At 54.3% G+C, this 57,671-nt stretch carries 37 protein-coding genes; 24 read left to right on the forward strand and 13 right to left on the reverse strand.

From position 1 onward, the window contains the following. From J1784_RS03225 to J1784_RS03255, 7 genes are all read left to right on the forward strand, one after another. A partial coding sequence (locus J1784_RS03225) for an IS3 family transposase (RefSeq protein WP_217147578.1) occupies window positions 1-95 on the forward strand: 95 nt, incomplete at its 5' end. 58 nt (window positions 96-153) lie between these two features. Further along, window positions 154-528 carry a TolC family protein gene (locus J1784_RS03230; RefSeq protein ID WP_217147992.1) on the forward strand — a complete coding sequence of 125 codons (375 nt, stop codon included), beginning with the start codon at window positions 154-156 and terminating at the stop codon, window positions 526-528. Between the two features lie 82 nt (window positions 529-610). Next, window positions 611-16,801 (forward strand): Ig-like domain-containing protein, encoded by a 16,191-nt coding sequence (locus J1784_RS03235; protein ID WP_217147993.1) that lies wholly within the window; start codon window positions 611-613, stop codon window positions 16,799-16,801. Between the two features lie 106 nt (window positions 16,802-16,907). After that, the gene (locus tag J1784_RS03240; RefSeq protein ID WP_238485368.1) at window positions 16,908-19,067 is read left to right on the forward strand and encodes a type I secretion system permease/ATPase; all 2,160 of its coding nucleotides are present in this window, start codon (window positions 16,908-16,910) and stop codon (window positions 19,065-19,067) included. Next, window positions 19,064-20,239: an HlyD family type I secretion periplasmic adaptor subunit gene (locus J1784_RS03245; protein ID WP_217147994.1), complete on the forward strand. Its 1,176-nt coding sequence runs from the start codon at window positions 19,064-19,066 to the stop codon at window positions 20,237-20,239. Before J1784_RS03240 ends, J1784_RS03245 begins: the two co-directional genes overlap by 4 nt. A gap of 278 nt (window positions 20,240-20,517) precedes the next feature. Then, window positions 20,518-21,732, forward strand: coding sequence for a serine hydrolase domain-containing protein (locus J1784_RS03250; RefSeq protein WP_217147995.1), 1,215 nt, complete (start codon window positions 20,518-20,520; stop codon window positions 21,730-21,732). Window positions 21,733-21,947: 215 nt separating this feature from the next. Further along, on the forward strand, window positions 21,948-22,880 hold the full coding sequence (locus J1784_RS03255; protein ID WP_217147996.1) for an FKBP-type peptidyl-prolyl cis-trans isomerase N-terminal domain-containing protein: 933 nt from the start codon (window positions 21,948-21,950) through the stop codon (window positions 22,878-22,880). Between the two features lie 50 nt (window positions 22,881-22,930). Here the strand turns inward: J1784_RS03255 and J1784_RS03260 are convergent, their stop codons facing one another. The 6 genes from J1784_RS03260 to J1784_RS03285 all read right to left on the reverse strand — a co-directional run bounded on the left by J1784_RS03260 (window position 22,931) and on the right by J1784_RS03285 (window position 28,803). Further along, window positions 22,931-24,175, reverse strand: coding sequence for an ATP-grasp domain-containing protein (locus J1784_RS03260; protein ID WP_217147997.1), 1,245 nt, complete (start codon window positions 24,173-24,175; stop codon window positions 22,931-22,933). Further along, on the reverse strand, window positions 24,172-25,335 hold the full coding sequence (locus J1784_RS03265; protein ID WP_217147998.1) for an ATP-grasp domain-containing protein: 1,164 nt from the start codon (window positions 25,333-25,335) through the stop codon (window positions 24,172-24,174). The genes J1784_RS03260 and J1784_RS03265 overlap by 4 nt, the downstream gene beginning before the upstream one ends. Further along, window positions 25,332-26,579: an ATP-grasp domain-containing protein gene (locus tag J1784_RS03270; RefSeq protein WP_217147999.1), complete on the reverse strand. Its 1,248-nt coding sequence runs from the start codon at window positions 26,577-26,579 to the stop codon at window positions 25,332-25,334. Before J1784_RS03270 ends, J1784_RS03265 begins: the two co-directional genes overlap by 4 nt. An 86-nt stretch (window positions 26,580-26,665) precedes the next feature. Then, window positions 26,666-27,400: an iron-containing redox enzyme family protein gene (locus J1784_RS03275; RefSeq protein WP_120507749.1), complete on the reverse strand. Its 735-nt coding sequence runs from the start codon at window positions 27,398-27,400 to the stop codon at window positions 26,666-26,668. 4 nt (window positions 27,401-27,404) lie between these two features. Then, window positions 27,405-27,698, reverse strand: coding sequence for a 2Fe-2S iron-sulfur cluster-binding protein (locus tag J1784_RS03280; RefSeq protein WP_338019895.1), 294 nt, complete (start codon window positions 27,696-27,698; stop codon window positions 27,405-27,407). Beyond that, window positions 27,655-28,803, reverse strand: a complete 1,149-nt coding sequence (locus J1784_RS03285) for a hypothetical protein (RefSeq protein ID WP_217148000.1) — start codon at window positions 28,801-28,803, stop codon at window positions 27,655-27,657. The genes J1784_RS03280 and J1784_RS03285 overlap by 44 nt, the downstream gene beginning before the upstream one ends. Before the next feature lie 174 nt (window positions 28,804-28,977). Here J1784_RS03285 and J1784_RS03290 point away from each other — a divergent pair, with 174 nt between their 5' ends. Continuing rightward, on the forward strand, window positions 28,978-30,357 hold the full coding sequence (locus tag J1784_RS03290) for an aminotransferase-like domain-containing protein (protein ID WP_217148023.1): 1,380 nt from the start codon (window positions 28,978-28,980) through the stop codon (window positions 30,355-30,357). On the opposite strand, the gene olsF is transcribed toward J1784_RS03290, so the two are convergent. Continuing rightward, window positions 30,351-32,051: a bifunctional ornithine lipid synthase OlsF gene (gene olsF, locus J1784_RS03295; RefSeq protein WP_217148001.1), complete on the reverse strand. Its 1,701-nt coding sequence runs from the start codon at window positions 32,049-32,051 to the stop codon at window positions 30,351-30,353. The genes J1784_RS03290 and olsF overlap by 7 nt on opposite strands. A gap of 197 nt (window positions 32,052-32,248) precedes the next feature. On the opposite strand from olsF, the gene J1784_RS03300 reads away from it, so the two are divergent. Continuing rightward, window positions 32,249-33,475 (forward strand): MFS transporter, encoded by a 1,227-nt coding sequence (locus J1784_RS03300; protein ID WP_217148002.1) that lies wholly within the window; start codon window positions 32,249-32,251, stop codon window positions 33,473-33,475. On the opposite strand, the gene J1784_RS03305 is transcribed toward J1784_RS03300, so the two are convergent. Further along, window positions 33,472-33,981 carry a GNAT family N-acetyltransferase gene (locus tag J1784_RS03305; protein WP_217148003.1) on the reverse strand — a complete coding sequence of 170 codons (510 nt, stop codon included), beginning with the start codon at window positions 33,979-33,981 and terminating at the stop codon, window positions 33,472-33,474. The genes J1784_RS03300 and J1784_RS03305 overlap by 4 nt on opposite strands. Before the next feature lie 523 nt (window positions 33,982-34,504). Between J1784_RS03305 and J1784_RS03310 the strand changes: the two genes are divergently transcribed. The 6 genes from J1784_RS03310 (at window position 34,505) to gntR (ending at window position 40,595) form a co-directional block, all read left to right on the forward strand. Next, window positions 34,505-35,200, forward strand: a complete 696-nt coding sequence (locus J1784_RS03310) for a pirin family protein (RefSeq protein ID WP_217148004.1) — start codon at window positions 34,505-34,507, stop codon at window positions 35,198-35,200. 271 nt (window positions 35,201-35,471) lie between these two features. Then, window positions 35,472-35,795 carry a PTS sugar transporter subunit IIB gene (locus J1784_RS03315; protein ID WP_217148005.1) on the forward strand — a complete coding sequence of 108 codons (324 nt, stop codon included), beginning with the start codon at window positions 35,472-35,474 and terminating at the stop codon, window positions 35,793-35,795. Continuing rightward, window positions 35,792-37,120: a PTS sugar transporter subunit IIC gene (locus J1784_RS03320; RefSeq protein WP_217148006.1), complete on the forward strand. Its 1,329-nt coding sequence runs from the start codon at window positions 35,792-35,794 to the stop codon at window positions 37,118-37,120. Before J1784_RS03315 ends, J1784_RS03320 begins: the two co-directional genes overlap by 4 nt. A 59-nt stretch (window positions 37,121-37,179) precedes the next feature. Then, window positions 37,180-38,562: a glycoside hydrolase family 1 protein gene (locus J1784_RS03325; RefSeq protein WP_217148007.1), complete on the forward strand. Its 1,383-nt coding sequence runs from the start codon at window positions 37,180-37,182 to the stop codon at window positions 38,560-38,562. A 13-nt stretch (window positions 38,563-38,575) separates the two neighbouring features. Further along, window positions 38,576-39,493: a LacI family DNA-binding transcriptional regulator gene (locus J1784_RS03330; RefSeq protein WP_217148008.1), complete on the forward strand. Its 918-nt coding sequence runs from the start codon at window positions 38,576-38,578 to the stop codon at window positions 39,491-39,493. 106 nt (window positions 39,494-39,599) lie between these two features. Next, window positions 39,600-40,595, forward strand: a complete 996-nt coding sequence (gene gntR / locus J1784_RS03335) for a gluconate operon transcriptional repressor GntR (protein WP_120132910.1) — start codon at window positions 39,600-39,602, stop codon at window positions 40,593-40,595. Window positions 40,596-40,741: 146 nt separating this feature from the next. Here gntR and J1784_RS03340 read toward each other — a convergent pair whose 3' ends face one another. Continuing rightward, on the reverse strand, window positions 40,742-41,257 hold the full coding sequence (locus J1784_RS03340) for a gluconokinase (RefSeq protein WP_217148009.1): 516 nt from the start codon (window positions 41,255-41,257) through the stop codon (window positions 40,742-40,744). 245 nt (window positions 41,258-41,502) lie between these two features. On the opposite strand from J1784_RS03340, the gene gntT reads away from it, so the two are divergent. The 3 genes from gntT to nadS all read left to right on the forward strand — a co-directional run bounded on the left by gntT (window position 41,503) and on the right by nadS (window position 43,568). Continuing rightward, window positions 41,503-42,819 carry a gluconate transporter gene (gene gntT, locus J1784_RS03345; RefSeq protein ID WP_217148010.1) on the forward strand — a complete coding sequence of 439 codons (1,317 nt, stop codon included), beginning with the start codon at window positions 41,503-41,505 and terminating at the stop codon, window positions 42,817-42,819. A gap of 119 nt (window positions 42,820-42,938) precedes the next feature. Then, window positions 42,939-43,262: a type II toxin-antitoxin system RelE/ParE family toxin gene (locus tag J1784_RS03350; protein ID WP_217148011.1), complete on the forward strand. Its 324-nt coding sequence runs from the start codon at window positions 42,939-42,941 to the stop codon at window positions 43,260-43,262. Window positions 43,263-43,277: 15 nt separating this feature from the next. Then, entirely contained in the window at window positions 43,278-43,568 is a 291-nt protein-coding gene (gene nadS / locus J1784_RS03355; RefSeq protein WP_120507734.1) for a NadS family protein, read from the forward strand. A 54-nt stretch (window positions 43,569-43,622) separates the two neighbouring features. Here nadS and J1784_RS03360 read toward each other — a convergent pair whose 3' ends face one another. Continuing rightward, complete coding sequence (locus tag J1784_RS03360; RefSeq protein WP_152327566.1) at window positions 43,623-44,216, reverse strand: YhgN family NAAT transporter; 594 nt, start codon at window positions 44,214-44,216, stop codon at window positions 43,623-43,625. Between the two features lie 216 nt (window positions 44,217-44,432). Between J1784_RS03360 and asd the strand changes: the two genes are divergently transcribed. The 6 genes from asd (at window position 44,433) to glgP (ending at window position 55,447) form a co-directional block, all read left to right on the forward strand. Next, a complete protein-coding gene (gene asd, locus J1784_RS03365; RefSeq protein WP_217148012.1) occupies window positions 44,433-45,536 on the forward strand; it encodes an aspartate-semialdehyde dehydrogenase in 1,104 nt (367 codons plus the stop codon). 412 nt (window positions 45,537-45,948) lie between these two features. Next, window positions 45,949-48,132, forward strand: coding sequence for a 1,4-alpha-glucan branching protein GlgB (gene glgB, locus J1784_RS03370; protein WP_217148013.1), 2,184 nt, complete (start codon window positions 45,949-45,951; stop codon window positions 48,130-48,132). Continuing rightward, window positions 48,132-50,156, forward strand: a complete 2,025-nt coding sequence (gene glgX, locus J1784_RS03375) for a glycogen debranching protein GlgX (protein ID WP_217148014.1) — start codon at window positions 48,132-48,134, stop codon at window positions 50,154-50,156. Before glgB ends, glgX begins: the two co-directional genes overlap by 1 nt. A 17-nt stretch (window positions 50,157-50,173) precedes the next feature. After that, on the forward strand, window positions 50,174-51,451 hold the full coding sequence (gene glgC, locus J1784_RS03380) for a glucose-1-phosphate adenylyltransferase (protein ID WP_217148015.1): 1,278 nt from the start codon (window positions 50,174-50,176) through the stop codon (window positions 51,449-51,451). 72 nt (window positions 51,452-51,523) lie between these two features. Further along, entirely contained in the window at window positions 51,524-52,960 is a 1,437-nt protein-coding gene (glgA, locus tag J1784_RS03385) for a glycogen synthase GlgA (protein ID WP_217148016.1), read from the forward strand. A 39-nt stretch (window positions 52,961-52,999) separates the two neighbouring features. Beyond that, complete coding sequence (gene glgP / locus J1784_RS03390; protein WP_217148017.1) at window positions 53,000-55,447, forward strand: glycogen phosphorylase; 2,448 nt, start codon at window positions 53,000-53,002, stop codon at window positions 55,445-55,447. A 47-nt stretch (window positions 55,448-55,494) separates the two neighbouring features. On the opposite strand, the gene J1784_RS03395 is transcribed toward glgP, so the two are convergent. From J1784_RS03395 to J1784_RS03405, 3 genes are all read right to left on the reverse strand, one after another. Beyond that, window positions 55,495-56,433 carry a tetratricopeptide repeat protein gene (locus J1784_RS03395; protein ID WP_217148018.1) on the reverse strand — a complete coding sequence of 313 codons (939 nt, stop codon included), beginning with the start codon at window positions 56,431-56,433 and terminating at the stop codon, window positions 55,495-55,497. Window positions 56,434-56,453: 20 nt separating this feature from the next. Further along, window positions 56,454-57,191, reverse strand: a complete 738-nt coding sequence (locus J1784_RS26605) for an RHS repeat-associated core domain-containing protein (protein ID WP_217148019.1) — start codon at window positions 57,189-57,191, stop codon at window positions 56,454-56,456. Between the two features lie 199 nt (window positions 57,192-57,390). After that, on the reverse strand, window positions 57,391-57,609 hold the full coding sequence (locus tag J1784_RS03405) for a hypothetical protein (RefSeq protein ID WP_217148020.1): 219 nt from the start codon (window positions 57,607-57,609) through the stop codon (window positions 57,391-57,393). Between the last annotated feature and the right edge of the window lie 62 nt (window positions 57,610-57,671).

Below are 57,671 nucleotides of genomic sequence, written 5' to 3' on the forward strand. Positions count from 1 at the left end.
GGTATATCGGCTATTACAACAATGAACGGATCAAACTGAAGTTAAAGGGCCTGAGCCCGGTAGAATACCGGACCCGGGCCACAGCGGCAGCCTGATTACAACCGTCCAACTTTATGGGGTCAGTTCAATCAGGGCGGGGCCGTTTCTGCTCGCGTGAGTCAGGCCGAGGGGCACAGAAATATTGCCGCGACACTCGTTGATCAGGCCAAGCTGGATATCTTGCAAAAGGCGTCCGTCGCGTATGCCAACTGGGTGGGAGCCGAAGGGCAGGCGCAAGCCAGCGCCGCACAGTTGCAGGATTCTGTCCGCTCACGCGATGTGTACAAAAGCGAATATAAGCTTAACCAGCGCACGCTGAATGATTTACTCAGCGTAGAACAGGACGTATTCCAGGCTGAGTTTTCACAGGTCAGCGCTAAATATGACAGCGGGTATTCATTGATTAATTACTTGACGGCGGTAAATAATTTATTGCCTCAGCTTGGAATTAGTCAGGGAATGAAACAGTCATTACCCGACTTAAAATGATCTGCCGTTAAATCAACAATAATAATGCCTTTCGGCATTGAAAAAACACCTCACATTATTGACAAGGATAAAGGACAATATCATGAGCAGAAGCATAGATATTATCTCACGTAAAACGTCGCTGAAGAATGTTTTCACTGCCCAGGGAAATACGGCACTTGCAATGAACGAGTCGGGCATCGTGGTTATTCATGACTCGGTGAAAAATGTCGCCAGTTATGAACGCAGCGGTAATGACCTGATTATTCATATGCAGGATGGCTCCGTCATCCGTTGTGTAGGATATTTTGAGAATATAGGTCAGGAAAATGAAAATAAACTGGTTTTCCAGAATGAAAATCAGCAGCTGACCGAAATTAATTTTACCGATGCGACAGCAGCTCATGATACTGCTGCTTTTACAGTCCATGCGGTGGAAACACCGCTTGCAGGCTTTGAGCCTTTGCTGCTCAGCACGACAGAAGTCAGTGTTGAGTGGCCGTATCTGCTGGCTGGCGTGCTGGGTGCAGGCGCTGTGGGTGCTTTGCTGGGACATAGCGGCGGCACCGACGAAAAAACCAAAATCGTTGATAATACAAAAGACGTCGAAGTGGCGCGGCCAACCTTCCTGGTAACGGATACGCAGGGCGACAGCCAGGGCATTCTTGTCAATCAGGCTGTGACCGATGATGTGCGTCCTACTTTCACCGGCACCGGCAATCCGGGTGCTGAAATTTCTATTGTGGATGCCAGCGGAAACATTATCGCGACGACGCTGGTCGGCGCTAATGGTCAGTGGACGGCCCAGCTCGCGCCACAGTCTGCCGGTTCCCACACCTATATCGTGGTTCAGGAAAGTAACGGTTCAAGCACCAGCGCGGGTTCCATTACGCTCAATATCGTGACGGAAAAAGCGTCCCTGAGTGTCGATACGCTGGCCGGAGATAACGTGCTGAACGCCGCAGAAGCGGGCGCGGAAGTAGCCCTTTCAGGTCAAAGCGCGTATCTGGCCGCCGGAACTACCGTGACGGTTTCCCTGAATGGTTTGAGCTGGCAAACCACCGTATCTGCGGACGGCAGTTGGTCAGTCAACGTTCCTGGTGCTGATGCGCAGGCGCTTGCCGATGGCGTGTATACCGTTCAGGTCAGCGGCGTCGACAGCGCAGGCAATACCATCACATCCAGCTCCACTTTAACGGTTGATACCCATCCTCCGTCACTCGTCATTAACACACTGGCGGGAGACGATATTCTCAATGCTGCAGAAGCGGGCCAGCCACTGACTCTCAGCGGCACGTCGGATGCCGGAGCCGGTCAGATTGTGACGCTTCTGCTTAACGGTATCGCCTACACGGCGACCGTCGATGCCAGTGGTCACTGGTCAGTGAATATTCCTGCTGCCCATGCGGGCGTACTCAAAGACGGAAATGTCACTGTCAGCGCCTCGGTCAGCGATGCGGCGGGCAACAGCACCTCCACCACGCATGACGTGCTTGTAGACACCACGATCCCGGTCGTCACCATCAATACCATTGCCGGGGATAATATTCTTAACAGCCTCGAGCAGACGCAGGCGCAAATCGTCAGCGGCACCAGCACCGGCGGGGCTGCGGGCGATACCGTGACGCTGGAAGTGAACGGTCAGACTTACACCACCACGCTTGCGGCAGACGGCTCCTGGAGCATCGGATTACCGGCGTCAGTGTTCAGTTCACTGGCCGATGGTAGCCACAGCATCACGGTGAGTATCACCGACAAAGCGGGCAACACGGGCAGCCAGAATGCGAACGTGATGTTGTCATCCGGCCATCCGCAACTGAGCATTGATTCCGTTGTTAATGGCAATGTGATTAACGCATTGGGTAAAGGCGAAGCGCTGGAAGTCCAGGGCAGCAGCAACAGCGCCGACGGCACCTCAGTCACCGTCACTCTGAACGGAGTGGATTACACCACCACTGTCAGCGGCGGAAACTGGTCGTTATCCATTCCGGCGACCGACGTCGCTAAGCTCGGCGATACAAATTACACCCTGACCGCCAGCAGCACCGATGCGGCGGGCAACACCGGCAGCGCGACGCACGACGTGTTAGTCGACAGTTCTCTGCCGTCCGTGAGCATCAGCCCGGTCGCCACCGACAACATCGTTAACGCCACCGAAATCAACGCCGATCAGCAGATCAGCGGCAAAGTGACGAATGCGGCAGCGGGCGATACCGTCACCCTTACGCTCGGCGGAAAAACCTATACGGCTGAAGTACAAAATGACCTGAGCTGGAGCGTCAGCCTGCCTTCTGCGGATCTGAAAGGGTTCGGCGACGGCGACCTGACGATTTCTGCCAGCGTCACCAATCAGCACGGCAACAGCGGCAGTGCGGATCGTGAGATCAACATCGACGCCGGTCTGCCGGGGCTGCGTCTCGACACCGTGGCGGGCGACGATATAGTCAACAGCATCGAAATCCAGCAGAACCAGATCATCAGCGGCACCAGCACCGATATCGCGGCAGGTAGCAGCGTGACTGTCACCGTCAACGGCGTCGATTATCAGGCGACCGTCGGCGCGAACGGCGCATGGTCAGCAGCGGTTCCTTCCACCGACGTAGCGAACTGGCCTGCGGGCGCGCTTAACATCAGCGTGACCGGCTCGGATGTGTCCGGCAATTCCGTAACCATCTCGAATAATGTCACCGTCGATCTGAGCGGCGTCGCAATCACCGTCGACACCATCGCGGCGGACGACATCATTAACGCCGCTGAAAAAGCGGCAGATTTAACCCTGAGCGGCACGACGCAAAACGTCGAAGCCGGTCAGACGGTGACCGTGAACTTCGCGGGGCACACGTATACCGCAACCGTCGGCAACGACGGCAGCTGGAGCGTCAATGTTCCGGCAGGCGATATGACCAGCCTGAAAGACGGCGACGTGACTGCAACTGCCAGCGTCACTAACGTGGCGGGCAACAGCGCGACTGCGGCGAACACCGCGGAAGTGGATGCCTCTGCGCCGACGATTACCCTCAACACCATCGCCGGTGACAACGTGCTGAACAGCGCGGAAGCCGGTGCAGACGTGGTGCTGAGCGGCACTTCCACTGCCGAAGCCGGTCAGGTGGTGACTGTCACGCTGAACGGTCAGAACTACACTGCGACCGTCGGCACCGACGGCGCCTGGAGCACGTCTGTTCCGGCAGCGGACGCCTCGGCGCTGAGCGACGGCACCTATTCTGTGAACGCGACGGTGAAAGACGTGGCGGGCAACAGTGCTTCTGCCAGCGGTTCGGTTCTGGTGGATATCACCGCGCCGGTTCTGACCATCAATACCGTTTCCAATGACGATGTGATCAACGCGCAGGAGCATCTGCAAAATCTGATGATCACAGGCGGTTCCGCGGGCGTTCCGGCGGGCGGACTGGTAACCGTCGACATCGATGGCAACAGCTACACCGCAGCGGTTGACGCGAACGGCAACTGGAGCGTCGGCGTTCCGGCTGACGTGGTCAGCACGCTGACTGACGGTTCGTATACCGTGACGGCTTCTGTGAAAGACGCCGCAGGCAACGACGGTTCCGTCACCCACGACGTCACGGTTGATACCGTTGCGCCGGTTCTGACTATCGATACCGTTGCAGCTGACGACGTCATTAACGCTATCGAGAAAGGCGAAGTGCTGACCGTCAGTGGCACCAGCAATGGTGCAGACGGCAGCGTGATTACGCTGAACCTCAACGGCCAGAACTACACCGCAACCGTCACTAATGGCGCATGGACGCTGGACGTTCCGGCGACCGACGTCGCTAAGCTCGGCGATACAAATTACACCCTGACCGCCAGCAGCACCGATGCGGCAGGCAACACCGGCAGCGCGACGCACGACGTGTTAGTCGACAGCTCTCTGCCGTCCGTGAGCATCAGCCCGGTCGCCACCGACAACATCGTTAACGCCACCGAAATCAACGCCGATCAGCAGATCAGCGGCAAAGTGACGAATGCGGCAGCGGGCGATACCGTCACCCTTACGCTCGGCGGCAAAACCTATACGGCTGAAGTACAAAGTGACCTGAGCTGGAGCGTCAGCGTGCCGTCCGCAGACCTGAAAGGGTTCGGCGACGGCGACCTGACGATTTCTGCCAGCGTCACCAATCAGCACGGCAACAGCGGCAGTGCGGATCGTGAGATCAACATCGACGCCGGTCTGCCGGGGCTGCGTCTCGACACCGTGGCGGGCGACGATATAGTCAACAGCATCGAAATCCAGCAGAACCAGATCGTCAGCGGCACCAGCACCGATATCGCGGCGGGCAGTTCCGTTACCGTGACCATCAACGGCGTCGATTATCAGGCGACCGTCGGCGCGAACGGCGCATGGTCTGCGGCGGTTCCTTCCACCGATGTGGCGAACTGGCCTGCGGGTCAGCTTGCGATCAGCGTGACCGGCACCGACGTGTCCGGCAATTGGGTAACCATCTCGAACAACGTCACCGTCGATCTGAGCGGCGTCGCAATCACCGTTGATACCATCGCGGCGGACGACATCATTAACGCCGCTGAAAAAGCGGCAGATTTAACCCTGAGCGGCACGACGCAAAACGTCGAAGCCGGTCAGACGGTGACCGTGAACTTCGCGGGGCACACGTATACCGCAACCGTCGGCAACGACGGCAGCTGGAGCGTCAATGTTCCGGCAGGCGATATGACCAACCTGAAAGACGGCGACGTGACTGCAACTGCCAGCGTCACCAACGTGGCAGGCAACGGCGCCAGCGCGGCGAACACCGCGGAAGTGGACGCGTCTGCGCCGACGATTACCCTCAACACCATCGCCGGTGACAACGTGCTGAACAGTGCGGAAGCGGGCGCGGACGTGGTCCTGAGCGGCACATCGACGGCGGAAGCGGGTCAGATCGTGACCGTTACCGTAAACGGCAATGACTACACCGCGACCGTCGGCACCGACGGCACCTGGAGCACGTCTGTTCCGGCAGCGGACGCAGCGGCGCTGAGCGACGGCACCTATTCCGTGAATGCCACCGTCAAAGACGTGGCGGGCAACAGTGCTTCTGCCAGCGGTTCGGTTCTGGTGGATATCACCGCGCCGGTTCTGACCATCAATACCGTTTCCAATGATGATGTGATCAACGCGCAGGAGCATCTGCAAAATCTGATGATCACAGGCGGTTCCGCGGGCGTTCCGGCGGGCGGACTGGTAACCGTCGACATCGATGGCAACAGCTACACCGCAGCGGTTGACGCGAACGGCAACTGGAGCGTCGGCGTTCCGGCTGACGTGGTCAGCACGCTGACTGACGGTTCGTATACCGTGACGGCTTCTGTGAAAGACGCCGCAGGTAACGACGGTTCCGTCACCCACGACGTCACGGTTGATACCGTTGCGCCGGTTCTGACTATCGATACCGTTGCAGCTGACGACGTCATTAACGCTATCGAGAAAGGCGAAGTGCTGACCGTCAGCGGCACCAGCAATGGTGCAGACGGCAGCGTGATTACGCTGAACCTCAACGGCCAGAACTACACCGCAACCGTCACTAATGGCGCATGGACGCTGGACGTTCCGGCGACCGACGTCGCTAAGCTCGGCGATACAAATTACACCCTGACCGCCAGCAGCACCGATGCGGCAGGCAACACCGGCAGCGCGACGCACGACGTGTTAGTCGACAGCTCTCTGCCGTCCGTGAGCATCAGCCCGGTCGCCACCGATAACATCGTGAACGCCACCGAAATCAACGCCGATCAGCTGATCAGCGGCAAAGTGACGAATGCGGCAGCGGGCGATACCGTCACCCTTACGCTCGGCGGAAAAACCTATACGGCTGAAGTACAAAGTGACCTGAGCTGGAGCGTCAGCGTGCCGTCCGCAGACCTGAAAGGGTTCGGCGACGGCGACCTGACGATTTCTGCCAGCGTCACCAATCAGCACGGCAACAGCGGCAGTGCGGATCGTGAGATCAACATCGACGCCGGTCTGCCTGGTCTGCGCATCGACACGGTGGCGGGCGACAATGTGGTCAACAGCATCGAAATCCAGCAGAACCAGATCGTCAGCGGCACCAGCACCGATATCGCGGCGGGCAGTTCCGTTACCGTGACCATCAACGGCGTCGATTATCAGGCGACCGTCGGCGCGAACGGCGCATGGTCAGCGGCGGTTCCTTCCACCGATGTAGCGAACTGGCCTGCGGGTCAGCTTGCGATCAGCGTGACCGGCACCGACGTGTCCGGCAATTCGGTAACCATCTCGAATAACGTCACCGTCGATCTGAGCGGCGTCGCAATCACCGTCGACACCATCGCGGCGGACGACATCATTAACGCCGCTGAAAAAGCGGCAGATTTAACCCTGAGCGGCACGACGCAAAACGTCGAAGCCGGTCAGACGGTGACCGTGAACTTCGCGGGCCACACCTATACCGCAACCGTCGGCAACGACGGCAGCTGGAGCGTCAATGTTCCGGCAGGCGACATGACCAGCCTGAAAGACGGCGACGTGACTGCAACTGCCAGCGTCACCAACGTGGCAGGCAACGGCGCGACTGCGGCGAACACCGCGGAAGTGGACGCGTCTGCGCCGACAGTAACCATTCAAACCATCAGCGCCAGCGATGTGCTGAACGCCGTCACAGCGGGCACCGATGTCACCCTCAGCGGCACCAGTACCGCACAGGTGGGCCAGACAGTCATCATCACGCTGGGCAGTGAAACCTTTAGCGCGACGGTGGCCGCAGACGGCAACTGGACAACCGGCGTGCCGAACAGCGTGTTCTCCGGTCTGGGCGACGGTTCTTACACACTGACCGCCAGCGTCAGCGATATCGCAGGCAATCCGGCGACGGCCACCGGCACCGCGCAGGTTGATCTCACCGCGCCGGAAGTCACGATCAATACCGTGTCGGGCGATGACGTGATCAACAGTACTGAGCACGGGCAGGCGCAAATCATCAGCGGCACCGTGACCGGTGTCGATGCAGGCTCTGTGGTCACGGTGACCATCAACAACGTCGATTACCGCGCGGTCAGCGATGGCTCCGGTAAATGGAGCGTCGGGGTTCCGGCGAATGTGGTCAGCGGCCTGAATGACGGCAGCTACACTATCACCGCGCAGGTCACCGACACCGCCGGAAATACCGGTTCTGCCAGCCGTGACGTAACCGTTGAAACCACTTCGCCTGTCTTTGTTATCAATGACATGGCTGGTGGGGATAATATTCTTAACGCCACCGAAGCGCAGACCACGCTGACTGTCACCGGTACGGTGACAGGTCTGGCTGATGGCGCGACGGTTATTGTGACGCTTAACGGCCTGAACTATCAGGGTACCGTCAACGGCGGCGTCTGGAGTGCAGATATTCCGGCCAGCGACCTGGCGAATCTGGGGCAGGCGCTTTATCAGGTCAGCGTCAGCGGCACTGACGTTTACGGCAACAGCGGTTCTTCTGCTAAAACGCTGCAAACCTCGTCCGATAGCCCGGTAGTGACCATTAATACGGTCGCGGGCGATGACATTATCAATGCCACTGAGATCACGCAGGACCAGGTGATCGGCGGCAGGGTTACGCATGCGCAAGCAGGGCAAACCGTCACCGTGACGGTGGGCGGTAAAACCTACACCACAGAGGTGCAGAGCGATCTCTCCTGGAGCCTGACCGTTCCGGCAGCCGATCTGGTTGCCATGGGCGACGGTAGCCTGAACATTGCTGCCAGCGTAACCAACACCAGCGGCAACAGCGGTTCCGGTGAGCGCGATATCACGATTGATGCGGCAATCCCCGGTCTGCGTATCGACACCATTGCCGGCGACAATATCGTCAACAGCATCGAAATCCAGCAGAACCAGATTATCAGTGGAACCAGCAATGGTCTGGCGGCAGGCAGCAGCGTGACCGTGACCATTAACGGTGTGGATTATCCGGCGACCGTCGGCGCAGGCGGTAACTGGTCTGCGGCCATCCCTGCCGTTGACGTCGCGAACTGGTCAGCCGGTGAGCTGAAAGTCTCTGTCAGCGGAACCAGTGAGGCGGGCAACAGCGTCACCATCAGTAATGACATTACCGTGGATCTCAGCAGCGTCAGTATCGCTATCGACACGGTTTCCACTGACAACCTGCTGAATGCCGCAGAAAAAGCGGCAGATTTAACCCTGAGCGGCACCACGCTAAATGTTGAGGCCGGTCAGACGGTGACCGTTATTTTTGCGGGCAACAGCTATACCACTCAGGTGCAAACCGGTGGTACATGGAGCCTGACCGTTCCGGCTGCGGATATGACCCACCTGAAAGATGGCGATGCTTCAATTCAGGTTTCGGTAACCAATACTTCCGGTAACAGTGCCAGCGCGTCGCAGGATGTGACGTTCGATACGCTTGCACCGACCATCACGATGAATGTGATCGCCGGTGATAACGTGTTGAATCTGGCTGAAGCCAGCGCGGATGTCATTATCAGCGGCACTACCACGGCTGAGCCTGGCCAGATTGTGACGGTCGGAAATTACACGGCGGTGGTAGCGAATGACGGCAGCTGGAGCATAACGATCCCGGCTGCGGATGCGGGCATTCTGACCGACGGCACCTTCACCATTACGGCGTCTGTCAGCGACGTGGCGGGCAACAGTGCTTCGGTCAGCAATGATTTGGTGGTGGATGTGACACCACCAACTCTGACCATCAACACCGTTTCAGCAGACGATGTGATCAACGTGCAGGAGCACCAGCAAAACCTGATGATCACAGGCGGTTCCGCGGGCGTTCCGGCGGGCGGACTGGTAACCGTCGACATCGATGGCAACAGCTACACCGCAGCGGTTGACGCGAACGGCAACTGGAGCGTTGGCGTACCTTCTGACGTAGTCAGCAGCCTGACCGACGGTTCTTACACCGTCAGCGCCACTGTGAAAGATGCGGCGGGCAACAACGGTTCCGTCACTCATGACGTCACGGTTGATACCGTAGCGCCGGTTCTGACTATCAATACCGTGGCTGCCGACGACGTCATTAACGCTATCGAGAAAGGCGAAGTGCTGACCGTCAGTGGCACCAGCAATGGTGCAGACGGCAGCGTGATTACGCTGAACCTCAACGGCCAGAACTACACCGCAACCGTCACTAATGGCGCATGGACGCTGGACGTTCCGGCGACCGACGTCGCTAAACTCGGCGATACAAATTACACCCTGACCGCCAGCAGCACCGACGCGGCGGGCAACACCGGCAGCGCGACGCACGGCGTGTTAGTCGACAGCTCTCTGCCGTCCGTGAGCATCAGCCCGGTGGCCACCGACAACATCCTTAACGCCACCGAAATCAACGCCGATCAGCAGATCAGCGGCAAAGTGACGAATGCGGCAGCGGGCGATACCGTCACCCTTACGCTGGGCGGAAAAAACTACACCGCTGAAGTACAGGGCGACCTGAGCTGGAGCGTCAGCGTGCCGTCCGCAGACCTGAAAGGGTTCGGCGACGGCGACCTGACGATTTCTGCCAGCGTCACCAATCAGCACGGCAACAGCGGCAGTGCGGATCGTGAGATCAACATCGACGCCGGTCTGCCTGGTCTGCGCATCGACACGGTGGCGGGCGACGATGTGGTTAACAGCATCGAAATCCAGCAGAACCAGATCGTCAGCGGCACCAGCACTGATATCGCGGCAGGTAGCAGCGTGACTGTCACCGTCAACGGCGTCGATTATCAGGCGACCGTCGGCGCGAACGGCGCGTGGGCTGCGGCGGTTCCTTCCACCGATGTGGCGAACTGGCCTGCGGGCGCGCTTAACATCAGCGTGACCGGCACCGACGTGTCCGGCAATTCGGTAACCATCTCGAATAACGTCACCGTCGATCTGAGCGGCGTCGCAATCACCGTCGATACCATCGCGGCGGACGACATCATTAACGCCGCTGAAAAAGCGGCAGATTTAACCCTGAGCGGCACGACGCAAAACGTCGAAGCCGGTCAGACGGTGACCGTGAACTTCGCGGGGCACTCGTATACCGCAACCGTCGGCAACGACGGCAGCTGGAGCGTCAATGTTCCGGCAGGCGACATGACCAGCCTGAAAGACGGCGACGTGACTGCAACTGCCAGCGTCACCAACGTGGCAGGCAACGGCGCGACTGCGGCGAATACTGCCGAAGTGGACGCCTCTGCACCGACGATTACCCTCAACACCATCGCCGGTGACAACGTGCTGAACAGTGCGGAAGCGGGCGCGGACGTGGTCCTGAGCGGCACATCGACGGCGGAAGCGGGTCAGATCGTTACCGTTACCGTAAACGGCAATGACTACACCGCGACCGTCGGCACCGACGGCACCTGGAGCACGTCTGTTCCGGCAGCGGACGCAGCGGCGCTGAGCGACGGCACCTATTCCGTGAATGCCACCGTCAAAGATGTGGCGGGCAACAGTGCTTCTGCCAGCGGTTCGGTTCTGGTGGATATCACCGCGCCGGTCGTCACCATCAATACGGTGGCGGGCGACGATGTGCTGAACGCGGCGGAACATTCGCAGGCGCAGGTCATTACCGGCGGCAGCACCGGTACTCAGCCGGGCAATCTGGTCACGCTGGTGATTGGCGGAGTGACCTACACCACGGTCGTGGATGCCAGCGGCAACTGGAGCATCGGTGTTCCTGCGAACGTGATAAAAGGGCTGGCCTCCGGCGATAACACCCTTTCTGTCAGCATCACCGACAGTGCGGGCAACACTGGCAGCGGCGAACATCTGATCACCGTGAATGCCAGTGCGGTCAGCCTGAGCATCGATACGATTGCGCAGGACGACATCATCAATGCGGCGGAAAAAGGCACCAGCCTGACGATTTCCGGCGGCAGCGACATGCTGGCGACGGGCACCGAAGTGACCGTGGTGCTGAACGGGAAAAGTTACACCGCAGACGCCGGTGCTAACGGTGGCTGGACGCTGAGCGTTCCGTCAACCGATCTGGCGGCAATTGCGGACGGTAATTACACCGTGACCGCCAGTGCCAGCGATGCAGCGGGTAATCCGGCCAGCGCTACGCACAACGTGGTGGTTGATGCCACGGCGCCTGCGCTGCTCATCAACCCGGTCACTACCGATGGCATGCTGAATGCCGCGGAACTGGGCCAGCCGCTGACACTCAGCGGGACGTCTACCGCGCAGGCGGGTCAGAAGGTCAGCGTCACGCTCAACAATGAAACCTACACCACGACCGTGAATGCCAATGGCACCTGGTCGGTGAACGTTCCGGCGGACGACGTGTTGGCCCTCAAAGACGGCACGTTGACGGTCACCGCCAGCACCACCGACGTGGCCGGTAATCCGGCATCTGCCGACACTTCCGTGATTGTCGATACGGTTGCGCCAACGCTGACCATTAACACTATTGCCGGTGATGACATCATCAACACCACCGAGCAGCAGGCGGGTCAGACCCTCAGCGGCACCACGTCAGCGGAAGCGGGACAGATTGTCACCGTGACCTTTAACAATCGCGAATACCACGCCACCGTCACTTCCGGCGGCACGTGGAGCGTGAATGTGCCTGCGGCAGATTTCAACGGTGCAGCGGACGGCAGTTATACCGTCAGCGCGTCCGTGAAAGACGTCGCGGGAAATCCGGCGGCGACAGATTCCACTGTCAGCCTCAGCGGGGCGGTGCCTGAAATCACCATCAATACCTTCGCGCAGGACGATGTGGTCAGTGCGGCGGAACACGGCGGGCCGCTGGCGATTACGGGTACTTCAACGGCACCGGCGGGTTCAACCGTTACGGTGACGTTGAACGGCCAGAACTACACCACGCAGGTGGCAAGCGATCAGACCTGGACGCTGAACCTCAGCGCCAATGCCGTGAATGCGCTGGCGGATGGCGAGAATTACAGCATTACCGCGTCTGTCACCAACAGCATCGGCAACAGCGGTTCTGCCAGCCATGACATCGCGGTCGATACCACTGCGCCAGCAATGACCATCACCATTGATTCGGTCAGCGATGACACCGGCCGCAGCACCAGCGATTTTGTGACCAGCGATAACACCATCACGCTTAAAGGCGCGCTTTCTGCGGCATTGGGCGATAACGAGTCCGCGCAAATCAGCCTGGATGGCGGGGTGACCTGGACCACGCTGACCGTGACCGGAACCACCTGGAGCTACGTGCAGGGAAGCGCGCTGGCGGATGGCAGTTACACCTATAACGTGCGGGTGATTGACGCGGCGGGCAACGTCGGTTCAACGGCGGCGCAGACGGTAGTGATTGATACCGTCGCGCCAGACGCCAGCCAGTCCATCAGTATCGACGCGATTTCGCAGGATACCGGCCTGAGCGGCAGCGACTTTATCACCAGCGACACCACCATCAACCTGCGCGGCACGCTGGGCGCAGCGCCGGGGGCTGATGAGTATGTTCAAATCAGCCTCGACGGTGGCAATACCTGGAATGACGTCAGCATCAGCGGCCTGACCTGGACGTACATCGACGGCCGCACACTGGCGGACGGTGATTACAACTACCAGATGCGGGTGGTGGATCTGGCCGGTAACGTCGGCGCGACCGCCAGCCAGGTGGTCACAATTGATACCACAGCACCGGACAGCAGTAAAACGGTCAGTGTTGATGCGATCAGCACCGATACCGGCCTGAGCGGCAATGACTTTGTGACCAGTGATACCTCGCTGACCGTCACCGGATCACTTGGTGCAACGCTGTCTGCCGACGAAGTGGTGCAGGTGAGCGTTGACGGCGGTCTGACGTGGGCGAACGCGACGACGATTGGCACCGGCTGGACATTTGCCGATGGCCGCACGCTGACGGACGGTGATTACACCTATAACGTCCGCGTCGTCGATACGGCGGGTAACGTCGGCAATGTGACCTCGAAAGTCGTTACCGTCGATACCATTGCGCCGGACAGCAGCAAAACCGTGAGTATCGACAGCATCACGACGGACACCGGTTCATCTGCCAGCGATTTTGTTACCAGCGATACGTCACTGACGGTCACCGGTTCGATTGGGGAGGAACTGAGTCCGGGCGAAGTGGTGCAGATTAGCGTGGATAACGGCGCAACCTGGACCACCGTGACGCTTCAGGGCAGCACCTGGACTTACGTTGACGGCCGCACGCTGACCGACGGTCAGACGCTGTATCAGGTTCGCGTGGTGGATCAGGCCGGGAACGTTGGCCAGACTGCGCAGCAGGTGGTGACGATTGACACCACTGCGCCGACGCAAACCATCACCATTGAAGCGATAAGCAATGATACCGGCGATTCCGCCAGTGACTTCATCACCAGCGACAATACGCTGACCATGACCGGCGCACTGAGCGCAGCGCTGGCGACTGACGAAAGGGCGCAAATCAGCCTCGACGGCGGCAAAACCTGGACTGACGTGGTGGTGAACGGTGTGGGCTGGAGCTATGACGCCACCGGCACCGTGCTGGCGGACGGCAACTACAACGTGCAGGTGCGGGTTATCGATCAGGCGGGCAACGTCGGCACCCTCGGCAGTCAGACGGTGGTTATCGATACGCTGAACCCTGAAGCGGTGGCGACCATCGTTAAGTATTCCGATGACGAAGGCGATCGTACCGGTTCGTTCGGTTCCGGCACGTACACCGATGAAACCGCACCGACCCTGAGCGGCACGCTGAGCAAAGCGCTCGCCGATGGTGAAGTGCTGAAAATCTATCGCAACGGCGTCTTTGTTGGTGTCGCGACGGTGGTCGGTCTGGCCTGGACCTTCTCCGATTCAGCGCTGGCAGACGGCACCTACATCTACGTGGCGAAATCGCAGGATCTGGCAGGGAACACGTCGTCTTCAACCGATTTCATCCTGAACGTAGATACGTCGATCCCGACCACGATAGCGACGGTGACACCAGAATCCACGCAGGATACGACGCCAGTCATCAGCGGTACGTTGTCCGAAGCGCTGGGCGAAGGGATGTATGTGCAGGTGGTGGTCAACGGCGTGACGTACACGTCGGAAACCGGCGGCGCAGTGGTGGTCGATCCGCTGAACAACACCTGGTATTTGCAGGTGCCGGGCGCGCTCGGACTGGCAAGTTACGACGTGACCGCGCAGGTAAGAAGCAGCGCCGGCAACGGTAACGATGCAGGCATCAGCACCAGCGCGGTAGTGATATATGCAGAAACGGCGGTGGATACCAGTTGGGCGACCACAGCGGGCGCCACATCGACCAATGCCATGGCCTTCAGCCTGAACAGCGGCGGTTTGTGGAATATTGTCACCGGCATATCCGATTACACCAGTTCTGATCTGAACAATTATGCCGGTACCACGCTGACCAACTCCCGCGGCAACATCGTGGTGAGTTACACGCTGGCGGATACTGACCGTAATGGTACGTCAGACATTTATGCGACGGAAACCAACTACGGCGGCAGTATTCAGGGCAAATGGACGGCGAACGCAGACGGTTCGTACACCTACGGCCAGCAGGCCATCGGGACGACCATCTGGTACGGCGGTGTGATTGCTTACGATAAAACCGGTGACGGCTGGGTGGATCTGGCGTACGGCGATGCAGGCGGCGACTCCCGCAGCTATCTGGTGAATAACAACGGTGTGTTATCAGCTGATGGTTCCGCCGGTGCCGCCGGGCTCGCGGGTGTGACATATCGCGAAATCTCCGGCGTGGATATCAACAACGACGGTACGGTGGATATCGTTCAGCACACCAACCGTAACGGCGTGTACGCCCTGACGGTGGTGAGCAATAACGGTACCGGCACGTTGTCGGAAACCCAAAGTATCGCCAACGTGTTTGTACCGAATGCCGCTAACTCGACCACCGCAGTGTCGATGACCTGGGCGGACTTCAACGGCGACGGCCTGATGGATTTGTACATTTCCTCCGGTATGAATCCGAACGGAACGTACAACTACGGTGGCGCGATTTACTACAACAGCGGTCAGGGAACCCTGCTGACTACGCCAACGGCGGTTGGAACATCGACCACGAATGCAGCGTCAGCCGGCTATCTGTCAGCCGCCGTGGACTGGGACGGTGACGGTGATATGGACATCATAAAGTTCAGCACTTATTCCGCCAACCAGACCGCCACGTTGTACATGAACGACGGTACGGGCAACGGCTGGAGCAGCAGCGCGCTGGCGTCTTCACTGGTTAACGTGACGGGGATTGCGACTCTCGATTACGACTGGAACGGCACGCAGGACCTGCTGGTGTCGCAGGCCAACGGCAAAGTGGTGTACATCGCCAACAACAGCACCATTGCTGACGGCACGGCGATCCACCTGCGCATTCTCGACGGCGAAGGGATGAACGTGTTTTACGGCAACACCGTGCAGCTATACAACTCGGCCGGTGAACTGGTGGCGTCGCAAATAATCAACGCCCAGTCGGGTATCGGGATTAACGATGCGTCGGCGCTGGTGAATTTCTACGGGCTGGATCCGAATGAAACCTATTCGGCGGTGCTGGTGCGCAACATCAACGGCGTGTCGTCCAATGCGACCTGGAATGACCTGACCGCAGGCGACGGCACCAGCAGCTACTCGTTAACCGCAGACGCGGCAACCGGCGGGCACAGCGGCACAATCACCGGTACCGGCTACAACGACACATTTATCGCGGAAAACGGCACCTATGTGTACAACGGCTCGGGCGGCTGGAGCACCACGTCAGACCATGCGACCTGGAGCGTCACCGGCGGCCTGGACATCGTCGATTTCCGCAATGCGACCAGCGGCGTCACGGTAGATCTGAGCAGCAGTAATGCGCAGAACACCGGGTTCAACACGTCAACCTTCAAAGATATCGAAGGCATTGCCGGGTCGAACTACGACGATGTCATCACCGGCAGCGTGGGGGATAACGTGTTCGAAGGGCGCGGTGGCAACGACACCTTTAACTTAGGCAACGGCGGGCACGACACGCTGCTGTACAAGTTGCTGGACAGTGCTGACGCGACCGGCGGTAACGGCTCCGACACCATCAACGGCTTTACGGTCGGCACATGGGAAGGCACGGCGAACTCAGATCGTCTGGATCTGAGCGAGCTGTTGCAGTCCGGCGGTTACACCGGCACGGGCACAGCCAGCTACGTCAATGGCGTGGCGACGCTCGATACTTCTGCGGGCAACATCACCGATTACCTGTCGGTGACCACCGAGGGCAACAATACCGTCATCAAGGTTGATATGGATGGCAGCGGTTCGGTGCAGTCGATGACCACCATCGCAACGCTGAATAACGTGCATACCGATCTGGCGACGTTGCTGGCGAACCATCAGCTGATTGTCGGTTAATCAGTCGCAGGGCGGAGCAGGGCAAATCCCCTGTTCCGCTTCTGCGGATGGCCTGTTCATGTTCCAGAATGAGCGTGAAGGAAGAATGAATTAGGGAAGAATGAAGATGAAAAAAGAGACCATGTCAGAAAAAGGCTACACCGGCTGGCTGAAAGCCATGCTCGATATCGCGAAACACTACCGTCTGGATTATTCAGAAGAACACGTCAAAGCCACTATTGCGTGGGAAATGGGATCACCCACCGATGTGGTGCTTGATGAAATGGCAAAGAAACTCGGGCTGGGGCGCGTGACGCGGGATTTCCACCCGCGCGATCTGGATCCCGTCAGTGTGCCGTTTGTGGTCACGCTTGATAACGGGCGACTGGGTGTGGTGACGCATATGGACGCCAGCGGCCAGTGCGCCGTGCAATTTACTGAAGATAACGGGCTGGAAACTACCCTGACGTCTGAACAACTTTCTGAGCGGGCGCAAAGCACCACGCTGCTGCGGCCGCTGCATACCATTCCTGATGCACGTGTTGATAACTATATAAAACCGTACAAGAAAAACTGGTTCTGGGATCTGGCGCTGAAAGACTGGCGTCGTTACAGCGATATCATGCTGGCTTCGATGATTGCCAACGTGCTGGCGCTGGCCGGAATGCTGTTTTCCATGCAGGTCTATGACCGCGTGGTGCCGTCGCAATCCATCCCGACATTGTGGGTGCTGTTTGCCGGAGTGATGCTGGCGATCACCTTTGAATTTGTGATGCGCATGGTGCGCGTGCATATCTCGGATGTGGTGGGTAAACGCGCCGATTTACGTATTTCCGACCGCGTATTTGGTCGCGCGCTGCGCATTAAAAACGGTGCCCGTTCCAAATCGACCGGATCCTTTATTTCGCAAATCCGTGAACTGGAATCCGTGCGCGAGCTGATCACCTCAACCACCCTCAGCGTGATTTCGGATTTGCCGTTTTTTCTGCTGTTCACGGTGATTTTATGGATGATTGGCGGCCCGCTGGTGTTTGTGGTGCTGCTGGCGATCCCCCTTTTGTTGATCCCCGGATTACTGATCCAGAAACCGCTGGCGAAACTGGCCAGCGAGGGGATGCGCGAATCGGCGGTGCGTAATGCCTCGCTGGTGGAAGCGGTGGAATCGCTTGAAGACATCAAACTTATGCGTGCCGAACAGCGTTTTCAGAACCAGTGGAATCACTGCAATGAAGTGTCGGCGGATATCAGTATGCGTCAGCGTTTTCTGACCAGTTTACTGATGACCTGGACGCAGGAAGTGCAGTCCATCGTTTACGCCGTCGTGTTGCTGGTGGGCTGTTATCTGGTGATGAGCGGCGATATGACCACCGGTGCGCTGGTCGGAACCACCATTCTTGCCTCACGTACCATTGCGCCGCTGGCGCAGATCTCCGGCGTGCTTTCCCGCTGGCAGCAGGCGAAAGTCGCACGTAAAGGGCTGGATGAACTGATGCAGCGCCCGATTGATCAGGAAGACGGTCAGAAGATGGTGCATAAGGCGCAAATCACCGGCGGCTACACGCTGCATGACGCGGTGTTTTATTACGATGAGGAAGAGAAAGTCGCCAATCTGACCATTGCCAGACTACACATCAAACCGGGTGAGAAAATCGCCGTGCTGGGCAAAAACGGCGCGGGCAAATCAACGCTGTTACAGGTGCTGGCAGGAATGCAGCAGGTTCAGCAAGGGCAGGTGGTGCTCGATAACGTCAACATTAAACAGATTGATCCGGCGGATTTACGCCGTGACGTTGCGCTGCATAACCAGAATGCCAGCCTGTTTTTCGGGTCGGTGCGCGACAACATCACGATGGGACGCCCGCAGGCTACCGACGAAGAAATTCATCAGGCGCTGGTCATCAGCGGTGCGCTGACGTTTGTGCAGCAAAAAGAGAACGGCCTGAATTTCCTCATTCATGAAGGCGGCGTCGGGCTTTCCGGCGGTCAGCGTCAGTCGCTGTTGCTGGCGCGCAATATTATCACCCAGCCGCAGGTTCTGTTGCTGGATGAACCGACAGCATGGCTGGATGAGATTTCGGAATGGAATCTGATTAATCAGCTTTCCGGCTGGGCAAAAGACAAAACGCTGGTGATCGCCACGCACCGTCTGGCGCTGTTACAACTGGTGGATCGCATCATCGTCATGGATAACGGGCGGATTTCGCTCGACGGCAGCAAAGACGAAATCCTGAATAAGCATTTCAGGCCCAAAGGTCAGGCAGCGCAGAAACAGGAGGTTTCCGCATGAACGGACGTAAACAACATCACCGACCACTGGCAGAAAATTCCCTGCCGCGCTCCACCCTTCTGGTCTGGGCACTGGCGCTGATGCTGCTGAGTTTTTTCCTGTGGGCGAATTTTTACCATCTGGATGAAGTCACCACCGGCACCGGAAAGGTCATTCCTTCTTCTCACGAACAGATTGTGCAGTCGCTGGAAGGCGGCATTGTACACTCGATTGACGTGCAGGAAGGCGAAGTGGTGGAGCGCGGGCAGCGTCTGGCACAGCTCGACCGCACCAAAACCGAATCCGGCGTACAGGAAAGCGTGGCGCGTTTACATGCCGCGCTGGCGACGGCGGCGCGTTTAACGGCGCAGATCAACAACACGCCGCTGGTGTTTCCGAAAGAGCTGGATGACGAACCGGAGCTGGTGAAATCGGAAACCGAACTGTACAACTCCAGCCGTAACAGCCTGGAAAAGCAACTGACCGGCCTGAAACAGGGTGTGGCGCTTATTCGTCGCGAGCTGTCAATGACCGTGCCGTTGGTCAAACAGGGCGCGGCCAGTGATGTGGAAGTGTTGCGTCTGCAACGCCAGATTAATGAAATGGAGAGCAAAGCCACCGATCTGGAAACCCAGTATCACGTGCGCGCCGGTGAAGAACTGGCGAAGGCCAATGCCGAGATTGAAGCGCAGCGCTCGGTGATTTTAGGGCGCAAAGACTCACTGAATCGTCTGGAGTTTTTCTCGCCGGTCAAAGGGATTGTGAAGAATATCGATGTGAATACCGTCGGCGGCGTGATCCCGCCGAATGGCAAGCTGATGACGCTGGTTCCGCTCGACGATCAGATGCTGGTGGAAGCCCAAATCTCGCCGCGGGATGTGGCGTTTATTCATCCGGGGCAAAAAGCCAAAGTCAAAATCACGGCGTATGACTATTCCATTTATGGCAGTTTCGACGGCGAAGTGACCACCATTTCTCCGGATACTCTTCAGGATGAAGTCCGCCGGGATGTTTACTATTACCGGGTCAATATTAAGACCAGCGCTAATTATCTGGAAAATAAGCACCACGAGAAGTTTTATATTTTCCCTGGGATGATCGCGACGGTGGATATCAAAACCGGTAACAAAAGCATTCTTGATTATCTGCTGAAGCCGCTGAACAAAATGAACGAAGCGCTCAGGGAACGTTAATCCTCCTCCGGCCTTCTGAAAAACTGCAGCCTGAACGCTGCAGTTTTTTTCGTTTCAGGCAGAACCGTCAGAAAATCCGAATTGGACATCCGGCAGTTGTCATTGATATTTACTGCGCTATAGAATGCGCTCATCTTATTGAGCTGCGCATGATTTCGACGGGGTATTTCCCGCCAATATTACTGATGTGTAAGCATTATTTTTAAAAATGGCCTTGAGTATGAAGCGGTGACCAGCCCGTTTTTCTCCAGCCAAAAGCGGAAAAAAATAAAAGCATCATGAGCAAGTCTCACCGCTTTATCGTCCTTCTTCCGGTATTTCTCAGCGCGTGCGGAACGCTATCTGACATGCATGTCGATGAAAATCCTCAGGATGTGAAACAACTCGCCTGTACCGGCGACATTAACGGCATGGTCAGTGATGTCGTGGAGAAATATCAGCGCAGGGAAAAGGCCAGCGGTCTGGCGATTGGCATCATCAGAAACGACGGTGTCGCCCGTACCTGGGGCTTCGGCTATACCAACGCGGTGAACGGCTACAAAATTGACGGCCAAACCTTGTTTGCGCTGGGATCAGTCAGCAAAGGCGTGACCGGTGAAGTGGTGGCCGGACTGGTGGAAAAAGGGCAGCTGAAGTGGGATGACAAACTGTCGGATTTGCTGCCGGAAAACATTGTGCTGAGTGACGATGCCAAAAATATCACCCTGCTGCAGCTGGCGACGCATACCTCCGGGCTGCCGCGTCAGAACATGACGAAGGATATGCTGGAAAGTTTCCTGAAATATCTTTATACCGGCGATAATTTCTATCATGAACTGGACAGCGATGACGTTCTCAACGACCTGTCTTCATTCAAAAAACCGCAGGTTCTGGTGCCGCAGTATTCCAATCTGGGCTATGCCTTGCTGGGATATATTCTCAAATTAAAAACCGGCGAAGATATTCAGCAGCTGGCTTATGACTTCATCTTCGATTCATTAAAAATGGGTAACACCAGTTTTTACGGCTCAAAACTCAAAGCGTATCCGTACCGCGCCATTGGTCACGCGGGCGATCAGCCTAAGTTTATCCGTCGCGGAGAAGTCGTACCGGACTGGTCATTCAATAAGAATATGGTGGCCGCCGCCAGTCTCTACAGCAATGTCGATGATTTATTGAAATACTTGCGTGCACATATTGATGATGCGCAGACGGGGGATCTCAGCGCGGCCATTCGGGTGACGGAAAAAGTGTATTATCAGCGACAAATTGAAGCGGCCAATATTGCCTGGGTGACGGATACGAAAAGTAATCAAAAGATTACCTATCAGGTCGGGTATATCGGCGGTTATTCCAGTTATATCGGTTTCGATAAAAAACATAAAAACGCGGTCGTCGTTTTACAGAACACTTTTAACTGGAGTAACTATATTGGTCATGATTTGTTGCTGAAAATGGCGATGGCTGATGATTATCAGGGAAAATGCAGCGGAAGAGAAAATTCCTATAAATAAAGGAGAGGCATTAAGAAGGTGTCTTTTTTTGGATATAAATCATCGCGTTAATTTATTTTTATATGAATTTTTACATAATAGAGACTTCATCTTTTCCATGTTGAATATAAAATGCTTTCACGTGATTTTATAAAAACCGATCCTGAAGATTATTGTATAACGTCTGTTATGCAATATTATCCGTTTCGTAAACTTTAACGCTATCAAGGAACGTTATGTCTCTCTCCCGCATAAAAGGATTTTACCTGTTCGGTACCATGATGATGTCAGGAATGACGTTATTTGTCAGCGCAGCTGAACTGTCCACGGCGCCTGTTACGTCATCTGAGACGGCACCGGTTGATGCTCTCGCTCCTGCACCGGTAATGACGGCAGAAAAAACATCAGAATCGGCTCCGGCACCAGAACAGACGCCTGTGGTACCGGCAAACCAGGACGCTGAAAAAAATGTTGTGCCGCCAGAGGTCACCGCCGAAAGTATTATAGCCGCCGGAATAGCCCCTGCACCGGCGCAGATGCTGGACAGTGAAGAGCAGAAACGCGCGTATGCCAGCGGTGTCATGCTGGCGCACTTTATCGAAGAGCAGCTCGCTAACCAGAAAAGCCTGCACATCACCCTGAACAAAAACATTCTGCTGGCGGGTATCGCTGATACGTTCGGCCATCAGGTGAAAATGAGCGATGAAGATATTCGGGCGACCATGTCCACGTTTGATGAACAGGTAAAAGTGCTGACGCAGGCGCAGAACGAGAAAAAACAGGCGGCAGATAAAGCGTATGTCGATGCGTTTGCCAAACGTGAGGGTGTCAAAAAGACGAAGCAGGGCTTGCTGTATTTTATTGATAATAAAGGTGAAGGCGCTGCGCTGAAAGATACCGATACAGTTCAGGTGAATTATAAAGGCACGCTGGTTGACGGCACCGTGGTTGATGCGCCGAAAATTGATAATGCCAACGAAATTTTCCGCATTGCCAATATGCCGCCGGTGCTGCGCGACAGTGTGAAACTTATCCGCAAAGGCGGTGAGATCACCGTGGTGATCCCACCGGCGACGCTGGAAAAAGCCAAAGACGCTCACGGTGAATCGCCGCTGAATACCGTCGTGATTTACACCATTTCCGTGGTTGATGTGACTCAGACGAAGTAATATTCGTTCAATAAGCAACGGGGCCAGCAGGCCCCGTTTCTGTTTCCGTTCTACTCAATTTCAGCGGCATTTTCGATAGCGGTCGCCAGCGTGTTCAGGGAATTCAACAGCTGAGCGTGGTCGGTATCACGTAGAATGATCTGACCGATGAAATCCGCATTACTTTTGATTTCATCATTCAGCGTGTCGCCCGTTTTTGCCGAAAATTTCACCTGATGCGCGCTGATCCCCAGTTCTTCCGCCAGCTTTTGCCCGTCGGGTAATGACACCAGCGTGCCGCCCTGACGGGCGCGCAGCATGCGGATACCGGCGTAATGCGTCTGACGTAACGGCTCTGACGCGACGGTGCCTTGCGCCGCCCAGTTCAGCCACAGCTGCCAGGGATTGAAGTTCTCAAAGCTCAGCATCGCCAGATCCCAGATATGCATTCCGGCCGGTCGCATATTGGTTTCCACTGCCGCCGTCGCCCCCGGTAACAGGAAAATCTCGTTATGCCACGCGCCATTTTGCGGCGAAACCAGATGGCGCATATGTTCGCCCGCATGGCGCAACAATGATTCATCTTCCGGCGACAAACAGGCCGGAACCACCTGCTGATACTCGGCGCGGTAATGCCCTTCAGTGGTATGTTTCTCGGTGATCCACTGCTTTCCTGCGACGTAATCCCAGCTGAATTCGCTGGCACTCTCAATCAGCGTTTCTACCAGTACGCCCGCTGCGTGATAAGGCGTGAGAGAGAGCCAGACCGCCTGACAATCTTGCACACTTTCAATGACCTGACAGCCGCGGCTGTTGCCTTCTTTCGCCGGTTTGATAAAGGCTTTGCCACCGAGTTCTTTCACCCGGTTGATAAGGTCCTCCAGCGAGCTCACCTGCTGACTGGTGACGGTACGATATCCGGCAGGGTGCGAGACGGACTGCGCGTCGAGCTGGCGGAAAATCTGTTTATCCAGCCCCGCGAGAGCCTGTTGTGGTGTTGCGCCGTGCAGTGAAAAGCACTCTGCCAGCAGCGCACCCAGCGGTACGCCACGGTCAGAAAAAGGCAGGATCCCGACAGGCAAAAGGCCGCTTTTGGCCAGCGCATCGCTCACCGTACACAAGGACTGATGAAGCCGCTCAGAGTCGAATGACGCTTCCACCACCAGATCAGCAAACTCGTCGTCGGTCACCCCTTTTTTCTCGGTGATCAGCACCATTTTGGCATCGAAATTCTTTAAGGCTTCTTTACGCATTTTCTCAACGTCATAAATGCGGACGTTGTTATAACCCACCACCACAAAACACGGAGTACTCATGATATTTCCACCACTGTGCATACATTGAATATCGACTCAATGGTCTGAGAAATCTGCTCCTGCCCGCCGAACACCACGCCGCTCAGCGGAGAGCGATCCGGGGAGTACGAAATTGCGCCTTTGGAACAGATGCCTGCATTGCATTGATAATGAAGTAAATTCTCACTCCAGTTTGCAGGTGAGAAGGAGAGGGTGTAATCGGAATGCAAACGGTGCGCAGGATAGACAAACCAGCCGTAAAATACGCCATTGAGCAGCGGGACACAGACCGGTGGCATGCCGTAAATCTGATAACGCAAATCGGCATGGTATAAGTTCAGTCCGGTGCGCAGATGGAAGGTTTCAGCAACGCCGGCACCCCCCACGCGGGCCGCCGTTTCCAGAAACCAGAACTGACCGCTGGCATCTTTTATGGCTTCAAAATGGAAGCTGCCATTCTCGTAACCCAGTGCCGCCAGGGTACGGGTCACCAGTGAAACGTGCGCTGCTTCAGTGCTTACCTGAACCGAGCCCAGCGGCGTACCGCCCGAAAAACTCAGGCAGTCGCGAATGTAATGGCTGCTGACGAACGCCAGTGGTTCGCCTTTACTCAGCCAGCCGTCAAAGTGATAAATCACCCCATCGATAAACTCTTCTACCATCATGGTTTCATAGTCTTTCAGCGCAAAAATAGCCTGTTTGATGGCGGCATAATCCCCCACCTGAATGCCGTTACTGGAGGCTTCTGCGCGCGGTTTGAGCAGGAATTTTCCTTCGCGCTGGGGGCCCTGAATAAATTCCAGCGGATGCCAGAAATCAGGCTGCGGGATCCCCTGCTGTTTGCAGCGATAACGCATGGCCCATTTGTTTCTCAGCGGTAAGATCCCAGCGGTGGTATCGCCCGGCATCACGAAGAATTCGCGGATCTTCGCGGCTTCAATAAGATCGTACTCCGAACGGGAGATCAACCGGTCGGCATCCACCAGCAACGCGGTATAACGCTCGATCAGTTCTGAGGCAAGGAAGGTGTCGTTATTAACAATAATCACGTTAGCGTCGTCGGGCAGGTCGCTGCTGTGGCCCGGCAGACAGAAGTAATACACCTCGTTCAGGCGGTGATCGATAATCTGATCGTAGCGAATTTTTTCAAACGGGATGCGGTGCAGGACGATGATTTTCATGGCTGATACTCCGTTTTCAAATAATCGTTGGTCTGGCTGAAAAAGTCGGGCTGCTGGCTGGCGGCCATTTCGGTGATATCCCACAGCGCCATGCCGAGGAAAATCTCGCGCTCCACGCGGGGCAGGCAGTCGCCGGGTTTGTAGAGCACCTTGTCCAGCAGCACCTGCGGTTCAGTGACGTTGCGTTCAATACGTTGCAGGGTACGACCGGACTCACCGAAAAAGACCCGGAAGAACGTGGTGCGTTCGTGACGGGATTCTCGCTGAGCGGGTTTGCCGGTGATCAGCCGCAGCCAGGTTTCCAGCAGGCAGGCACCGGAGTGGATCCGGGTGCTGTCCACGATGTAAGCACCGCCAATGCGCGGATTGATTTCGATGATTTCCCAGCGATTTCTGGCGTCGCATTTCATCTCGACGTGGTAAACGCCGGTGTGTACGCCGAGTGTCTGCATCACCTTGCCGAGAAAAACCTTACCGGCTTCGGTTTGTTCAGCATTAAGCGAGCGGGGCGGGCAGATACAGGCGCCTTCCAGCACGGACCAGGTATCCTGTACGACATCGAGTTTTTCATGGACAGCCAGCACATGGGATTGCCCGTCGCTGACGCTGACTTCAAAACTGCATTCGGTGCCGCTGATAAAGCCTTCGATGATGAAGCCGTTATCCGCTGAAAAAACGCCATCGTAATTGCTGTCAGCGGCGGCGCTGGCCCACAATGCGTCAAGCTGGGAATAGGCCGTCAGGGATTTCGCAGGAAAGGTGCCCATTGAAGCCAGACCGGTACGTGGCTTGATAAAGTAGTTTTCCGGCGTGGTGATACTTTGATAAATATCTTCGTTCAGTAACTGGCAGGAAACCGCTGACAAACCGGCTTCCCGAAGTCTTGTGCGCATAGCAAGCTTGTCGCGTAAACGTCCGACGACGTCTTCGCTGATATCGTTAGCCCCCAGTTTCTGATTGGCGTACGCCATTAATTCGCGGTAGCCGTCCCAGACACTGATACATCCGGCGAATACTATTCCCTGACCGTAATCTGTCAGGAACTGATCAATATCCGCATGAGTCAGATGCAGCGAATTTGTCACATGAACATAGTGTTTATCAAAAGACCACTGTGGCTTCTCAATTCTTTCTGAGGCGGAAGAAAGAATGAAACAGGTATAACCTGATTTTTCTGCAATGTGTTTAATCGGTTCAACCATCGAAAGTAACTGATGGGATAAAATAAGAATTGCTTTTGCCATTTCGCCTGCTCCGCCATATTGACTCGGTTATTCAGGTTGCAGAAAACCCTGCAACCTGAATTGCATCATTACTGAGTCTTAATGAATTATTCTTTAATATATTTGTTATGCATATCGACGAAGAACATTTTCAGCAGTTCCTGAATTTCCGCTAAATAACGTTTTACATCCTGAATATCTTCTTCGCTTTCGATGAGTTTGCTCAGAATATCCCACATGTCCTGCGTGTGATCTTCTACCAGGTCGGTATTAAGGTGCGCAGCCTGACCGCTGATTTTGTCTTTACCGATAGATTCTGAGAGCGCCTTAATTTGTTTTGGCGTAATTTTTTGCGTGGTGTATTCCACCAGATAGCTGTAACACACTACACCGACCGGCTTTTCATGTTCGGCGATGAAATACAGGAAGCCGCTCAGCAGACGGGTATAGAAGCTTGGTTCGGTGTTAAAAATGGTTTCTTTGGCAATGCCTAAGCTTTCGGCATCTTGCATGAACAGGGTGTCGTGCAGCATTTCTTCATCCTGATAGGCGGCATAAAGTTGCGCGGCTTCGGCATTAGTCTGGGAGATTTTGTGCAGCGCATTACACTGTACGGTACGCATCAGACGGATACGCCAGCTGTGTTCGATCAGGGTTTGCTTATAGTAATCCTGGTTGATCTCCTTATTTTCTAGATGCTTAGCCGAAGGCACGGTATTGTTCCATTCGATAATTTTTGTATCGAGGAAGTCATCAATTTCACGCTTAACCTGCTGGCTTTTTTCAAGATTCAGAAACGGTGCACGACGAACAATAGCGGTATCTTTAATACGGTTGCTCATGAACTTACTCCAGAAAATTTTCAATTAAGGTGACATCACCGGTTATTTTGCACTGGCAGGCCAGTCGTATATCAGGATCTTCGATTTCAAGAACTTTAAACAGGCGTCTTTCTTTAGTGGTGATGGATGTGATGTTTTCTATGCCGGATAACACTTTCACCCGGCATAATCCACAATTACCCGTTTTACATCCAAACTTCATATTGTCCCTGCATTCCAGAAGACTGATTACATCTCTGAATGTAAATTCCGTTTCACTTTTCGTAAACGTCACTGAGGGCATCAGCACTTTCCTCATGTATTGTTTTAGGCGGATATTTGTATTGCCATAGCCAGATAAATAATGCGGCGATGGAAATAACCGAAAGGATTTCAGTATTTACCGAGACCGGGAAAAAACGCATGACTAATACGGTTAATCCGGCACCTAAGCTTACCGACAATTCTTTAATCAGTAATGCATTGTCCTGTGCGGCGCAATAATCGATATAACTCAGCCCGCATTCGGCAATCGAAAGAAATGCCAGCCACACAAACGCACCTGCAAAAGTATGCACCTGAAATAATCCCGGTACGGCCAGAACAATTAATCCGGATAATATGATGGCCATTGATAACAACATCGCCCGCGAGCCGCTGCGCTCAATCAGCTTCATTACCGGAATTTGCAGCAGGGCGACAATCGCGCTGTTAAGAATAATCATCACGCCGTACCAGCCTGGCAATTGTGGCCGGTGAGCGAGAATTTCCTGCGGCAGTATGGAGAAGACGGCAAATAATTTAATGCCCGTCACCACACCCGCCAGTACCCATTTAAATTTGCCGGGTTTACGCGCATTGGATTTAATCATGCTCTGTGTGGTGACTTCACCCGAAAGGCTGAACCGGCGCGCCGCAGGAAGGCAGAGCAGCAGGAGCAGACCCATAATCAGATAAAATTCGACCGGCACCCAGTGAGGGTAAAGTAATAATAATCCGGCGCATAAGCTGCCCAGATTGAGCATTATTTTATTGTTTGCCGCTCCGGCAGGGGTTTTCGCCGCATCATTCTTGACAATAAAACCCAGCACCGCCACGCCATAACTGAAAAGAATCACGGCCAGCCAGTTGAAGATGTTCATAATATTGAGCGACAGCAATATAAGGCCCAGCAAAGAGGCGAATACTGTCGCAATTAACGCGCGTTTTCCGAACAACGCCAGGGTCAGTGGGGTCAGGATCAACAGAAAACGGTACCCGAAGGCCAGCAGCGCATTGCTGGTGGCGTCCAGCCAGACATTGGCCTGCCCCAGTAAGGAAAACAGGGCGATGGCGGAGATCATCCGCAACAACAAAAGTTGTGTATTACCTGATTTCAACAGGCTGTTTTTTAACGGTTTATCGGAATTTTTACAGCGGTTCATCGGGTTATCTTATGTCTGGCTAAGTCTGTGCCCGAAAACATAAGGTATTATTTCGTTACTGGTCATAGAATGCTGAACGAAACATTGGCTGTCCTTACTGGTCAAAACACCGGTAAAGTGAATACCGTATCAAGCAGAGGAAACACCATTTTTAGCTTATCCCAATTCCACTTAGTGGAAGGAACGCCTAAAGTACGTCAGCTCGTTGATTTTATTAGCGAGGCTGTAGCCGATGGCCGCTTATTACCCGGCAGCCGTCTCCCTTCTTTGCGTGTTTTTTGCGAGCAACTTTCGATCAGCAAATACACGATGGTGGAGGCCTTAGAGCGTTTACGTGCCAGCGGATTGGTGACTTCTATTCAGGGACGGGGTTATTTTGTCAGCCGCACGCGAGCTAATCCGGATAATGAATTAGATAAACCGGTATCAATCGTTAATTCCGATTTACACTCCCGTCTGAAACGGGCATTTATCAAAAATACCGATGTGCTCAGACCCGGTTGCGGTTTCTTTCCGGAGAACTGGTTAGACACGGAGTTATTTCGTAAAGCCTTACGCCAGACAATTCGCAAACCGCATCTGAAGTTCTCAGAATATGGTAATCCGATGGGTTATTTGCCGCTTCGAAAAACGCTGCAAATGAAAATGAGTGAGGCGGGAATAAGCGTTCCGGTTGACCAGATTATTCTGACCAACAGCACCATGAACGCCATTGATATGTTATTTCGCGTGCTGTTAAAGCCGGGAGATACGGTATTACTGGATGACGCCTGTTATTTCAATTTTCACGCCAGTCTCCGGCAACATCATGCCAATGTAATTTTCGCGCCACGCGGCCATCAGGGCGTCAGTAAAAAAGCGCTGGCAAAACTTTTGGAAACGCACCGTCCGCGCGTGTATCTGACCTCGGGACTGATGCACAATCCGACCGGTCACAGCTACACGCTGGAAGAGATGTTTTCTCTGATTACTCTGTTAAATCAGTACGATTGCCATCTGATTGAAGATGACCTCTATCATGATTTAATGGAGCCCGCGCCGAAGCCGATGGCGGCCTTAGCCGGACTGGTGAACGCCAGTTATATTTCCGGATTCTCCAAGCTGCTGAGCGCCAATATGCGGGTGGCGTATATCGCGACGAGCCCTAAACTGGCTGAACAGCTGGCGCAGCTAAAATCGCTGACCGGCGGCGTGACCTGTGAATTTACCGAGCAGACGCTGTACCAGTTTTTCCGTGATGGCAGCTATAACCGCCATCAGCGGCGACTGGCGAGTAATCTGAGCGATGCGTCTTCGCGTGTGAAACGCTGGTTGCAGGCAGCGGGATGCCGTTTTCCGGTGGAGAATTCCAGCGGGCTGTTTTTGTGGGTGGAGCTCCCTGAGCATATCGACAGCGAAACGCTGGCCGATCAGGCCTTAAAGCAGGGTATGGCACTGGCTCCCGGCACCCTGTTTTGTCAGGGACCGGAAGGCCTGCGCTTCATGCGTTTTAACATCGCACACAGCGACAACGACGCGGTAAAAAATCTGGTGGTAAGCCTGCTCAGTCACTGATGTACTGCAATATATCGCTCGAACTTCGCCGGTTTTAACTGGCTGAGATCCACCAGCACCAGACCATCAATACAGTGGTTGAATTCCGGGTCGCTGCCGAAATCAATGAACTGCACGCCACCGGTTTCGCAAAGCTCTGAATACTGCTTATACAGCGCCGGAATGCTGCATCCGAGATTTGCCAGTAAGCGTTTCAGGCGCTGTAAATCTTCCTGATAATCGTTGCCGCAAAACTGGGCTAACACGTCCGGCAGCGAGGCCGGATACGGGCGGCGCGACGTCGCCAGCGGCAGCGCCGGTGCGAAATACAAACGATAAAACGCTACCAGCAGATCGCGGGCGGGCAGCGGCATTCCGCCGGAAATCGACACCGGACCGAACAGATAACGCGTCTGCGGATATTTCGCCAGATACGCGCCGATGCCCAGCCACAGATAATCCAGCCCGCGTTTGCCCCAGTAAGCGGGCTGGATAAAGCTGCGTCCGAGTTCGATACCCTGCGCCAGGATCGGGTCCATCTGATGGCCGTACTGGAACAGACTCTGGCTGTAAATCCCGTTCAGCCCTTTGCTGGCGACCTGATCGGCGGTCGGAATAAAGCGGTAAGCGCCGACGATTTCCAGCGCCTGCGGATCCCATAACACCAGATGATAATAATCGTCGTCGTAGCCATCGAGATCCCGGCGGCGGCCACTGCCTTCACCGACTGCACGGAACGCGATTTCGCGCAAACGCCCGAGTTCGCGCAGTACGGGTACGTAATCTTCACCGTGACGACGATAGAGATAAATCATTTTGCCGTCCGGCGTTTTGCCGAGCACTTCGCTGGCTTCCAGCGCGTGTTTCAAAACGGCGCGATCTTCGGCGCGGGCAATTGACGTTTCGGTGTGGAACAGCCCCGGTTTACCTGCGCCGAGGCGGTAAAGATGTTTGCGAAAACGCGCCGCCAGATCGCCTGCCTGCATTTGTCCGTCGTGCCAGCTGGAATAGGGAATGCGTGCGCCGATTTTCAGCGTCAGGCTGTTGCCGCGCTGGCCGAACATTTCATGCACCAGCAACAGCGTGCTGAGCGGGCGGTAAATCATCGAACTGAGATAAAACAACGCACTGTTACTGCCGCTGATATGCACCGGTACCACCGGCGCACGGGCTTTTGCCGCCAGACGCAGAAAACCGGTGTGCCATTTGCCGTCGCGCACACCTTTGGAACTCATGCGGGAAACTTCGCCCGCCGGGAACACAATCAGCACGCCCTGATTTTCCAGGTGTTCCTGCATCTGCGTCACCTGATTGCGGCGGGTGCGGTTGCCCATATTATCCACCGGGATCATCAGGCTGCCGAGCGAGGACACCAGCGACAATAGCTGATTAGCCACCACTTTAACGTCCGGACGCACAGACGCCACCGCGTGCAGCAGCGCCAGACCGTCGAGCGTACCAATCGGATGGTTGGCGACAATCACCACCGGGCCGTAACTCGGGATTTGCTCCCGGTCACGCTCCGTCAGTTCACAGCGAATATTAAAATGCTCCAGCACCTGTTCGGCCATATCAATCCCTTTCAGGTGCTGATACTGGCTGGCAAAGCGGTGGAATTCTTTTTCGCGGAATAAGATTTTTAACAGACGGCGTTGCCAGGAAGGGGTTTTGTGCTGCGGGTCGAGATCCTGAAACAGGGTATCCATGCTGAACATAGGATGTCCTCCGGTTGAAGTCTCCCGACCATAATCAGGGTGCATGACAGGGATGTGTCACTTTGATGTCAGAACGGGGAAGGCTGAATAAAACAACGGTTCATTTTGTTGCGAAAGTAATCAATTGCTAATAAAGTCAAAGACTCATTTACGGCTTTGTAACACGCCTGAACCTTCTTCGTGAGACACGAATTTCCATGCCTGAACCTGCTTCGCCCGACTTAGCTGCTGCCAGTCCGTCAAAGACCACGTTGCGAATTCTCTCCATTCTGGTATTCAACTTTGCCAACTATCTGACCATCGGCCTGCCGCTGGCGATTTTGCCGGGTTATGTCCACGAACACCTCGGTTACAGCGCGTTCTGGGCCGGGCTTGTGATTAGCCTGCAATATTTCGCCACGTTGCTCAGCCGTCCGTATGCCGGACGTTATGCCGATAAAATCGGGCCGAAAAGGGTGGTGATATTCGGGTTAAGCGGTTGTCTGCTCAGCGGCGTTTTCTATCTTCTGGCGCTGGGATTTGATGCTTCTCCGCCTGTCAGTCTGGCGTTGTTGTGCGCCGGAAGGCTGTTGCTCGGTGCCGGACAAAGTTTTGCCGGAACCGGCTCAACGCTGTGGGGCATCAGCGTGGTGGGGTCGCTGCATATTGGCAAAGTGATTTCGTGGAGCGGCGTGGTGACCTATGGCGCAATGGCGATTGGCGCACCGCTCGGCGTGCTGATTTTCAGTCTCGGCGGTCTGACGCTGCTGTCTTCTTGCATCATTCTGGTGGCGCTGGCGGCGTTAATCACCGCATGGCGCAAACCGCCGGTGACGGGCACCGCGTCAACGCAAATCCCGTTCCGGCAGGTGCTGGGCAAAATTTTGCCCTACGGCATGATGCTGGCACTGGCTTCCACCGGATTTGGCGTAATAGCCACGTTTATCACCCTGTTTTATGCCGCCAAAGGCTGGTCGGGTGCGGCGTTCTCCCTGACCTTTTTCAGCGTAGCGTTTGTCGGCATGCGGCTGTTATTACCCAACAGCATTACCCGTTTTGGCGGACTGCGCGTGGCACTGGCCTGTTTTGTGGTGGAAATCGCCGGACTGATCATGGTGTTTTTCGCCCCGACCGCGTGGGCCGCGATGGCCGGGGCGTTCGTCACCGGTGTGGGATTCTCGCTGGTGTATCCGGCGCTGGGCGTGGTGGCAGTCAAAAAATTGCCGCAGGAAAATCAGGGCAGCGCGCTGGCGACCTATTCGGCATTTCTCGATTTATCACTGGGGATCACCGGCCCGCTGGCGGGTGTGCTGATGGCGCAGGCCGGAATTGATGCGATTTATCTCGGCTCGGCATTGCTGGTATTTATTGCGATGGCGCTGGCCCTGCGGTTGCTGTTACGTCAGCCCTCGCCGGAAACCAGCGCCTCTGTCAGTACCGATTAAGCCGGTTGTCGCAGGCCACGGATGCGGCCCATATGGAGCGTATCCACCAGCTCGCCGTCGCGCAGGGCGTAGCACGGGCTGAGGCCTTCAACGCTGAAACCGAACTTTTTGTACAGCCCGATAGCGACGTCGTTATCGGCATAAACCGTCAGCTCAACGCGGGTCACTTGCAGCCATTTGTCGCAAAGCTCAAGGGCGGCTTCGATCAGCTTGCTGCCAATACCTCGCCCCTGAAATTGCGTGTCCACGCCAATCCCGAATGTCGCCACGTGGCGGCGTCTCCACGGCTGCTCGACCATTAACGTCAGATTGCCGACCAGTTTGCCGTCGATGCACGCCACCAGCGCAAATCTGCCGGGCGCGGCGTTAGCCAGCCGGTCTTCCCATAGCGTGGCAGGCGGATAAGGAAGTTGTAGTGTGTCGCTGTAAACAGGAACCTGAGCGTATAGGTGTTGAAGCGCCTCTGCATCTGCGGCTTCAGCGTGACGTATGACTATTTCGCTCATGGCGACACTCCTCTTTTTGTGGTTACTGTTTGAATATCCTCTACATTTATCAGGATTAGAAAAACTGTCAATCGAATGTTTGGTGAAAAATAATGCTTTACAAGTGCGAATGATAATGATTATTATTGTCATGCGTTCCGGGGATGGCCTCACACCAAGGTCAAACGGGTCCCCATGAATGCACGACATTGCTCACATTGCTTCCAGTATTACTTAGCCAGCCGGGTGCTGGCTTTTTTTTTCTTCATATTTTGAGCCGTGGGTGCGTTGGCTGCGCTCGCTCACACCGGTCACATACTTGTGTATGCTCCCGGGGGTTCGCTTGCTGGCCGCCTTCCCACAACTCAAACTTTTTCGAAAAATACCTCTCTGCCTCTCCCCAAACCCGTATAAATCTCCTGCAATTCCTTTGAATTTAGGCATCTGCATTTGTTCATATTTTTTGAACAGAGGGGTGAAGTTTTTACGCTTTCTTATTCTCAGCCGTTGACTAGACTAGAGAAAACATTGAGGAGAGTTGAACATGATTTACTTACGCAAAGCACAAGAACGCGGTCACGCAAGTCACGGCTGGCTGGAAAGCTGGCATACCTTCTCTTTTGCCGATTATTACGATGCCAACTTCATGGGTTTCTCCGCACTGCGGGTGATCAACGAAGATTTCATCGATGCGGGGCAGGGTTTTGGTAAACATCCGCATAAAGACATGGAAATTCTGACCTACGTGCTCGAAGGTACCGTGGAACATCAGGACAGCATGGGCAATAAAGAGCAGATCCAGGCCGGTGAATTCCAGATTATGAGCGCCGGTACCGGTGTGACTCACTCTGAGTACAACGGCAACAGCGACCGTAAACTGCACCTGTATCAGATCTGGATTATCCCGGATCAGAAAGGACTGGAACCGCGTTATGAACAACGCATGTTCGATGCGCCGCAGGGCCGCCAGCTGGTGCTTTCTCCGGATGCCCGTGAAGGCTCGCTGAAAGTGTTCCAGGATATGGAATTGTCCCGCTGGGCGCTGAAAAAAGACGAACAGTCAGTTTATCAACCTCAGGCTGAACGCCGCGTGTGGATCCAGGTCGTTAAAGGCACGGTTTCCATTAACGGTCAGAAAGCCGGGCCGAGCGACGCACTGGCTATCTGGGATGAAACGGCGCTGTCCGTTCACGCCGACGAAGACAGTGAAATTCTGTTGTTCGATCTGCCACCGGTCTGATTATTCAGGCATCTTAAGACTTATTAAGGCGACTCCGGTCGCCTTTTTCTTTGGTTTAAACGCCATACTCCCTTAGTCCTTTTCCCCGCGTTTGCGTTGTTTAATTTTTCCGCTTCGTGACGCCATTCACACCTGTAACAAATCCCCGGTCAAAATTTTGAGCCTGTTCGCACATCCCTGCCTGAACGATGGAAACCGGTTTCCAAAATGTCTCAAATACCCTCAGCAGGAAGAAACGGGCAGAACATAAATCATCTGGGAGTGAAGCAAAATGAAAAGAATCATGCTTTGTTGTTCGGCGGGGATGTCGACCAGTTTGTTAGTGCGCAAAATGAAAGACGTGGCGGCTGAGCGCGGCGAAGAAGTACAGATCGACGCATTCGGCGCCAGCGAGTTTGACGAAAAATTCCGTGATTATCAGGTGGTGCTGCTCGGGCCGCAGGTGCGTTACATGCAGGCCGATCTCTCCAAAAGAGCGGCAGAATTTAATATTCCGGTCGAAACCATCAACATGATGGATTACGGCATGCAGCGCGGCGACAACGTGCTGGACTTCGCCTACGGTCTGATCGCACAGGAAGGAAGCCGCGTATGAGTGGCCTTTATCAGGCGATGGTTAACGTCATCGAAAAACACATCACGCCGCTGGCAGGCAGTGTCGGTCAGCAGCGACATGTGATCGCCATTCGTGACGGGTTTATCGCGGCGCTGCCTTTCATGATTATCGGCTCGTTCATGCTGGTCTTCATTTTCCCGCCTTTCTCGCCGGACACCACCTGGGGTTTCGCGCGCGGCTGGCTGGACTTGTCGCTGAAATACCGCGAACAGCTGATGCTGCCGTGGTATCTGAGCATGGGCGTGATGACCTTTTTCATTTCGGTGGGCATCGGGGCGAGTCTCGGTAAACACTACAAACTCGACCCGATCATGACCGGATTGCTGGCGTTTATGGCGTTCCTGCTGGTGGCTGCGCCGTATCATGACAAGCAAATCTCAACGCAATATTTCTCCGGCGAAGGCATTTTCACTGCGATTCTGACGGCGATTTATGCCGCCGAAGTGTACGCACTGCTCAAACGCCGCAACATCACCATCCGCCTGCCAAAAGAAGTCCCGACCGGCGTGGCGCGTTCTTTTGAAATTCTTATCCCCGTTGTGGTGATCGTTGCGACGCTGCATCCGCTGAACCTGTTTATTCAGTCCACCACTGGCATGATTATTCCTGAAGCCATCATGCACTTGCTGGCACCGCTGGTTTCCGCGTCGGATTCCCTGCCGGCGATTTTGATTTCAGTGTTTATCTGCCAGGTGCTGTGGTTTGCGGGTATTCACGGTGCGCTGATTGTCACCGGCATTATGAACCCGTTCTGGATGACTAATCTGGCGCTGAACCAGACCGCATTGCAGGCGGGTGAACCGCTGCCACACATTTATCTGCAAGGCTTCTGGGATCACTATCTGCTGATCGGCGGCGTCGGCTCGACCCTGCCGCTGGCGATCCTGCTGCTGTGCAGCAAGGCCGTGCATCTGCGCACGATTGGCAAGATGGGTGTGGTGCCGAGCTTCTTTAACATCAACGAACCGATCCTGTTTGGTACGCCGATTATTATGAATCCGGTGTTCTTCCTGCCGTTCACTCTGGTGCCGATGCTGAACGCTATTTTTGCGTATACCGCCACCAAACTCGGCTGGGTCGCGCAAGTGGTCTCGCTCACACCCTGGACAACGCCTGCGCCAATTGGTGCGTCATGGGCAGCAAACTGGGCATTCAGTCCGGTAATTATGTGCCTGTTCTGTATGGTGTTATCAGCCGTAATGTACTACCCGTTCCTCAAAGCCTATGAACGTACATTGCTGAAACAGGAAGCGGAAAAAGCCACGGCACAAACGGCGGGCAATGCCGTGCCGGCGAACAGTTGAACATTCACTGATAAAAGTCACAGTTAAAAACGTATAGCTAACGGACAGCGAGGATGACAATGAAATACGCATTTCCAAAAGAATTCTGGTGGGGCAGTGCCAGCTCTGCGCCGCAGACGGAAGGTGAAACACTGAGTCACGGCAAAAGTGCGACGGTATGGGATCACTGGTATTCACAGCAGCCGACGCGTTTTCACAACGACGTTGGCCCGCAGGATACCTCGACGTTTTATAAAAACTGGCGTGAGGATATCGCGCTGCTGAAACAGCTGAACCACAATACCTTCCGCACGTCGATTTCCTGGGCGCGTTTAATTCCCAACGGGCGCGGTGAAGTGAATCAGGAAGCGGTCACTTTCTATAATCAGGTGATCGACGAAATGCTGGCGCAGGGCGTGCAGCCGTTTATCAATCTGTTCCACTTTGATATGCCGATGGCGATGCAGGAAATCGGCGGCTGGGAAAATCGTGAAGTCGTTCAGGCTTACGAAAAATATGCCGATACTTGTTTTGAATTATTCGGTGACCGCGTGAAGCACTGGTTCACCTTTAATGAACCGGTTGTGCCGGTGGAAGGTGGCTATCTGTATGACTTCCATTACCCGAACGTGGTGGATTTCAAACGTGCAGCCGCCGTGGCTTATCACACCATGCTGGCGCATTCGCTGGCGGTGAAAGCCTATCGCGCCCGCAACCTCGGTGGCGAAATCGGCATCATCCTCAATCTGACCCCTTCTTATCCGCGCTCGCAGAATCCGGCTGATCTGAAAGCGGCGAATATTGCCGATCTGTTGTTTAACCGCAGTTTCCTTGACCCGGCGCTGCGCGGTGAATATCCGCAGCAACTGGTGGAATTGCTGAAAAAGCACGATCAACTTCCGGCCTGTCAGCAGGGCGATAAAGAACTGCTGCAACAGGGCGTCGTGGATTTACTCGGCATCAACTATTACCAGCCGCGCCGCATTCAGTGCCGCGACAGTATGGTCAATCCGGAAAGTCCATTTATGCCGGAATGGTTCTTTGATAACTATGTTATGCCGGGGCGCAAAATGAACCCGCACCGTGGCTGGGAAATCTACGAACAGGGCATTTACGACATCCTGACCAATCTGCGGGAAAACTACGGCAATCCGCGCTGTTTCATATCTGAAAACGGCATGGGCGTGGAGCATGAACTGCGCTTTGAAAAGGATGGCCGGATTGATGATGATTACCGCATCGAGTTTGTCAGCGGGCATCTGAAATGGTTGCACCGCGCATTGCAGGAAGGCAGCGGCTGTCTCGGCTACCATATGTGGACATTTATTGACTGCTGGTCATGGATGAATGCCTATAAAAACCGGTATGGTTTCATCCAGCTGGATCTGGAAACTCAGAAACGCACGGTGAAGAAAAGCGGCGAATGGTTCGCGGCGGTTTCTAAAAATCACGGCTTCGATTAACACAAGGAAAGACATGGCAAACATTAACGACGTTTCGCGGCTGGCGAAGGTGTCGAAAGCGACGGTGTCCCGTGTCCTGAGTGGCAGCCGCGGTGTGAAAGAGGAAAGCCGCCTGGCCGTGATGCAGGCGGTGGAAACGCTGCAATACAAACCGAGCGTGATCGCGCAGTCGCTGTCCACGCAATCCACCGGCTGTATCGGTGTGATTTGTGCGACGGAAAACATCAACCAGTCCACCGGTTATCTGCATGCCCTGGAAAAAGAACTGCGGCTGAATCAGAAGTATTTACTGCTGCGTTTTGCCACCGACGCGGCGAGCCTCACGCATTCTGTGGACGAAATCGGCAGGGGATTATGCGATGCGATGATTGTGATCGGCGCGCGTTTTACGTTGCCTGCTTTGCCTGAAAACGTCATCACCATTGATTGTCTGGATGCGGATTCAGAGCGCAGCATTCACTTTGACCGCAGCTTTGCCGCCGAAACCGCCTGCCAGTATGTGCTCAAACAAGGACGCAGACAGATTGCGCTGATTAACGCGGAAAATAGCGAAACCGCCGGGCAAATCTTGCAGGGATATCATCTCGCATTGGAAAAATTCCTGCTGCCGTATGACCGTCGGCTGGTACATAGCGGGGCGCAGGCGCTGAACCAACTGCTGTCGCAGAACGTGCCGTTTAACGCGCTGCTGGTGCCGGACGATGCCACCGCGCAGGACGCACTGCGTCAGCTCGCGCTGCACGGGCGCAGCGTGCCGCAAAGCGTGATGGTCTTCAGCCTCGACAGCACATTGCCGCCGGGTGTTTCGGCGGTTCCGGCGATTGCCTATCCGCTGGAAACGCTGGCACAACGCGCGATGGCGCTGCTGACCGGCCAGTTCTCAGCGAACCTCAGCGTACCGGTTCGCGGTCAGCTTTCTCTGCCTTCCTGACAAACCTCTCATGTCGCGCAGCAACGGATATCCGCCTGCGCGATTGTTTGCTAACATCACACTCTGATCCCTTAACCTTTTCAGCGGCACCATCTCATTGATGAATATCAAGAAAAAAAGGCCCGTACTCCAGGATGTTGCCGACAAGGTGGGCGTCACCAAAATGACGGTCAGCCGTTATTTGCGCAATCCTGAACAGGTTTCCGGCGCGTTGCAGGAAAAGATTTCTGCGGCGCTCGATGAGCTGGGTTACATCCCCAACCGGGCACCGGATATTCTTTCCAATGCAAAAAGCCGCGCCATCGGCGTGCTGCTGCCATCGCTGACCAATCAGGTGTTCGCCGAAGTGCTGCGTGGCATCGAAAGCGTGACCGATATTCACGGTTATCAGACCATGCTCGCCCACTACGGTTACAGTCAGGAGCGCGAAGAACAGCGTCTGACCTCGCTGCTTTCCTACAATATCGACGGGCTGATTTTGTCAGAACGTCATCACACGGCGCGTACGCTGAAAATGATCGAAGTGGCCGGCATTCCGGTGGTGGAAATGATGGACTGTGTGTCGCCGTGCGTGGATCTGGCGGTCGGTTTTAACAACTTCGAAGCCGCACGACAAATGACCCAGCAAATCATCGCCCGCGGTCACCGTCATGTGGTGTATTTTGGCGCGCGTCAGGACGAACGTACTCTCATCAAACAGCAGGGTTACGAGCAGGCGATGCGTGAATCCGGGCTGGAACCCTACAGCGTGATGACCAGCCGCTCCTCAAGTTACAGCGCGGGCGCAGAACTGCTGCGTCAGGCGCAAAAAGACTGGCCCAAAATCGACAGTATCTTCTGTACCAACGATGATCTCGCGGCGGGCGCATTCTTTGAATGCCAGCGTCAGGGGCTGAAAATCCCGTCACAAATGGCGATTGCCGGTTTCCACGGTCATAACATGGGTCAGGCGATGGAGCCTCCGCTGGCCAGTGTGCTCACACCGCGCGAAAGAATGGGGCAGATCTCCGCCGAACGCCTGCTGGCGAGGCTGCGCGGCGAAGAAGTGGTGCCGAGAATGGTCGATGTAGGGTTTACGATATCTGCGGGTGGAAGCATCTGATTGGCATGAGCCTGGTTTACTTGCCACTTTGAATCCGGGTGGTGCTCGTCCTCCTCACGTACTACGTGTACGCTCCGGGGCCTGCGCTCCATCCGAATTCAAATTGGCTGCGTCACCGACGGCTCACCTGTGGCTTTTTTAAAGTCTTACTTTTGTACTGTCTTCAGTGCTGCAATACAACGATCCACCACACCTTCAAACTTGTGATCGATATTCACGCGCAACACATCCGGCTCGTCTTCGCCAGGTTCTTCGAGGGCATCGAACTGGCTGCGCAGTAAATCGGTCGGCATAAAATGTCCGGCGCGCTCTTTCAGGCGATCGGCAATCACGTCAAAACTGCCTTTCATGTAGATGAACACCATGCCTTCGTTGTCTTTACGCAGCGCGTCGCGATAGCGTCGTTTGAGCGCGGAACAGACAATAATGCCGGTTTCATTTTTATGGCGCAGGCTGTAAGCCGCGTCGTTCAGACGCAATAACCACGGCGCACGGTCGTCGTCGTTCAGTGGCGTGCCGCTGGCCATTTTCTGAATATTGGCGCGGGGATGAAGATCATCGCCGTCGATAAATTTCGCGTTAATTTCACGGGCCAGTGCCGCGCCGACGGTGGATTTACCGCTGCCTGACACGCCCATCAGAATGATGCTTTGTCCTGCCATAAGTATGATCTCTATCCCAAAATGAACATTTTGACTGCGTAGTGAGTCCTAATATTAGCATGTTACCGGTATCATGATACCGGTAACAAATGGAGATGTGACTAATATCACAAAGGAATGCACTGCTGTTTTAGCGGTCGCGGTCTGTACCCGTTGCACTGTTAATTCCTACAACATGTTGAAAATTAAAAACAATGCTTCACCCGGTTTGTAGCTATACCGCGTGACAGCATGAGGGGAAGAATATGCCATTAGTTATTGTAGCGGTGGGTGTCGCACTGCTGTTGTTACTTATGATCCGATTTAAGCTTAATGGCTTCATTGCACTGATCCTGGTCGCGCTGGCGGTAGGTATCATGCAGGGAATGCCCGTTGATAAAGTCATCACGTCGATCAAAAACGGGGTGGGCGGCACGCTCGGCAGTCTTGCGCTGATCATGGGCTTCGGCGCCATGCTGGGTAAGATGCTGGCGGATTGCGGCGGTGCTCAGCGTATCGCGACCACGCTTATCGAAAAGTTTGGCCGTGAACACATTCAGTGGGCAATCGTGCTGACCGGTTTTATCGTCGGTTTCGCGCTGTTCTATGAAGTCGGTTTCGTGCTGATGCTGCCGCTGGTCTTCACCGTAGCAGCGGCGGCGCGTCTGCCGCTGTTGTATGTCGGCGTGCCGATGGCGGCTGCGTTATCCGTCACGCACGGCTTCCTGCCTCCGCACCCCGGTCCGACGGCGATTGCCACCATTTTCCACGCAGATATGGGCAAAACCCTGCTGTATGGTTCATTGCTGGCGGTGCCGACGGTAATTCTGGCGGGTCCTGTTTATGCGCGTTTCCTGAAAGGGATCGATAAGCCGGTACCGGAAGGGCTGTTCAACCCTAAAACCTTCACGGAAGAAGAGATGCCGGGCTTTGGTGTCAGCGTCGCCACGTCGCTGGTGCCGGTTATCCTGATGGCGTTCCGTGCGGTTTGTGAAATGATCCTGCCGAAAGGCCATCCGGTGCTGCCGTATGCTGAATTCTTCGGCGACCCGGTCATGGCAACGCTGATTGCGGTGCTGATTGCTATCTTCACTTTCGGCCTGAACCGTGGCCGTAAGATGGATGAAGTGATGACGACCGTGAGCGATTCCATCAAAATTATCGCCATGATGTTGTTAATCATCGGCGGTGGCGGGGCGTTCAAACAGGTGCTGGTGGACAGCGGTATTGAGAAATACATCGCCGCCCTGATGAACGGCAGCACCCTGTCGCCAATCCTGCTGGCATGGTCGATTGCTGCGGTGCTGCGTATCGCACTGGGTTCTGCCACCGTCGCAGCGATTACTGCGGGCGGTATTGCCGCGCCACTGATTGCGACCACCGGCGTCAGCCCTGAGCTGATGGTGATCGCCGTCGGTTCCGGCAGCGTGATTTTCTCTCACGTGAACGATCCGGGCTTCTGGCTGTTTAAGGAGTACTTCAACCTGAGCATCGTCGAAACCTTCAAATCCTGGTCGGTACTGGAAACTATCATTTCCCTCTGCGGCCTGGGCGGATGCCTGCTGCTGTCGATGGTTGTCTGACGACAAATTTTGAGCATAAAAAAGACGAGCCACGTGGCTCGCCTTTTTCGTTTCTGACGAGAAAAACCTCGCGTTGAACTCTTACCCTGTGAGAGTATTATTTCGCCATCTTGAGTCATATGGAATATCTGGAGTTTATCGAAACCCCGACGTTTAGCCGTAAATGCAAAGAACTGCTTACTGAGGACGAGTATCGCCAGTTTCAGGAATACCTGACGCATTATCCTGATGCAGGGGCTTTGATTGTCGGAACGGGCGGATGCAGAAAAATTCGCTGGGGTTATCAACGGCGTGGGAAAAGTGCAGGTGTGCGGGCGATTTATTATTATCTGTGCGCTGAGAGTCAGATTTTCATGCTGCTGGTTTATCCGAAGAGTGAGAAAGATTCCCTGACGGAAACCGAAAAATCGATTTTAAAAAATATCGTACAAAGTCTGTCGTGACACAGGAGATGGACCATGAATAAAGAATTATTCGATGAATTGCGGCAATCGGCCGAAGAAATGATCGCCATTCGCAAAGGCGAGATGGCACCTGCGCATATCACGCGTGTTGCGATGCCTGAAGTAAAACAAATCCGCACCAAGGCGGGTATAAAGCAGGATGAATTTGCGCGGCTGCTTGGCGTTTCACCTTCGCTTGTTCAGGCGTGGGAGCAACAAAAGCGTTTGCCAAATGGTGCAGCCCTGAAGCTTTTGAAAATGCTGGAACTGAACCCGCAGATTATCCAGACGCTGAAAACTATTTAAACAGATGTAAAAAAGGCGAGACACATGGCTCGCCTTTTTCGTTTGTAAAACCCGCTAAATCTTCAAATACGCCCTGATCCCATCGAGGAACATCTGCGTCGAGAGCATGACCAGAATCAGGCCCATCAGGCGTTCGAGGGCGCTGACGCCTTTATCGCCGAGCAGTTTCAGGAAAACGTTCGACAGCAGCAGGATGGCCATCGACATGCCCCAGGCGATGAACAGTGCCAGCGTTAAGTGGCTCATCTGATTCGGATACTGATGTGAAAGCAGCATCAGCGTGGCGAGAATCGACGGACCGGCGACCAGCGGAATGGCCATCGGTACAAGGAACGGTTCTTCACCGGCAGGCAAACCGCTGCTGCTCTTTTCTTCCGACGGGAAAATCATTTTGATGGCAATCAGGAACAGAATAATACCGCCGGAAATCGACACGGTTTCTGTGCGCAGATTAAGGAACGACAGAATCTTTTCCCCGGCGAACAGGAAAATCAGCATCAGGATCAGCGCAATCAGCATTTCGCGGATCAGCACTACCCGGCGACGTTTCGGGTCGAGATGCTTTAAGACCGACATAAAAATCGGTAAGTTGCCCAGCGGATCCATAATTAAAAACAGCAAAATGGTTGCTGAAATCATTTCGGTCATGACTACCTCAGAATGATAAAAAATGCCTGTTATAAGTCGTGCTGCTATTAAAGGCTGCACTATTGATTAAATTCACTTGCCACTTCTGGTGCATTTTGTAAGGTGGTAGACCCGCGCGTTAACGGGGCACAGCGCATCAAAACAGGCACTCACTGAGTGCAAACGCGCGTTCAAGCCGTTTTAAGCAGTTATCACCCTCAGGGCAGGACAGATATTATGAAAAATGTAGGTTTCGTTGGCTGGCGTGGAATGGTCGGTTCTGTACTCATGCAACGCATGATTGAAGAACGCGATTTCGACGCTATCCGTCCGGTATTCTTCTCCACCTCTCAGCACGGTCAGGCCGCGCCTTCTTTCACGGGTCAGTCTGGGTCCTTGCAGGATGCCTATGATCTGGACGCACTCAGTGCGTTGGACATTATCATCACCTGTCAGGGCGGCGATTATACCAATGAAATCTATCCTAAGCTGCGTGAAATCGGTTGGTCCGGCTACTGGATTGACGCAGCTTCTTCTCTGAGAATGGAAGATGACGCGATAATCATCCTCGACCCGGTCAACAGCGCCGTTATTCATCAGGGGATCGACAAAGGCATCAAAACCTTTGTGGGCGGTAATTGCACCGTCAGCCTGATGCTGATGTCGCTCGGCGGCCTGTTCGCCAACGACCTGATCGAATGGGCGTCTGTCGCCACCTATCAGGCGGCATCCGGCGGCGGCGCGCGTCATATGCGTGAACTGCTGACCCAGATGGGCATGCTGCATAACAGCGTGGCAAAAGAGCTGGAAAACCCGGCATCCGCCATTCTGGATATCGAACGTAAAGTGACGGCACTGACCCGCAGCGGTACGTTGCCAACCGATAACTTTGGTGTTCCGCTGGCGGGCGGTCTGATCCCGTGGATCGACAAACAGCTTGATAACGGCCAGACCAAAGAAGAGTGGAAAGGTCAGGCGGAAACCAACAAAATTCTTGGCACGTCCAGCATTATTCCGGTGGATGGCCTGTGTGTCCGTATCGGCGCACTGCGTTGTCACAGCCAGGCATTCACGCTGAAGCTGAAAAAAGACGTGTCGATCCCTGAAATCGAACAGATGCTGGCTTCGCACAACGACTGGGTTCGTGTAATCCCGAATGACCGTGAGCTGTCAATGCGTGAACTGACGCCAGCAGCAGTGACCGGCACGATGAATACGCCGGTTGGCCGTCTGCGCAAACTGAATATGGGCCCGCAATATCTGTCTGCGTTTACCGTCGGTGACCAGTTGCTGTGGGGTGCGGCAGAGCCTTTACGTCGTATGCTGCGCATCCTTTTGTAAGTTGAAAACTGCCCTGTTTTCTTTGTAAATGTTTCCCCCACGGGACACCAGCACGGTGTCCCGTTTTTATTTCATCCTTCAATTACTTCCGCCGTATCTCTCCCTGCCCGCAGCGCTTTTTACTGTATTTATCTTTTTCAAGAATTTGTACATTTTTGAACTCCTTAACGCCCTGCCTTTTTTAATCTTTGTCTATGCTTAGTAGAAGAGCTCTGCCTTTTTGAGAAGCGGAATTAGAGACTTATTTAGAAATTGTGAACAAAGGCGCACTGGCGCATTTTTTGGCAAAAGCGAAGTACCGCCGGATCACAATGCAACGACAAAAAGGGGAGCACACTTAATTTACATGTCGTATTGAATACCTGAATGATTTTATTGGATTTATTGATTTAATTAATCATAGGACGAATACATGTCTGTACTTCCCGATCAGCACGTCATTAATCAAATTATATCTGGCCACTACGCTGATCCTTTTTCTCTTTTGGGAATGCATTCTGTGGCCGCCGGGCTCGAAGTGCGTGCCCTGTTGCCAGATGCTGATCAGGTCTGGGTTATTGATGTAGAAAAAGGCAAACAGGTGGCGGAACTGCGTCGTTATGACGACCGGGGTTTTTTTGTCGGCCTGATACCACGTCGTAAAAATGCATTTCGCTACAAGCTGGAAGTCCGCTGGGGCGAGAATCTTCATGTAATTGACGACCCTTACCGTTTCGGCACGCTGTTGCAGGAGCTGGATATCTGGCTGCTGGCAGAGGGGACACACCTGCGGCCATACGAAAAACTGGGTGCGCATCTGCAAACGCTGGACGACGTCGAAGGCGTCAGTTTTGCTGTCTGGGCACCGAATGCCACGCGGATTTCCGTGGTTGGTGAATTCAACTTTTGGGATGGCCGCCGTCACCCGATGCGTCAGCGTCGTGAGAATGGCATCTGGGAACTGTTTATCCCTGCGGTCCGCGAAGGTCAGCTATATAAATTCGAAATTATCGACTGCCGCGGAAATGTCACCCTACGTGCCGATCCTTATGCTTTCGAGGCGCAGATGCGTCCGGATACCGCTTCGTGCGTGCGTAAATTGCCTGACGTTGTGCCACATTCAGAAGCGCGAAAGAAAGCCAACGCGCTGAATCAGCCGGTTTCCGTTTATGAAGTGCATCTGGGTTCCTGGCGTCGTCATACCGATGACAATTTCTGGCTCAGTTACGGCGAGCTGGCCGAACAATTAGTTTCGTACGCCAAATGGATGGGCTTTACGCATATCGAACTGATGCCGGTTAACGAGCATCCGTTCGATGGCAGCTGGGGTTATCAGCCGCTGGGCATGTACGCGCCGACCCGCCGTTTCGGAACGCCGATGGAGTTCAAAGCCTTTGTCGAGGCTGCGCACAACGCGGGTCTGAATGTGATCCTCGACTGGGTGCCGGGGCATTTCCCGAGTGATGCCTATGGGCTGGCGCAGTTCGACGGTACCGCGCTGTATGAATACGCCGATCCGCGCGAAGGTTATCATCAGGACTGGAACACGCTGATTTATAACTATGGCCGCCATGAAGTGCGTAACTATCTGGCAGGAAATGGTTTTTACTGGATTGAGCGTTTCGGTATTGATGGACTGCGCGTAGACGCTGTGGCCTCCATGATTTACCGCGATTACAGCCGTAAAGCGGGCGAGTGGATCCCGAACTATTACGGTGGCCGCGAAAACCTCGAAGCCATTTCTTTCCTGAAATATACCAACCATACGATTGGCAAAGAACTCGGCGGCGCAGTCACGCTGGCGGAAGAATCGACCGATTATCCGGGCGTCACCATGCCGCCGGATGCCAACGGGCTGGGCTTCCATTACAAATGGAATATGGGCTGGATGCACGATTCCCTGTCGTACATGCAGCTGGATCCGGTTCACCGCAAATACCACCACAATCTTATGACGTTCGGCGTACTTTACGCCTACAGCGAGAATTTCATTCTGCCCCTGTCGCACGACGAAGTGGTCCACGGTAAAAAATCCCTGCTGGATAAAATGCCCGGCGACGTGTGGCAGAAGTTTGCCAACCTGCGCGCCTATTACGGTTTTATGTGGGCGCATCCGGGCAAGAAACTGTTGTTCATGGGTAATGAATTTGCGCAGGGCCGCGAGTGGAATTTTGATGCCAGCCTCGACTGGCATCTGCTTGACGACGCGAGCGGCTGGCACAGCGGCGTGCAGCATCTGGTGCGCGACCTGAACCTGACGTATCAGGCCAACGCACCGCTGTATGAACTCGATTACAACCCGCGCGGCTTCGAATGGCTGGTGGTTGATGACCATGAAAATTCCATTTTCGCCTTTGCCCGTCGTGACGAAAACGGCGGTGAAGTCATCGTCATCAGTAATTTCACGCCGGTACCACGCGAGCACTACCGCATCGGAATTGGCCGCCCTGGCCGTTACCGCGAAATTCTTAACACCGATTCGCAATTCTACCGTGGCAGCAATGTCGGCAACGGCGGCGACGTTTACAGCGAAAACATCGGTCATCACCAGCGTGAACATTCGATCAGCGTAACCATTCCGCCGCTGGCGACAGTTTATTTGCGAAGGGAGGCGTAATGAAACAGCTCGCGACCGGTCAGCCCGCACCTTTTGGTGCGCATCTCAGAGATAACGGCGTCAATTTTTGCCTGTACTCCGCGCATGCGGAAAAAGTGGAATTATGTCTTTTTGATGAGACCGGCAGCGAGCAGCATCTGCCTTTACCGGGGCGTACCGGTAATCTCTGGCACGGTTTTCTCCCCGATGCCAAAGCCGGACAACGTTACGGTTACCGAGTTTACGGGCCGTTCGATCCGAAAAGCGGCCATCGTTTTAACCCGAAAAAAGTCCTGATCGACCCCAGTGCTCGCGCGATTGACGGCGTCCTGCATGACAATGCGCGCTTTACCGGCGGCACAGACGCGCCGGACGATAAAGACAGCGCCGTGGTGGCGCCGAAATCTGTCGTCGTCGCCGGAAATTTCGACTGGGGCGATGATAAACCCCCCGCCAGGCCGTGGGGCGAAACGGTGATTTACGAGGCACATGTGCGTGGTCTGACCCGCCAGCATCCGCGTATTCCTGCGGCTATCCGCGGCACTTATGCCGGGCTGGCGCATCCGGTCATGCTCGAATATTTGCAACACTTAGGCGTGACAGCGATTGAGCTTTTGCCGGTGCAGCATCATGCCGATGAGCCGCGTTTGCAAAAACTGGGTCTGAGCAATTACTGGGGTTACAACGTGCTGGCACCGTGCGCCGTTGAACCGCGTTATGCCAGCGGACAGGGCGGCGTGTCGGCGCTGAATGAGTTTAAATCGGCGGTCAAAGCGCTGCATCAGGCGGGTATCGAAGTGATCCTCGATGTGGTGTTCAATCACAGCGCTGAGCTGGATATCGATGGTCCGTTTATCTCGTTTCGCGGTCTCGACAATGCCAGTTATTACTGGCTCAACGAGGATGGCTCCGACAACAACATGACCGGTTGCGGCAATACGCTGCGCCTGATGGACGACGAAGTTATCGCCTGGACTCTGGACTGCCTGCATTACTGGGTGCGCGAATGTCACGTTGACGGATTTCGTTTTGATTTAGCCACCGTTCTCGGCAGAACCCCGGAGTTCAGTGCGCAATCGCCGCTGTTTAACGCTATTAAGGCGGATACGATTCTCTCGCAGGTCAAGCTGATCGCAGAGCCCTGGGATATCGGCACCGGCGGCTACCAGCTCGGTAATTTCCCGGCACCGTTTGCCGAATGGAGCGATGTCTGGCGCGACGATATGCGTCAGTTCTGGCTACACGGCGATATTTCTCTCGGCCAGTTTGCCGGACGTTTTGCGGCCTCTGCCGATAAATTCAATCCCGCCCAACGCGAGCCTTACGCCAGCGTGAATATGCTGACGGCACATGACGGTTTCACTTTGCGCGATCTCGTGAGTTTTAACCAGAAACACAACCTGGCCAACGGTGAAGAAAACCGCGATGGCCACAACGAAAATTTCAGCCAAAACCACGGCGAAGAAGGGCTGGAGGTGTCTGCAGAAGTACAGCATCAGCGCCGTCTCAGTCAGCGTGCTTTGCTGGCGACGCTGTTTTTGTCACAAGGCACGCCGATGTTGCTGGCCGGTGATGAGCAGGGTAACAGCCAGTCGGGCAACAACAATGCCTACTGTCAGGACAATCCGCTGACCTGGCTCGACTGGGAAAATGCCGATGAAAGCCTGATGGCCTATACCTCCGCGCTGATTGCGCTGCGCCGGAAAATTCCGGCACTGACGCAAAACCACTGGTGGCAGGAAGGCAGCGATGACGTGCAATGGCTGAATCAACAGGGGCAACCGATGAGCTCCTGCGACTGGGAACAGGGACCGCAGCAGTGGCTGCAAATCTGTCTGTCTCAGCGCTGGTTGCTTATCGTCAATGCTTCGCTGCACGAGGTGGATTTGCAACTGCCGCCGGGAAACTGGCAGGCGGTGGCACCGTTCAACAGCGTGCTTTTTGATGAGGAACCCCGGCGTGTCATGGAAGGCTCGCAATGGCGGGCGGCAGCAAAAACCCTCTGTGTCCTACAAGATTTCACTCCACAGAGCCGGTCATTATAAAAACGAAGGAGTCAGATATGGCGACATTAGATAACCGGGACCCGGTCATGCTGGCACGACAGTTGCCGCTGAAATCCGTGGCATTGATCCTTGCCGGGGGACGTGGTTCGAGGCTCAAAGATTTAACCGCAACCCGCGCCAAGCCTGCCGTTCACTTTGGCGGGAAATTTCGCATCATTGATTTCGCCCTGTCGAATTGCCTGAACTCCGGCATTCGCCGCATCGGTGTAATCACGCAATATCAGTCCCATACACTGGTTCAGCATATCCAGCGCGGCTGGTCTTTCCTCAACGAAGAAATGAACGAGTTCGTGGATTTACTTCCGGCTCAGCAGCGCCACAGCACCGAGCACTGGTACAAAGGCACCGCCGATGCGGTCTATCAGAACCTGGATATTATCCGCCGCTACGACGCCGAATTTGTGGTGATCCTGGCGGGCGATCATATCTACAAAATGGACTACTCGCGGATGCTGATCGACCACGTGCAGAAGGGCGGTGAATGTACCGTTGCCTGCCTGGAAGTGCCGCGCGCCGAGGCCAGTGAGTTTGGGGTTATCGGCGTTACGGAAGATTATCACATCACCAGTTTCGTCGAAAAACCGAAAGACCCGCCACCGATGCCCGGCAATCCCGATATGGCGCTGGCGAGCATGGGCATCTACATTTTTAATGCGGACTATCTGTTTCGTATGCTCGAAGAAGACATGGCGAGTGAGGAATCCAGCCATGATTTCGGCAAGGATCTTATCCCGAAACTGACCCGTCAGGGCGTTGCCCGCGCGCATCCGTTCGGACTTTCCTGCGTGACGCAAAACGACGACGCGCCGCCATACTGGCGTGATGTCGGTACGCTCGACGCTTACTGGCGCGCCAATCTGGATCTGGCGTCGGTCACGCCGGAGCTGGATATGTACGACCGTGACTGGCCGATCCGTACCCACATGGAACCCTTACCGCCGGCCAAATTTGTGCAGGACCGCTCGGGCAGCCACGGCATGACCATGAATTCACTGGTGGCAGGCGGCGTGATTGTCTCCGGTTCGGTGGTGGTGCATTCCGTGTTGTTCCCGCGGGTGCGCATTAACTCTTTCTGCAACATTGATTCGACGATTATTTTGCCGGATGTGAACGTGGGGCGTTCATGCCGCTTACGTAAATGCGTCATCGACCGCGCTTGTCAGATCCCCGAAGGCATGGTGATTGGCGAGAATGCGGATGAAGACAGCCGCCGGTTCTATCGCTCCGAAGGGGGCGTGGTGCTGGTGACGCGCGCGATGCTGGCGAAACTATAAACAGACGTTAGAAAGCACGACTTTTCGTCATCCCGGTTTTTGCCGGGATGACCGGGATAATCAGGAGCGCGAATGCAGGTTTTACATGTTTGTTCCGAGCTGTTTCCGCTGTTAAAAACGGGCGGCCTTGCTGATGTCGCCGGCGCATTACCCGCCGCTCAGATTGCGGAGGGCGCGGACGTCCGCGTGCTCATTCCGGCTTTCCCTGATGTCAAAAAAGGACTGGGAGAAACGCAGGTCATCGGCACGCTGGCGACCTTTGCCGGGCATGTCACCCTTTCACTGGGCTACTTTGATGGCGTGGGCATTTATCTGATTGATGTGCCCGGTTTATATGACCGCCCCGGCAGCCCGTATCACGATCAATCGTCTTTTGCCTATCCGGATAACCATCTGCGCTTTGCGTTGCTGAGCTGGATGGCCTGCGAACTGGCGCTGAATTTTGATCCGCACTGGAAGCCCGATATCGTCCATTCTCACGACTGGCACGCCGGGCTGTGTTCTGCCTATATCCGCGCCCGCAACGCGCCGGTGCGTACCGTTTTCACCGTACACAATCTGGCGTTTCAGGGGTTGTTTGGCGCGCATCATCTCGATGAGCTTTATATCCCGCGCGAGTTCTTCCAGATGCACGGGCTGGAATTCTACGGCCAGATTTCTTTCCTGAAAGCCGGTCTGTTTTATTCCGATCACGTCACCACCGTCAGCCCGACGTACGCCAAAGAAATCACGCGTCCGGAATTTGGTTACGGCATGGAATCGCTGCTCCTCGAGCGTGAAATGCAGGGGAGGCTGACCGGGATTCTTAACGGTGTTGATGAAGCCATCTGGCAGCCGCGCGATGACGTGCTGCTGTCGGCGCGCTATGACGCCGATGATTTACGCTCGAAAGCGGTCAATAAAGCTTATCTGCAACGGGCGATGGGGCTGGATGTAGATGATTCGCGGCTGGTATTTGCGGTCGTCAGCCGTCTGACCAGCCAGAAAGGGCTGGATCTGGTGCTCGAAGCGTTACCCGATTTACTCGAACGTGGCGGCCAGCTGGCTTTACTCGGCGCTGGCGACGCGGTGCTGCAACAGGCATTCCTCGCGGCCGCGGCGGACAATCCTGGGCAGGTCGGTGTGCAACTCGGTTATCACGAAGCGTTTTCCCACCGCATTATCGGCGGGGCGGACGTCATTATGGTGCCGAGCCGGTTTGAGCCCTGCGGATTAACCCAGCTTTACGGACTGAAATACGGCACCTTGCCGCTGGTGCGTCGTACCGGCGGGCTGGCTGACACGGTGGTCGATTGTGCGCTGGAAAATCTGGCCGACGGAACTGCCAGCGGCTTTGTCTTTGAAGAAGCGACGGGGAAATCGCTGGGTAATGCGATCCGCCGCGCCTTTGTTTTGTGGAGCCGTCCTAAGCACTGGCGACACGTACAACAACACGCCATGGGTATTGATTTTGGCTGGAAGGTGGCTGCACAGGAATATCTCGTCCTGTATAACCGCCTGATGTCCTGAATCCCTGAACGTAGCTAACTTGATCGGGAATGTAACGTTATGACTTCACCGTTTAATTACAACTCACCGACAGTCAGTGTCGAAGCGCTCAAACATTCGATAGCTTATAAACTGATGTTTATTATCGGCAAAGATCCGTCTATTGCGACACAACATGACTGGCTGAACGCCACCTTGTTTGCGGTGCGTGATCGTATGGTGGAACGCTGGCTGCGATCCAACCGCGCGCAGACCTCACAGGACGTGCGGCAGGTTTATTATTTGTCGATGGAGTTCCTGATTGGACGCACGCTTTCCAATGCGCTGCTGGCGATGGGAATTTACGACGACCTGAAAAGCGCGCTCGATGAGATGGGATTTGATCTCGAAGAACTGATCGGCGAAGAAAATGACCCCGGTTTAGGCAATGGCGGTCTCGGAAGGCTGGCGGCATGTTTCCTCGACTCGTTGGCCACGCTGGCATTGCCGGGACGCGGCTACGGTATCCGCTACGAATACGGCATGTTCGCGCAAAGCATCATTAACGGCGAACAAAAAGAAGCGCCGGATTACTGGCTGGAATACGGTAACCCATGGGAATTCCAGCGCTACAACACCCGTTATAAAGTGCGTTTTGGCGGTCGGGTGCAGCATGAGGGTGTCAAAACCCGCTGGCTGGAAACCGAAGAAGTTATCGCCTGCGCCTACGATCAGGTTATTCCCGGTTACGACACAGACGCCACCAACACCCTGCGATTGTGGGGCGCGCAGGCCAGTAATGAAATCAACCTGGGTAAGTTTAATCAGGGCGATTACTTTGCGGCGGTAGAAGATAAAAACCATTCCGAAAACGTGTCGCGCGTTCTGTATCCCGATGACTCGACCTATTCCGGGCGCGAGCTGCGGTTGCGTCAGGAATATTTCCTGGTGTCGGCGACTGTACAGGACATCCTCAACCGCCATTACACCACGCACCATACGTACGACAATCTGGCCGATAAAATTGCCATTCACCTCAACGACACGCACCCGGTGCTGTCGATCCCCGAGCTGATGCGTCTGCTTATTGACGAGCATAAATTCGAATGGAAAGACGCATGGGAGACGGTGTGTCGGGTGTTCTCTTACACTAACCACACGCTGATGAGCGAAGCGCTGGAGACCTGGCCGGTAGAGATGATCGGCAAGATCCTGCCGCGTCATCTGGAGATTATTTTCCAGATTAACGATCACTTCCTCAAAGAAGTGGCGGAGAAAATTCCCAACGATAACGGTCTGCTGTCGCGCGTTTCTATTATTGATGAAGGGAATGGCCGCAAGGTGCGTATGGCATGGCTTGCGGTTATCGCCAGCCACAAAGTCAACGGCGTGTCTGAGCTGCATTCCGAGCTGATGGTGCAGTCGTTATTTGCCGATTTCGCCCGCGTTTATCCGGACCGTTTCTGTAATAAAACCAACGGTGTGACCCCGCGCCGCTGGCTGGCGCTGGCCAACAAACCGTTATCGGCGGTGATTGATGATGCCATCGGCCAGACCTGGCGTTCAGACCTCAGCCAGCTGGCAGAACTGAAACAGAATCTGGATTACCTGAGTTTCCTGCAGGCGATCCGTAAGGCCAAACTGGACAACAAAAAGCGGCTGGCGCTGTATATCGCTCAGAAGCTCAACATTGTGGTGGATCCGAAAAGCCTGTTCGACGTGCAGATTAAGCGTATTCACGAATACAAGCGTCAGCTGATGAACGTGCTGCACGTCATCACCCGTTATAACCGTATTCTGGAAGAGCCGGACGTCGAGTGGGTACCACGTACGGTGATTTTCGCCGGTAAAGCCGCCTCGGCATATTACGCCGCCAAGCAGATTATCCGGCTGATCAACGACGTGGCGACGGTGATCAACAGTGATCCGCGAATCGGCAACAAACTGAAGATCGTCTTCATACCGAACTACAGCGTCAGTCTGGCACAGCTGATCATTCCGGCGGCCGATCTTTCCGAGCAGATCTCACTGGCGGGTACCGAAGCTTCCGGCACCAGTAACATGAAATTTGCCCTGAATGGCGCGCTGACTATCGGCACGCTGGACGGTGCAAACGTCGAAATGCTCGAACATGTGGGCGAAGAGAACATCTTCATCTTCGGCAACACCACGCCGCAGGTCGAGGAGTTGCGCCGTAAAGGCTACAACCCGCATACGTATTTCGAGCAGGACGCCGAACTGCATCAGGTGCTGACGCAAATCGCGACTGGCGTCTTCAGCCCGACCGAACCGAAGCGCTACACCAACCTGTTCGATACGCTGGTCAATCTCGGCGATCACTATCAGGTACTGGCGGATTACCGCAGTTATGTCGATAAGCAGGATAAAGTCGATGAGCTGTATAAACTGCCGGAAGAGTGGACGCGCCGCACATTGCATAACATCGCCAACATGGGATATTTCTCCTCGGACCGCACCATTCAGGAATACGCCGATGAGATCTGGAATATTAAGCCGGTGAAGTTGTAGCGCACTAGTCCGGATAAGAAAGGCCAGCCTTTGTTGGCCTTTCTATTTTACAGATAAGGCGACTTGTATTTTTCTATATATTCAGAAGCAATCTTTTTGGCTTCTGAGTATTCATTGCTGGTCATCTTTTTCGCTATTATTTCTCGTGAATTATCCGCGCCTTCCTTTCCATTTATAAATGCCACTGAATACCAGGCATAAGCTTGCAGGTTATCGGCAGGTAGTTCATCGACATTAGCTGAGTAAAGAATTGCTAAATTATTTTGAGCCTCGGCAAGACCTTGTTTAGCCGATTCTACTATCAACTTTAACGCCTGTTTCTTATCAATTTTTAGGCCTCCTAACCCTTGTGCATAAAGTAATGCTAATGAGTTTTTAGCTGCAGGATAACCTAAATTTACAGCCTGAAGATAGAATTTAGCCGCCTGAGTATAATCCTCAGATACGCCTAATCCATAATTGTATATATGCCCTAAATTATAAATCGCAGTTGGGTCATTTTTTTGAGCTGCTTGTGTAAAAAGAGTGCGGGAGGCTTCATAATCTTGTTCTCCACCAATTCCCTGATTATACATAACACCTAGGTTTACCTGAGCTTGTGTAACATTCTGTTTGGCAGCTTTGCTGTACCATTCTCTTGCTAGTTTAAAATCTCTGGGCACTCCTCTGCCATTAGCATATGAAGCGCCAAGGTTATATTGTGCAGTTGCATATCCTTGTATGGCAGATTTTCTATACCAGTAAACAGATAATGTAAAATTTTGCTCTACTCCTTTTCCTGTTTCGTATAAATACCCAAAATCGGACTGAGCTTTTGCATCACCACTTTCAGCATAACTTTTTATCTTATCAGTCGTAACATAACCATCATATTTTTCAAGATGAGTTTGTAAAAATGATTTATTTTCATCTTTTCCTAATGAATAAAATACTAAACCAGCTAAAAATAAGATGATTAAAGAAATGATTATTTTTTTATTTTTCATTTATAGTGACCATGTTATTTTCATTCTTTTTGGCTGTATGAGGTCAGACTATCAATAAGATAGTCTGACCATGAACCCTGTAGCTTTGATGAGCCTTTATTAATAAAGCTTTTGGCACAAGTAAGCGCTAGTTTTTTAGGATCTCTTTCCTGTTTTATTATCATGTCTTTGGCTGTATTTTCAATGCATGCAGAACCTTTTTCGGCTGCTACAACACTAGTCATTGCGGTACTAATAACAGCCATGCCTATTACAGCAGATCCGGTACAAATACCATAGACATACTCACCGAGTGGATTATATACATTATGCATTGTTTCATTGTTGTGAATTACCTTTTCTGCATCCTCTCTCGATAAAAATACACCGGCAGACATAGTCCCCTGATAATAATTGCTAAGGCCAGCGCTACCTAAAGACCCAAAACCATCCGATAAGCCTAAAGGATCAAGTCGCTCTACTGGATTAGTGACGTAATTATACCCATTCCACCCCCCTCTCAGTCCAATCGGATCCTGTGTAATATACCGCCCCTGCGCCGGGTCGTAATAACGGTGCCGGTTGTAATGCAGCCCTGATTCTTCGTCAAAATGCTGGCCCTGCATGCGGATGGGCTGGCGCAGTTTGTGCGGGTTGTCGCAGCGCTGTACGTTGCCCCAGACGTCGATGTCCGCGCTCCATTCCACCTTGCCATTTTTGTGATTAATCAGTCCGACTGGCGTACCCAAATGGTCGCAGTAGAACAGGTGCAGCGCCATGTCGGCGCTTTCCGGCAGCGGGTCGACCCACAGCGCGATGTTTTCTGCTTTCCGGCAGCGGGTCGACCCACAGCGCGATGTTTTCTGCTTTCAGGCTGACCGAGGCCAGCCATTGGTAATTTGCGTCACTGACCTATTAGATACGGTCTGAAGAAGATTCCTATAAAATGGAAATCCCTTGCCTCTGAGAAAGAATCTTTCATTTACCATATGTTTTTTTGAAGAAAATTATTTTGTTGCTCCTTTTACTAATTATGTATGTTAACTCCATATTCCCTCCACCTTGCATTTCAATTAACTGGTCATCTTGAATAAGAATGATTTTTATTGTTTCCTCATTACTTTCAATGATAGATTTGTAGTCTAAAATTGAAATCCCCCATTTAGCTAAATCGCTAATTGTTACTTTTGTCGCCATTACGCCATCAGAGTTTAACGTAAACGGATTTGCATTCGCGAAACAAGAAGCCAACACTACAG

Origin of the sequence: Rahnella ecdela (genome assembly GCF_019049625.1) — a bacterium.
Taxonomy (GTDB): Bacteria; Pseudomonadota; Gammaproteobacteria; order Enterobacterales; family Enterobacteriaceae; genus Rahnella; species Rahnella ecdela.

Excerpts from the sequence above, each read along its gene's own strand:
- J1784_RS03280 (WP_338019895.1), bottom strand. The coding sequence starts at position 27,698 with ATGAGGAAAGTGCTGATGCCCTCAGTGACGTTTACGAAAAGTGAAACG.
- J1784_RS03270 (WP_217147999.1), bottom strand. The coding sequence starts at position 26,579 with ATGGCAAAAGCAATTCTTATTTTATCCCATCAGTTACTTTCGATGGTT.
- glgC (WP_217148015.1), top strand. The coding sequence starts at position 50,174 with ATGGCGACATTAGATAACCGGGACCCGGTCATGCTGGCACGACAGTTG.
- J1784_RS03340 (WP_217148009.1), bottom strand. The coding sequence starts at position 41,257 with ATGGCAGGACAAAGCATCATTCTGATGGGCGTGTCAGGCAGCGGTAAA.
- J1784_RS03350 (WP_217148011.1), top strand. The coding sequence starts at position 42,939 with ATGGAATATCTGGAGTTTATCGAAACCCCGACGTTTAGCCGTAAATGC.
- J1784_RS03300 (WP_217148002.1), top strand. The coding sequence starts at position 32,249 with ATGCCTGAACCTGCTTCGCCCGACTTAGCTGCTGCCAGTCCGTCAAAG.
- J1784_RS03320 (WP_217148006.1), top strand. The coding sequence starts at position 35,792 with ATGAGTGGCCTTTATCAGGCGATGGTTAACGTCATCGAAAAACACATC.
- J1784_RS03395 (WP_217148018.1), bottom strand. The coding sequence starts at position 56,433 with ATGAAAAATAAAAAAATAATCATTTCTTTAATCATCTTATTTTTAGCT.
- J1784_RS03275 (WP_120507749.1), bottom strand. The coding sequence starts at position 27,400 with ATGAGCAACCGTATTAAAGATACCGCTATTGTTCGTCGTGCACCGTTT.
- J1784_RS03260 (WP_217147997.1), bottom strand. The coding sequence starts at position 24,175 with ATGAGTACTCCGTGTTTTGTGGTGGTGGGTTATAACAACGTCCGCATT.
- J1784_RS03405 (WP_217148020.1), bottom strand. The coding sequence starts at position 57,609 with ATGGCGACAAAAGTAACAATTAGCGATTTAGCTAAATGGGGGATTTCA.
- nadS (WP_120507734.1), top strand. The coding sequence starts at position 43,278 with ATGAATAAAGAATTATTCGATGAATTGCGGCAATCGGCCGAAGAAATG.
- glgB (WP_217148013.1), top strand. The coding sequence starts at position 45,949 with ATGTCTGTACTTCCCGATCAGCACGTCATTAATCAAATTATATCTGGC.
- J1784_RS03325 (WP_217148007.1), top strand. The coding sequence starts at position 37,180 with ATGAAATACGCATTTCCAAAAGAATTCTGGTGGGGCAGTGCCAGCTCT.
- J1784_RS03330 (WP_217148008.1), top strand. The coding sequence starts at position 38,576 with ATGGCAAACATTAACGACGTTTCGCGGCTGGCGAAGGTGTCGAAAGCG.
- J1784_RS03315 (WP_217148005.1), top strand. The coding sequence starts at position 35,472 with ATGAAAAGAATCATGCTTTGTTGTTCGGCGGGGATGTCGACCAGTTTG.
- J1784_RS03235 (WP_217147993.1), top strand. The coding sequence starts at position 611 with ATGAGCAGAAGCATAGATATTATCTCACGTAAAACGTCGCTGAAGAAT.
- glgX (WP_217148014.1), top strand. The coding sequence starts at position 48,132 with ATGAAACAGCTCGCGACCGGTCAGCCCGCACCTTTTGGTGCGCATCTC.
- J1784_RS03245 (WP_217147994.1), top strand. The coding sequence starts at position 19,064 with ATGAACGGACGTAAACAACATCACCGACCACTGGCAGAAAATTCCCTG.
- gntT (WP_217148010.1), top strand. The coding sequence starts at position 41,503 with ATGCCATTAGTTATTGTAGCGGTGGGTGTCGCACTGCTGTTGTTACTT.
- J1784_RS26605 (WP_217148019.1), bottom strand. The coding sequence starts at position 57,191 with ATGGCGCTGCACCTGTTCTACTGCGACCATTTGGGTACGCCAGTCGGA.
- J1784_RS03250 (WP_217147995.1), top strand. The coding sequence starts at position 20,518 with ATGAGCAAGTCTCACCGCTTTATCGTCCTTCTTCCGGTATTTCTCAGC.
- J1784_RS03240 (WP_238485368.1), top strand. The coding sequence starts at position 16,908 with ATGAAAAAAGAGACCATGTCAGAAAAAGGCTACACCGGCTGGCTGAAA.
- J1784_RS03255 (WP_217147996.1), top strand. The coding sequence starts at position 21,948 with ATGTCTCTCTCCCGCATAAAAGGATTTTACCTGTTCGGTACCATGATG.
- J1784_RS03265 (WP_217147998.1), bottom strand. The coding sequence starts at position 25,335 with ATGAAAATCATCGTCCTGCACCGCATCCCGTTTGAAAAAATTCGCTAC.
- J1784_RS03360 (WP_152327566.1), bottom strand. The coding sequence starts at position 44,216 with ATGACCGAAATGATTTCAGCAACCATTTTGCTGTTTTTAATTATGGAT.
- J1784_RS03310 (WP_217148004.1), top strand. The coding sequence starts at position 34,505 with ATGATTTACTTACGCAAAGCACAAGAACGCGGTCACGCAAGTCACGGC.
- glgP (WP_217148017.1), top strand. The coding sequence starts at position 53,000 with ATGACTTCACCGTTTAATTACAACTCACCGACAGTCAGTGTCGAAGCG.
- J1784_RS03285 (WP_217148000.1), bottom strand. The coding sequence starts at position 28,803 with ATGAACCGCTGTAAAAATTCCGATAAACCGTTAAAAAACAGCCTGTTG.
- J1784_RS03305 (WP_217148003.1), bottom strand. The coding sequence starts at position 33,981 with ATGAGCGAAATAGTCATACGTCACGCTGAAGCCGCAGATGCAGAGGCG.
- glgA (WP_217148016.1), top strand. The coding sequence starts at position 51,524 with ATGCAGGTTTTACATGTTTGTTCCGAGCTGTTTCCGCTGTTAAAAACG.
- asd (WP_217148012.1), top strand. The coding sequence starts at position 44,433 with ATGAAAAATGTAGGTTTCGTTGGCTGGCGTGGAATGGTCGGTTCTGTA.
- olsF (WP_217148001.1), bottom strand. The coding sequence starts at position 32,051 with ATGTTCAGCATGGATACCCTGTTTCAGGATCTCGACCCGCAGCACAAA.